Source organism: Mangrovactinospora gilvigrisea, from assembly GCF_001879105.1.
Classification (GTDB): Bacteria; Actinomycetota; Actinomycetes; order Streptomycetales; family Streptomycetaceae; genus Mangrovactinospora; species Mangrovactinospora gilvigrisea.
On sequence record NZ_MLCF01000008.1, the window covers coordinates 1 to 56,247 of the forward strand.

The following is a 56,247-nucleotide window of genomic DNA, read 5'->3' on the forward strand; positions in this document are numbered from 1 at the left end:
CCCGCGTCCGGCGCGCCCGCGGCCGTCGCACCCGCGCCCGGCGGGGACGTGGTGGCCGGACCCGAGGGGCGCTGGCGCCTTCCGGCGCGCAGGCGCGCGGCCGACACGCCCGCGACCACCGACGCCGCGGCGGATGGGCGACGCCGGGGGCCTGCCCCGCCCCGGAAGCCCGCGTCCGGCGCACCCGCGTCCGGCGCACCCGCGCCCGGTACACCCGCGCCCGTCGCGCCCGCGGCCGGCGGGGACGTGGGGGGCGGACCCGAGGGGCGTCGGCGCCTATCGGCACGCAAGCCCGTGGTAGTCGCAGGCGGACCCGGGGGCCGTCGGCGCCTTCCGGCGCGCACGCGCGCCGGTGCGCGGGCGGGGCGTCAACTCGGGGGTGCGCCCCTGCGGGTGATGCGGGGGCGGGTGCGGGGGGTGCTGCTGCTGGCCGGGGTGGCGGCGATCGCCGCGGCGCAGCTTCCGTACCAGGCCGGGATCCGCGGGGCCGACAGCCGGCCCATCGACCTGCGGGCCGCCGCCGGCGCGCTCGGCGCACGGGCGCGGCCCGGCGACGACGTGCTCTTCCTCAGCGACCGGATGCGGCTCGCCGCCCTCACCTACCCGGAGGACTTCGCCGCCGTCCACGACGTGATGCTCGCCCTCCCGGCGGCCCGCTCGGCGACGCTCACCGGCACCGAGCACCGCACCGTGCCGCCGCTGCGGGCGCCCCGCGTCTGGCTGCTCGTCCGGCGGATGACGGACGCCGACGCGGCCGCCGCCCGCACCCCCGCGGGCCGCGCCAAGTACGCGGCCCTGCGGAGGGACGGCTACCGCTTCGCCGCGGAGTGGCCGCTCAACGGCGCGGTGCTGCAGGAGTACACGAGGCGCGCGTGACCGGAACCGGCGCGGTCACGCGCCCTTGCGGAGTGGCCGCTCAACGGCGCGGTGCTGCAGGAGTACACCAGGCGCGCGTGACCGGAACCGGCGCGGTCACGCGCCCTTGCTGATCGGTGCGCCGCGCAGCTTCGCCGGCAGCAGGTCGCGGGCCGGCTCGCTGTAGCCGACCGCCACCAGCCGGTCCCCGGCGAAGGTGTAGGACGTCAGCGAGGCGAGCGAGCACTGCCGCTTGCGCGGGTCGTGCCACAGCCGCCGCTTCTCCGCGTGCAGCCGCGTCACCCAGATCGGCAGCTGGTGGCTGACCACCACCGCCTCGTGCCCGACCGCCGCGGTGCGCGCCGCCTCGATCGCCAGGTTCATCCGCACCACCTGGTCGACGTACGGCTCGCCCCAGGACGGCCGGAACGGGTTCACCAGGTGCCGCCAGTACTCCGGCTTGCGCAGGCTGCCGTCGCCCACCCCGAAGGTCTTGCCCTCGAAGATGTTCGCCGCCTCGATCAGCCGCCGGTCGGTGGCCACCTCCAGGCCGTGCTTCTCGGCGATCGGCGCCGCCGTCTCCTGCGCCCGCTCCAGCGGGGAGGCGACGACATGCGTCACATCGTGGTCGGCGAGGTGCGAGGCGACCCGGTCGGCCATCTTCCGGCCCAGCTCGGAGAGGTGGTAGCCGGGGCGGCGCCCGTAGAGCACGCCCTCCGGGTTGTGCACCTCGCCGTGGCGCATCACATGGACAACCGTCGTCGGCTGCCCCTGAACGTCCGTCACGCTCACGCGTCCTCTCCGGTGGCCTCGGCCGCCGCGCGCGCCGCGGCCGGGAGGGCCTCGGCGATCCGGTTCAGCGCCGCGTCGTCGTGCGCCGCGGAGAGGAACCACACCTCGAACGCCGACGGCGGCAGGTAGACGCCGTCGGCCAGCATGCTGTGGAAGAACGCGTTGTAGCGGAACGCGTCCTGCGCCCGCACGTCCTCGTAGTCGAAGGCCGCGCCCTCCCGGAAGACGAAGGAGAACATGTTCCCCGCCTTCTGCAGGTGGTGCGCCACGCCCTCCTTGGCCAGCGCCTCCGACGCGGCCCGGGAGATCTGCTCCGCGCTCCGGTCGACGGCCGCGTAGACCGCGTCGTCGGCGAGCCGCAGAGTGGCGAGGCCCGCCGCCGTGGCGACCGGATTGCCGGAGAGCGTGCCGGCCTGGTAGACGGGCCCGGACGGGGCGAGCCGCTCCATGACCTCGCGCCGTCCGCCGAACGCCGCCGCCGGGAAGCCGCCGCCCATCACCTTTCCGAAGGTGATCAGGTCGGGCTGCCAACCTTCCGGTTCGGCTTCGATTCCGTACCAACCGGATCGAGATTGACGGAACCCCGTCATGACCTCGTCCGATACGAGCAGCGCGCCCTCCCGGGCGCAGAGCTCCGCGAGCCCCCGGTTGAAGCCCGGGCGCGGCGGGACGACGCCCATGTTGCCGGGCACCGCCTCGGTGATCACACAGGCGATCTGACCGGGGTGCGCGGCGAACGCCGCCTCCACCGCCGCCAGGTCGTTGTAGGGGAGCACGACCGTGTCGGCGGCCTGCGCGCCCGTCACCCCGGGCGTGTCCGGCAGGGCCAGGGTGGCGACGCCCGAACCGGCCGAGGCCAGCAGCGCGTCCACATGACCGTGGTAGCACCCGGCGAACTTCACCACCTTCGGCCGGCCGGTGAAACCGCGGGCCAGGCGGATGGCGGACATCGTCGCCTCGGTCCCGGAGTTGACCAGCCGGACCTCCTCGACGGCCCCGACCCGGGCGACGATCTCCTCGGCGAGGGCGACCTCGCCCTCCGTCGGGGCGCCGAAGGAGGTGCCGCGGGCCACCGCCTCGGTCGCGGCGGCGACCACCTCGGGGTGCGCGTGGCCGAGGAGCATCGGGCCCCACGAGCAGACGAGGTCGACGTACTCCCGCCCGTCCGCGTCGGTGAGGTACGGTCCATGACCCGCCGTCATGAAGCGGGGCGTGCCGCCCACCGCGCGGAAGGCCCGCACCGGCGAGTTGACGCCGCCGGGGGTTACGGCGGCCGCTCGGTGGAACAGTGTCTGCGAAACTGGGGCTGCGTACGGATAGCTCACGCCGTACATGGTCTCAAACCGCTGACCGGACCTCGGCACGTCCCGTCCGATCATCTGGGACGATGATCGGGCCGTGGGACGGGCGTCACGTCAGTCGAGGAGCATGGTCGTCGGACAACGGGTAGGACAACGAGGACATCGGAACGAGCTGGACCGCGCGGGACGACGGGAGCAGCCGGGCAAGGGGCGGATGCGGATGAGGCGACCGGGACCTTCGCCCAAGGGAGGGCGGGTGTCGACATGGGGGTGACCTACAAGTACTTCGGGGCGCCCGACCGCGCCACCGCGGCCCGCGTGCCGACGGTGATGGGCCGGGACGGCCTCGGCGCGGGCGCGTCCGCCGACTCGGACGACCCGTTCGACTCCGGCGCGGCCCGCGAGCTGCGCGAGGTGCTCTCGCCCTCCCCGCCCGACGGCGAGCCGGACGCGGAGCGCGTCGGCGAGGAGTCGATCGCCGGGCTGTCCACGAAGATCAAGCCGGAGACGATGAGCGCCATCGTCCTCACCGGCATCGAGGGCTACCGGCTCAAGGACGTCCCGCCGCTGGAGCTGGTGGTGCTCCACCCGGACTACGCGGTGATGCAGCTGCCGCCGTCCGTCCTGGAGCCGCTCCGCAAGGCCGGCGAGGAGGAGCTGGGCGCGGCGGCCTTCGTCTGGTCCACCGTCCCGGACCGGGGCGGCCCGCGCGACGCCTTCGTGATCTACCGGATGCTCCACGAATGGCAGGACTTCGCCCACCGGCTGCACGACGCGGGGCACCAGCTGTTCTGCCTGGTGTGGCCCTGAACTGGTAGGACTCCGGCTTCCGGATGGGCGATCGCGGCCTCCGCGCGATCTTCGGGAGGCCCGCTCCGGCATGGCCAGGGCACTCTCAGGGCACACACCGACCCCAGGGCACCGGAAGGTGTCAAGTACCGGGTTTGATGGAGAGTCGGTTACCTGGTTTTCTGGAGTGGTGGGTCCGCAATGCAATGGGAGATCCAGCCGCGGACAACCCTTGGGTACCGCCACCTGATTCTCCACAGGCCCGGAGGCGGGAGTGTCCCCATCGGCAGTGCGTCAGGCGTTGTCGCCCTCCGTGGTTCTGACGAAGTCGCCGGGCTTGTACTTCCGGTCGAAAAAAGCCTGCTGCGGCCCGTACCAGCGGATAAGGGCGAACCATCCCCGGTCCGGTGCGGTCCGGATCCAGTTCTCGGCCCTGTCGGGACGCTCGGGTCCAATGTGGATGGTGATCGACTTGTCGTCGTTGAAGGCGATGTCGTTCATGCCGTTGAGCGAGGAGAAGACCTGGCCCTCGACGTCGACCTCGGCGGCAGTCTCGGCGTCGTACAAGGTCAGCGACCAGAACAGCCGGGCGGGCGGGTCGGCCGGCAGGTCGATGCGGTAGGTGTGCTCGCCGCGCAGCAGCTCGCCGTCGTGGTCGCGGTAGGCGCCGGCGTACTTGGCGCCGAACCCGACGACGGAGCTGATCATGCCGGTGCTGATGGAGTAGTGGTTGACGAACATGTGCGCCTTGGCGTTGACATCGGTGTGGCCGGTGGCGCGGGTGCGGAACTGCTCGTCGAGCAGGGTGTGCCAGAAGTCGTCCTGCGCGGTCTTGGCGTGCGCGACCCACTGCCGGTCGGCCCACCACAGGGCGTCCGGTTCCCGGTTGTAGCCGGCGGCCAGGGTCTTGGCGGTCTTCCAGGCGGTCAGCGCCGCGGCCTCCAGGAGCTCGCGCTGCCGGGGCGTGGGCGAGAAGGCTTGGCCCTTGCGGATGCCGAGGGCCGCCAGCACGCCGTGCATGTAGGGGTCGACCCGGTCGATGCGGTCGGCCTGGACGAAGGCGTCGAGCACATCGTAGAAGGAGGCGTCGCGGGGGTAGAGAGCGTCGGCGGGCGTGTCGGAGGCGTGCGCAAAGCGCATCGGCGTTGCCTCGCCGTCCAGCGGATGCAGCCGGATGCCCTCGATGGAGGCGACCCCGGGCGAGAGGTCGTCGACGGAGGAGAAGAAGCCTCGGAGCAGGAAGTAGATGTTGTCCGTGGGGCTGCGGTAGACGAAGTACTCGTCCCACGCTCCTTCGGTCTCCGGCTCGCTGTCGTCGGGGACGATCAGGTAGCGGCCGCCCTTGCCGTGGTCGGGGCCGGGCAGGCCGATGTCGCCCAGATACTGGACGCCGTCGATCAGGGGTCCGGTCAGCGGCCGGTGCCAGAAGTCGTCGACCAACCCCTGGATACCGGGCGGGGCCTCGACCACCAGCGGTCCGGTGGCGCTCAGGTCGGCGAAGGCCATGCCGTAGATGACGTCGCAGTTGGGGGTGGTGATCAGGGTGCGGGGCTTCAGGCGCTGCTCGAACACGTTCATCACCTGGTAGCCGCGGCCGAACACCTCGCCGAGGCCGTCGCGCATCGCGCAGGCGTTGACGGTCGGCAGCGCCCACAGATACGTCTGCACGGCGCGCTGGAAGAACAGCTCCTCCTCCAGGGTCCGCGCGGTCGCGTCGGTGGGGTGGCCGTCGGCGAACGGCAGTGATGCCAGGGCCTGGTAGCGGTCGGTTCTTTCGGATGCCGAGGTCATGGCGGGCGCCTTTCGCCTGGACGGTGGAGGGTCAGCTGGAGGTCTTGGTGACGGCGGGCGGGCGCCAGGTGCCGTCCAGGGCGGCCGGCTCGGGCCAGTAGGCGCGCAGGTAGAGGGAGAAGTGCCCGGTGGGGGCCGGCAGCCAGTTGGGGCGGTCCTTCTCGGCGGGCGGCCTGGCTCCGGCGTAGAGCGTCAGGGAGCCGTCCTCTCCCAGGCGCAGGCCGGTGTTCTTGGTTCCCAGCGAGTAGCGGTTCAGCTCGTTGGGGTGGAAGAAGTGGTGCTCGTTGTAGAGGGTGACGGACCAGAAGCCCTGGGCCGGCGGCAGGGCGTCGGCGGGGAAGGTGAGCGCATAGCCGTGGTCGCCGGTCAGCGGTTGACCGTCGGCGTCCAGGTCCTGGTAGAAGTAGGCGGTCTCGCTGGGCAGGTTGACGAAGATGTTGGCCTTGCCCATCGCGGTGCGGCTGAGGTAGTCGCTGCCGAAGGCGGCGCCGTTGCGCTGGGTGCTCCAGTGGTGGTCCAGCGGGATGCCGATGTTGCGGAACTGGAACAGCTCCTGCACCAGGGTGGAGTTGGCGTTGACCGCCGCCGCGCGCAGCGTCTCGGCGGCCTTGGGGTCGGCCGCGGCGGTGTCGGTCAGGAAGCGGAACTGGGCGTGCAGGGCCGCCTCGCCGGGGCGCGGCGGGACCTCGTCCAGGACGGCGGGCAGCAGGTCGAAGAAGGTCTTGGGGTCGACCCACTGGGTCTCCTGCTCGCCGCCGGTGGCGTCGCCGGCCGGGTAGCTGGGGGCCTTGGACCAGTCGGTGGTCTGCAGTTCCCCGGTGTACTCGGCGAGCGGGTAGACCATGATCTGGTTGATCAGGGGTTGGACGGCGGCGCGGTCGGCGTCGGTGTCGTTCATGAACACCCGGGGGATGCAGACCGCGATGCGGGTGTCGTAGCGGAAGACGCCCGCGATGCCCTCGGGGATCTCGCCGTCCCAGTCGGCGGGGGCCAGCAGGTAGCAGCCGGGCTTGGTGCCGTACATGGCACCGAGCTGGGCGAAGGCCTCGGTGCGCTGGTCGACGACCTGGTAGACCCAGAACCGGTCGCCGAAGTCCGGGACCTGGACGACCGAGGGGCCGCGGCTCGCGTCCAGGGCGCCGAAGCCGTAGACGACGTCCTGGTTGGGGCAGGCCACGATGCGCTCTTCGGGGGTGATGTAGTCGTGCAGCATCCCCACCGTTCCCGGCGGCCCGGCCGGGACGATCCCGCCGAGCAGCCCGGGGGCGGGCACCTGCTCCATTACGGTGAGCCGGTTGTGCATGTTGACCAGCGGCCAGCCCCACAGGTAGGCGAACCGGCCGAGGGCGCGCAGGTACTCGTCGGTGACGCGCTCCACGGGGATCGGGGGCGCCAGGGGCTCGTGGGCTGCGGTCTCCCGCGCGGAGGATGCCATGAGCCGACGGTATGGAGGCCCACCGCACGGGACGAGCCGGGTTGGACCGTCCGGGATCGCCCGGCGCGGACGCCGCGGACGCCGCGGTCCTCACTCATTCGGCTCCGTCCGCCCGGTGCAAGGACGCGGGCGCGGATGGGATGGCGGTGATTCGACTTCGCTGTCGTCACCCCTGAAGGAGGCCCGGTGGGTGCTGCGATCGGGCAGATGCTGGCCTCCGCGGTCGGCATCGCCATCAGTCCGCTGCCGCTGGTGGCGATCATTCTGATGCTCGCCACGCCGCGGGGCCGCTCCAACGGGATCGCGTTCACCCTCGGTTGGGTGGTGGCGCTGGCCGTCCTGACGGGTGCGGTCATCGCGGCCGGCTCGGGCGGGGACGCGGCCGCGCACAGCAGCGGGCCGTCCGGCTGGGCGCTGTGGGTGAAGCTGGCGCTGGGGGTGCTCTTCCTGCTGATGGGCGTCAAGCAGTGGCGGGGACGTCCCCGCGAGGGCAAGGAGTCCGCCCCGCCGAAGTGGATGGCGGCGATCGACCGGTTCACCCCCGCCAAGTCCGCCGGGTTGGCCGCGGTGCTGGTGGCGGCGAACCCCAAGAACCTGGTGCTGGCGGTCGGCGGCGCGCTGTCGATCGCCTCGACCGCGGGTGCCTCGGCCGGCGACAAGGCGGTGGCCGGAGTGCTGATGGTGGTCATCGGCTCGCTCTGCGCACTGGGGCCGCTGGCCGTCTACCTCTTCGGCGGCAGCCGCTCAACGAGGGTTCTGGGCGGGTGGAAGGCGTGGATGTCGGCGCACAACGCGGCGATCATGACGACCCTGCTGGTCGTCCTCGGCGCCAAATACATCGGCGACGCCGTCACCGGCCTGACCAGCTGACGACCTGGTGCGAACTCCTCCAGGGGACGACGCGGGCGGGGCACTCTCAGGGCACAGGGCAGCCGAAAACGCCGACGAGCAGTGAAAGGTGCAAAAGGGATCCGTGCAGCTCGGCGTCGGTGTGATCGCATCGTCGCAGGCAGGTGGATCGTCCCTGCCACCAGCTCCACGAATGGCAGGACTTCGCCCACCGGCTGCACGACGCGGGGCACCAGCTGTTCTGCCTGGTGTGGCCCTGACCTGGGAGGTCGGGCGCGTGAGGCGCCCGACACCGCGGCGTTCGCGGGGTGTTGGCGGGGAGTGAGCGCGGCGTTAGCGGGCCCGGCCACTGTGGTGTGCACACCGCGGGAACGACCGAGGGCCCGCACCGACGCAGGGGGAACCCGATCATGCGCACCTCCCGGATCCGCATCGCCGCACTGGCCACCGTCACCGCCGCGCTCGCGCTGAGCCTGACCGCCTGCGGCGGCGCGGACGGACTGAACGCCTCGGGCAGCGCCCACATCGCCGCCAACGGCAGCGGCAACGGCGGCGGCACCGCGAACGGCAACGCCGGCGGCGGCAGCACCGGCGGCGGCGCGCAGCAGACCGACAACGGCAACGGCGGCAGCACCAACGGCACCGGCGGCAGCGCCAACGGCGGTGGCACCGGCACCGGCAAGGGCACCCCCACGGCCGCCCCCACCCACCGGAGCACCGGCTCGGGTTCGGGCTCCGGCTCGGGCAGCCAGGCGGGGTCGGGCAGCGGCTCCGGCGGCGCCGCGGCCGGCGTCCGGCCGTGCCAGGGCTCCTCGGTGCTCGTCACCGCGCAGCACCAGCTCGCGAACCAGCAGGGCGACCACCTGCTGGTGACGATCTCCAACCCGGGCAGCACGACCTGCTGGATCACCTCCTACCCCGACATCCGGCTGGGCGGCGACGGCCCGGTGCTGCCGCACTCCAAGAAGGACGTCGACAGCGGCGACGCGCTCGTCTACCTGCACCCCGGCCAGAAGGCCTACAGCGCCGTCAACCTCTACGACTACGGCAGCAACGACAAGACGGCCACCGAGTTCGCCGTCGCGCTGCGCGGCGCGGACGGCACCGCCGGCCCGGCCTACTCCGTCGACTCCACCGGCAGCACGCCCTCCTTCAGCTGGAACGAGGCCGACGTGCTGAACTGGAGCCCCGCCAAGCCGTACGACTTCTGATCCGGTTCCGCTCCGAGCCCGCTCAGTACGGCACGGTGTTGCACCAGGTCGGGGCCCAGCCGGAGGCGCCGCTGCTGTTGGCGGCGCGCACCTTCACACAGATCTTGTCGCCCGAGTAGGGGCCCTGCGAGCCCTGGATGACGTAGCTGTCGCCGCTCGTGGTGTAGGTGGTGTCCACATTGCCGCGGTTGTTGGTGTAGTGGATCTGGTAGCGGGTGGCGCGCGGGATCGACGACCAGCTGACGGTGAGCGGCATCGCGCAGGCGCCCGCGCAGTACTCGTAGTAGTGGACCTGATAGGTCGTCATGGACGGCGGCACCGAGCCCGAGCCGCCGCCGGAGCCCGACCCCGAGGAGCCGGACCCGGAGGATCCCGAGCCGCCGCCGGAGCCCGAGCCGGAGGAGCCGGACCCGGAGCCGGACGAGCCCGAGGAGCCCGAGCCGTCCGAGGAGGAGCCCTTGCCCCGGGACGAGCCGCCGGCGGTGGCCGTCGCACTGCCGGTGGGCCGCGGCGAGGAACTGCCCTTGGGGTGCTTGGAGGAGGCCTTCGGGGACGGCGCGTGCCCGGCCGCGGTGTCCGGGGAGGCCGAGCCGGTCAGCGTCGCCCCGGCGCTCGCGGTGGCCCCGTTGTCCGTCCGCCCGCCGGCGTTCGCGGCGGCGCCGGAGCCGGGCAGGCCCTCCATGCCGAGCGCGTAGGCGAGCACGACGACGAGGGCCACCGCGCCGCCCGCCCCCGCGATCGCCGGCCAGCGCCGCCGCCGGCGCGGCCGGGGCGCGGTGCCGCCGGGGGAGGTGGCCTCCCGGGCGCCGGGATCCGTCACCGGCTCGGAGGGCAGCCCCGCGGAGGGCGCGGAGGAGGCCGGCGCCCCCGAGGGCTCCGGCGCGTCGGCGGACTCCGGGGGCCTCGCCGCCGCGACGGGCTCCGCGGGCTCCGGCGGCACCGCCGCCGGCGCCCCGGCCGCCGGCGCCCCGGCCGCGGACGCCCCGGCCACCTCCGGCGGCACCGCCGCCAGCAGCGCCGCCACCTCCTCCGGCGTCGGACGGTCCTCCGGCTTCTTCGCCAGGCAGCGCCCCACCGCCGCCGCCAACTCCGGGGTGAGCCCGTCCAGGCGGGGCTCCTCGTAGACGATCCGGAAGCCGATCGCCGCCGAGTCGCCCTCGCCGAACGGGTGCCGCCCGGCCGCCGCGTACGCCAGCACCAGCCCGAGCGCGAAGACGTCGACCGAGGGCCCCACCTTCGCCCCGTCCCGCAGCTGCTCGGGCGCCATGTACTGCGGGGTGCCCAGCACGAAGCCGGTCTGCGTCAGGGTGGTGACGGCCGCGCCGCGGGCGATGCCGAAGTCGATGAGCCGCGGGCCCCCGCCGGGCATCAGGATGTTGCCGGGCTTGACGTCCCGGTGCACCAGCCCGGCGGCGTGGATGGCGGCGAGCGCCTCGGCGAGGCCGGCGCCCAACTCCCGCACCGCGGCGGCGTCCAGCCGCTCGCGCTCCTCGATGACCTCCTGGAGCGAGGGCCCGTCCACGTACTCGGTGGCCAGCCAGGGCTGCTCGGCGTCGACATCGTGGTCGACAACGGCGGCCACGCGCCGTCCCGTCACGGCCGCGGTGGCGCGCACCTCGCGCCGGAAGCGCTGCAGGAAGGCCGAGTTGTGGGCGAGTTCGCCGTTGATCACCTTGACGGCGGCGCGGCCGCCGTCCTCCCGCAGGCCCAGGTAGACGCGGCCCATCCCGCCGGTTCCCAGGACACCGACGATCTCGAAAGGACCGACCCGTCGCGGGTCCGTCTCGCGTACCGGCTGCAACGCCCATCCCCCTGTTGATCGGACCTCACCGGTCTGACCCGCGCCATTGAACCACGCGGGTCCCACGCCTCGCGCCCCGTCTCGGTTAGCGTGGCGCGGTGTCAACATTGCATGTCAGCACGGGTGTTCGAGGATCGACCGGCAGCCGGGTGTGGCACGGGCTGCTGCTGGCGGTGGCGCTCGCCTCGCTCGTCTGGCAGTTCGTGCTGGTCGTGCAGGGCGGGACGGACGTCAACTCCGGCGCCGCCGGAACCGCGGCCCCGCTGGGCACCCGCATCCTCCGGTTCTTCAGCTACTTCACCATCGAGAGCAACATCCTCGTCGCGGTCTGCGCCTTCACGCTGCTGCGGCGGCCCGACCGGGACGGGCCCGGCTGGCGGGTGCTGCGGCTGGACACGCTGCTCGGCATCGGCGTCACCGGCCTCGTCTACGGGCTGCTGCTGGCCCCGAAGCTCCATCTGACCGGCGAGGCGCTGGTGGTCACCGCCGGGCTGCACTACGTCACCCCGCCGGCGACGCTGCTGGGCTGGCTGCTCTTCGGGCCGCGCGGGCGGATCGACCGGCGGACGGTCGGCTGGGCGTTCCTGTGGCCGGTGGCGTGGATCGGCTGGACCCTCGCGCACGGCGCGGCGTCCGGCTGGTACCCGTACCCGTTCCTGGACGTCTCCTCCCTCGGCTACGGCACCGCCGTCCGCAACATCGTCGCCGTGCTGGCGGCCGCCCTGGTCGGGGCGCTGCTGCTGGTCGGGATCGACCGCGCGCTGAACCCGCGCGACCGCGACCTGCCCAGCTACCGTTGACGCATGATCAGCGGCGCGCATGTGGTGGTGTACTCGCGGGACGCGGAGGCCGACCGGGCCTTCCTCAAGGACGTGCTGGGGCTGGACTGGGTGGACGCCGGCGGCGGCTGGTTGATCTTCCGGCTGCCGCCCGCCGAGGTCGCCGTCCACCCCGCCGAGGCGGAGAGCCACGAGCTGATGCTGATGTGCGAGGACCTGGAGGCGGCGCGGATCGCGCTGCGCGCCCGCGGCCACGAGTTCTCCCGCCCGGTGAAGGAGGCCCGCTGGGGCCGCGTCACCGCGCTGCGCCTGCCCGGGGGTGGCGAGCTGGCGCTCTACCAGCCGCACCATCCGTCGCCGCCGGCGTCCTAGAGTGAGCGCCATGATCGACAAGGTGGCCTGGATCCGCGTGCAGAACGGGCGGGTGCTCAGCACCCGCTCCAAGGGCAAGACGGCCTGGTACTTCCCGGGCGGCAAGCGGGAGGCCGGCGAGAGCGACGCGCAGACGCTGCTGCGCGAGGTGAAGGAGGAGCTCGACGTCGAGCTGCGTCCCGGCACCGTCGCCCCCTACGGCGTCTTCGAGGCCCAGGCGGACGGCAAGGCGGACGGCGTCGTGGTCCGGATGACCTGCTACACCGCCGACTACGACGGCGAGCTGACGCCCAGCGCGGAGATCGACGAGCTGGACTGGATCGGCTGGGCCGACCGGGGACGGGTGTCCCCGGTCGACGTCCTCATCCTGGAGCGGCTCAGGGATCAGAAGTTGTTGTCGTCGTAGTTGCCGTCGTCCCCGCCGCCGTAGTTGCCGTCGTCGTAGCTGTTGTCCTGGTAGTCGCGGTCGTTGCCGTTGTCCTCGTAGTAGTTGTTGACGACCTCGGGCCGCTCGTCGCGGTTGTTGTCGTTGTCGTCGTCCGCGAGGGCCTCGCCGATCAGCGCGCCGCCGATCAGGCCGGCCGCGCCGGCGCCGATCAGCGCGCCGGTGCTGTGGCCGCGGCGCGGCGGCGGGTAGCCCTGCTGCGGGTAGCCCTGCTGGGGGTAGCCGCCGCCGGCCGGGTACCCCCCGGCCTGCGGGTAGCCGCCCTGCTGCGGATATCCCTGCTGCTGCGGGGTGTAGAACGGCGGCGCGGTGGTCTCCACGCGCTGCGCGCAGGCCTGGCAGGCCTGGATCGGCCGCGGCACGCCCCACTGGGGGGACCAGTTGACGGTGACGACGCCCTGTCCGTGGTTGGCGTCGAAGAAACAGGTCATGTGAATCGCCTCCGAAGAGCGACGGGGGATCGCGCCGGTAGAAGACGCCGGACGCGGCGCGGAAGGTTGCCTGCCGCTCGGCCGCACGGGCCTGTGCGTGCTCACACAGGGCTTAGACGCGCAGGTCATCCGCACCGCCCCCGTGCCCCGAAACGCAAGGAGAGGGGCCAGGCACAGCGGGGCAAAACGCTCATGCGAAACTCGTCGCATGAGTGTTGCCCGCTCCGGTTCGGGCGCGTCGCGCGCCCGACTGCGCACCCCCGCCTGCCTCGCCGCACTCGGCGCCGCGGCCGCGCTGCTGCTCTCGGCGTGCGCGAGCAGCGGCTCGTCCGGCAGCTCCTCGTCCGGCGACACCAGCGGCTTCCCCAAGGGGACCGGCGAGGTCACCCGGATCGCCGCCGGCAAGCGCGCGGCCGCCCCGGACATCGGGGGGAAGACCCTGGACGGCAAGAGCGTCAAGCTCTCCGACTACCGCGGCAAGGTGGTCGTGCTGAACGTCTGGGGCTCCTGGTGCGCGCCGTGCCGCAAGGAGGCGCCGGTCTTCGCCAAGGTCTCCAGGAGCGAGGCGAAGAATGGGGTGCAGTTCCTCGGGCTCAACACCCGCGACACCGACCTCTCCCAGCCGCGCGCCTTCGAGAAGGACTTCGGGATCGCCTACCCGAGCATCCAGGACGAGGCCGGCAATCTGATCCTGCGCTTCAAGGGCAACCTGCCGCCGCAGACCATCCCCTCCACCCTGGTGATCGACCGCCGGGGCCGCATCGCGGTGCGCGCCCTCGTCGAGCTCACCTCGGCCCAGCAGCTCGCCGGCATCATCGACCCGGTGGCCAAGGAGAAGGCCTAGCCGCCGATGGGCAACGTCGGCCACACCATCACCAGCGGCGCGCTGCTCGCGGCCGCGCCCATCGCGCTGCTCGCCGGGCTCGTCTCGTTCTTCTCGCCGTGCGTCCTGCCGCTGGTGCCCGGCTACCTCTCCTATGTGACGGGCAGCGTCGGCGTCGACCTCAAGGAGCAGAAGCGCGGCCGGATCGCGATCGGCGCGCTGCTCTTCGTGCTCGGCTTCACCGCGGTCTTCGTCTCCACCGGCGCGCTCTTCGGCTACTTCGGCTCGACGCTGCAGGAGTACCGCACCACCCTCAACATCGTCTTCGGCTCGGTGACGATCCTGCTGGGCCTCTCCTTCATGGGCGTGCTCGGCGGGGTGCTGGGCCGGTTCACGCAGCGCGAGGCGCGCTTCCACTACCGTCCGGAGATGGGCTGGGTGGGCGCGCCGATCCTGGGTGTGCTCTTCGGGGTGGGCTGGACGCCGTGCATCGGTCCGACGCTCTCGGCGGTCACCTCGCTCTCCATCGACCAGGCGAGCGCGCTGCGCGGGGCCTTCCTCACCGCCGTCTACTGCCTGGGCCTGGGGCTGCCGTTCCTGCTGGCGGCGCTGGCGTTCCGGCGGGCGCTGGGCGCCTTCGGCTTCGTCCGGCGCCACTACCAGTGGGTGATGCGGATCGGCGGCGGGATGCTGGTGCTGGTCGGGCTGGCGCTGGTGACCGGCGCCTGGTCGTCCCTGGTCAACCAGCTGCAGTACTGGACCTCGAACTACTCGATCGGATTGTGATCCCGTGAGCCGCGATTCCCTGAGCCCGGACACCGGCGCCGGTACCGAGGACGCGAACACCGCGGTCGAGAGCGCCTCCGAGGAGCGCGAACTCGCCGCGGCCCGGCGGCTGTCCAGTGCCCCGGAGGACGGCGTCGGGCACGTCGGCGGACCGTCCCCGGAGATAACGCAGCCCTCGCTGGGCCCGCTCGGCTGGCTGCGCTGGTTCTGGCGGCAGCTGACCTCGATGCGGGTGGCGCTGCTGCTGCTCTTCCTGCTGTCGCTGGCGGCGATCCCCGGCTCGATGATCCCGCAGGAGACCCAGTCCCCGGCGCGGGTGGCCCAGTTCCACACCGACCACACCAAGCTCGCCCCGATCTACGACAAGCTGGACATGTTCCATGTCTTCAGCTCGTGGTGGTTCGCGGCGATCTACATCCTGCTCTTCGTCTCGCTGGCGGGCTGCATCCTGCCGCGCAGCTGGCAGTTCGCCCAGGCGCTGCGGGCCCGTCCGCCGCGCGCCCCGCGCCGGCTGGACCGGATGCCGGCGCACCTGAGCTGGACGACCTCGGCCGAGGACGCGGAGACCGCGCTGGCGCTGGGCCGCAAGGTGCTGGGCGCCCGCCGGTTCCGGCTGAGCGCGCCGGGCGCGGAGGGCGCCGCGGCCGACTCGGTGGCGGCGGAGAAGGGCTATCTGCGGGAGGCCGGCAACCTGGTCTTCCACATCGCCCTGTTCGGGCTGCTCTTCGCGGTGGCGTCCGGCAGCCTCTGGGGGGCGACCGGCACCAAGCTGATGCCGGTGGGCAGCGGCTTCGCCAACACCCTCACCCAGTACGACGACTTCAACCACGGCCCGCTCTACACCGTCGACGACCTCGGCGACTTCTCGCTGACGCTGAACAGCTTCACCGCGAAGTTCGCGCAGTCCGGGCCGGAACGCGGCACCGCGACGGAGTTCAAGGCGCGCGTCACCTACCGCGAGAACGGCACCGGAAAACCGCACGGAGCGGTGATCCAGGTGAACGACCCGCTGGACATCAACGGCGAGAAGGTGTTCCTCGTCTCGCACGGCTACTCGCCGCGCGTCACGGTCCGCGACGCCCACGGGAACGTTGTCTACCGGGGTGCCTCCGCATTCCTGCCGTACGACAACAACCTCTCCTCCAAGGGCGTTTTCAAGATTCCGGACGGATACCGGAACAAGGCCGGAAAGAAGGAGCAGATCGGGCTGGAGGGGATCTTCCTCCCGACTTTCGCCGGCGCGAGCATGCAGACCGGAATGGCGTCCGCCTTCCCGGCGATGGAGAATCCGGCGCTGCTGCTGACCGCCTACCACGGCGACCTGAACATGGACGGCGGCATTCCGCAGAGCGTCTACCAGCTCGACCACACCTATCTGAAGCAGTACCAGGGCGCGAACAAGCAGCCGCTGGCGCAGAAGCTGGGCATCGGCGACACCATGAAGCTGCCGAACGGCGAGGGCTCGATCACCCTCGACGGCGTCGACCAGTGGGCGAGCTTCACCATCTCCCACAACCCCGGCACCGGGCTCGCGCTGTGGAGCGCGGTGGCGGCGATCCTGGGCCTGATGGGCTCGCTCTTCGTGCAGCGCCGCCGGGTGTGGGTGCGGGCCCGCGACAACGCCGACGGCACGGTCTCCGTCGAGGTCGCCGGCCTCGGCCGCAGCGAGTCCGCCCGGATCGGCGGCGAGGTCGCGGACGTCGCCAAGCAGCTCCAGAAGGCCCTCCCGCCACGTGCCTGACGTGCGGGTGTGACACTTTTCCGGTCCCGTGCGCTGTGTGGGTACGGGGCCGCCGGCCCCGGAACACCCGTACCGGTACTGGGAGGTTGGCCGGGATGCAGCGGACGAGCTCAGCTCTGGCGCCGACGGCCGAGAACGCCACGCGGATCGCCGAGGGCATGGTGCGCCACGCCGTGGTGCGCAGGCGGCTCCATCTCGACTACACCAGCCAGAGCCTGCGCCTGGTGGACCGCATGATCGAGGCGATGCGCTGGCAGGGGCCGTCGGTCGAGGTGATAGCCCCGACGCTGACGGCGCTCGGCTGCTACATCGGCGAGGTCCTGGTGCGCCAGGGCGGCGGCGCCTGGGTCGACTTCGGCCCCGTCGACTGGCAGCGGTTCCGCCAGCCGATGGGCGTGCGGATGCCGGACGGGCAGCTGTGGAACCCGGTCGGCAAGGCGTTCAAGCGCTTCGAGAACGGCCCGACGGACTCGCTGGTCGACTTCTGCTTCCGGGCGACCGGTCGGTGGCACTGACCAGCGCCCCATCGGCACCCGCCTTCGCCGGAACCCCGCGGACACAGGTGGTGCCGATGACGCCACGACCCGCTCCGGAAACCGCCGTTGTGGCCCTCCCCATGCTCATGGACGCTCCGGCATGGCATGCTCCGAGCATGGAGGGGACAGATATCGCCGTCCGGCGGGCGCGTGACGGGGACGAGGAGGCCTTCTCCCAGCTGTACCGGGAGCTGACCCCCGGCCTGCTGCGCTACGCCCGCGTGATGGTCGGCGGAGACTCTCCGGCGGGCGCCGAGGACGTCGTCTCCGAGGCATGGGCCCAGTTGGCGCGCGCCCTCCCGGACTTCGAGGGCGGCGCGGGCGAGTTCCGGCGGTTCGCGATCGTCGTGGTGCGGAACCGCGCACTCGACGTTCTGCGTCGCCATCGAAGGGTGCGGGCCGGCGAGGTCCCCGTCCCCGACGAGCAACTGCGCGAGCTGGCGAGCGCATCGTCCTCCCCCGGGGCGGTGGGGCGGACCACGGGAGAAGCCGCGGACGTGGCCGACCTCGTGCTGGAGGCGCTCTCCACCGAGCGCGCCGTGGGCCTGATCGCGGGACTCCCGCGGGACCAGGCCGAGGCGGTGATGCTGCGGGTGGTGCTCGGCCTGGACGCGACCTCCGCGGGGCAGGTCCTCGGCAAACGGCCGGGGGCGGTGCGGATGGCGGTGTCCAGGGGGCTGCGCAGCCTTGAGTACAGGGTCGGGCGGGCGACCGCCTGCGCCGGGGAGTCGGCGCGGGGAGCGAGGAAGAGATGACGGAGCGAGGGTTCCCAGGACCTGGGCCCGAGGGACCGGGCGGCGCGCCCGGCCACGACGGGCCGGACATGCCGGATGTGACGGAGCTTCCGGAGGGTGTGCGCCATGTGCTGCGCGCCGCCTCCGCGCCGGGCTCGCCGGACGAGCTGCGCGGCGAGGCGGCGGCGTTGGCCGCCTTCCGGCAGGCGCGCGACGAGGCGCGCACCGGCGCGCTGCGCGCCGTGCCCGGGCCCGGTGACGGCCGGGGCCGCGGGCGGCTGAACGCCGCGCGGACCGCCGCGCTGACCGCGGCCGCGGCGGCGCTGCTGGGCGGCGGCGTCGCGGTGGCCGGCGCCAATGTGCACTTCGACGGCTCCGGTCCGGCGCTCTCCACGCCGTCCCCGGTCAATCCGCGGGCGGACGGCTACGGCGGCACGGGCGCCGGCTCGGGCCGGGCGGACGCCTCCCGCCCCGGCACGGACGGCGGCACCGGCGGCCCGGCGGCGACCGCGACCGGCCCGAGCCCGGGTTCCGGTTCCGGCTCCGGCTCGGGCGCGGCGCTGCCGCCCGAGGCCAAGGGGCTGTGCCACGCCTATCTGGTGAACCTGGCGCACGGCAAGCAGTGGGACGGCGGCAGCAGCAACGGCCAGGCGCTGGCCCGGCTGGTGGCGCGGGCCGGCGGCTGGGACCGGCTCCCGGAGTACTGCCGCGGCGTGGAGGCCGCGGTGGGCACCCCGGGCACCCGCGGCAACGGCGACGGCCCGGGCGACCACGGCAAGGGCAAGGAGAACGGCCAGGGCCGGGACGGGAACACCGGCAAGGGGAAGGGCGACACCGGCAGCAGCCAGTCGCAGAACCTGACGCCGAGCCCGACCCCGTCGGCGACCCCCGTCACCAAGGCGAAGGGCAAGGGCAACCACGGGCGGCACCGAGCGCCCAAGGGCCGCGGCAAGGGCCGGCACGCCGCCGGCCCGACACCGCCGCCCGCACCGCCGCTCTTCCCGATCCCCTCGCCGTCCGCGTCCGCGTCCCCGTCCCCGTCCTCCTCCGGCGGCCCCTCGCCGACGGCCACCCCGCAGTCCGGCTGAGCCGTCCAACGGGCGGTCGCGCCGCGGCACTTCATCGGATATGTCCCATCTGTCCATCTCTGTACGGGTTTAACGCCACCGCGTATACCCCGTGTGTATAGTGACCGCCATGTCATTGGGCCAGACGATCCTCGGACTGCTCGAAGCGCACCCCCGGCACGGCTACGACATCAAGCGCGCCTACGACGCGCACTTCGCCCAGGGGCGTTCGCTGCACTACGGGCAGGTCTACTCGACGCTCTCCCGACTGCTGAAGTACGGGCTCGTCGAGGTCGAGGGCGTCGAGCCCGGGGACGGTCCGGAGCGCAAGCGCTACGCCATCACCAACGCCGGCATCACCGACGTCAACCGCTGGCTGGTCACCCCCGAGGACCCCGAGCCCTATCTGCAGAACACCCTCTACACCAAGGTCGTCCTGGCGCTGCTGACCGGACGCTCCGCCCACGACCTCCTCGACACCCAGCGCACCCAGCACCTGTGCCGCATGCGCGAGCTGACCCGGCGCAAGGAGGAGGGCGACCTCGTCGACAGCCTCGTCTGCGACCACGCCCTCTTCCACCTGGACGCCGACCTGCGCTGGCTGGAACTCACCGCCGACCGCCTCGACGACCTCACCGCGAAGGTGACCGCCGACTATGAGTGAACCCCTCCTCAGCGCCCGCAAGGTCCGCAAGCAGTACGGCCTGACCAGCGCCCTCGACGGCGCCTCGCTCGCGCTCGACGCCGGCGAGACCGTCGCCGTGATGGGCCCCTCCGGCTCCGGCAAGTCCACCCTGCTGCACATCATGGCCGGAATCGTCCGTCCCGACGGCGGCGAGGTCCGCTACCGCGGCGAGGAGCTCTCCGCGATGGGCGACGCCCGCCGCAGCGCGCTGCGGCGCACCGACTTCGGGTTCCTCTTCCAGTTCGGCCGCCTGGTGCCGGAGCTGACCTGCCTGGAGAACGTCGCCCTCCCGCTGCGCCTCGGCGGGCTGCGCCGCCGCGCCGCCGAGAAGTCCGCCGGCCAGTGGCTGGAGCGCCTGGAGGTCGGCGACAGCGCGGCCAAGCGCCCCGGCGAGGTCTCCGGCGGCGAGGGCCAACTCGTCGCCGCCGCGCGGGCGCTGGTCACCGGACCCCGGGTGGTCTTCGCCGACGAGCCCACCGGCGCCCTCGACTCCCTCGCCGGCGAGCGGGTGATGCGGCTGCTGTCCGCCGCCGCCCGCGAGACCCGCGCCGCGGTCGTCCTCGTCACCCACGAGGCCCGGGTCGCCGCCTACGCCGACCGCGAGATCGTCGTCCGGGACGGCCGCACCCGCGACTTCGCCTCCACCTCCTCCACGGACGCGCTCCGATGAACGGCCACCGCCTCGCCGACCTCGCCCTCGGCTGGCGGCTCGCCTTCTCCGGCGGGCGCGAGGGCCTGGCCCGCACCCTGCTCACCGGCTTCGGCGTCGCCATCGGCATCGCCACCCTGCTCTTCGCCGCCTCGGTGCCCGGCGTCATCGCCGACAACCACCAGCGGCTCTCCGCCCGCAACCAGCACGCCGCGCCCCACCAGCTGACGCCCACCGACCGCACCGCGGTCTCCGCGATGGCCGGCACCACCTTCCGCAACAGCGACATCGGCGGCCAGTACCTCCAGGCCGACGGCGACCGACCGCCGACCCCGCCCGGGCTGCGCACCTTCCCGCACCCCGGCGAGATGTTCACCTCCCCCGAGCTGCACCGGCTGCTGCACTCGCCGCAAGGCGCCCTGCTGCGCGCCCGGTTCGCCCAGTACCGCGAGGTCGGCACCGTCGAGGACGCCGGGCTGCGCGGCCCCCGCGAGCTCTTCTACTACGCCGGGACGGACCGGCTCACCGTCAAGCCCGACGGAAACGGCACCGGCGTCCGCGTCGACGCCTTCGGCGAGGCCTACTCCGGCTGGAACGTGCCCGCCCTGGTCGCCATGCTCGTCACCGTCGCCGCCGTGGTGCTGCTCGCCCCCGTGGCGATCTTCCTCGCCACCGCCATCCGGTTCGGCGGCGAACGCCGCGACCGGCGCCTCGCCGACTTCCGCCTCGCCGGCGCCACCCGCGCCCAGATCGCCCGGATCGCCGCCGGCGAGACCCTCGGCGGCACCGTCCTCGGCCTCGCCATCGGCTGGGGGCTCTTCCTCGCGCTGCGCCAACTGGTGCCGCACCTCACCCTCTTCGGCGAGAGCGCCTTCCCCGGCGCCGTCGCCCCCGACTGGCGCTACGCGGTCGGCATCATGCTCGCCGTGCCGCTGCTCGCCGTCGGCGTCGCCCTGGTGACGATGCGCCGCATCACCGTCGAACCGCTCGGCGTGGTGCGCCGCGGCGGGCCGGCCCGCCGCCGGCTGTGGTGGCGGCTGCTGCTCCCGCTGCTCGGCGGGGTGCTGCTGGCCCGCGCCCACCAGGACTCCGACTTCCTCGCCAGCGGCGGCTCGCTGACCCGCGTCGCCCTCGGCGTGCTCGCCGTCCTCGTCGGGCTGAGCGTGCTGCTGCCCTGGTGCGTGGAGATGCTGGTGCGCGGCCTCGGCCCGCGCGGCCCGCTCTCCTGGCAGCTCGCCCTGCGCCGCCTCCAACTCGGCGGGGACGGCGCCGCCCGCGGGACGGCCGGCATCGCCGTCGCCGTCGCCGGGGCCGTCGCTCTGCAGTCGCTGATGGGCCTCGCCACCAACGCCTTCACCGTCCGGCCGGCGACCGCCGGCACCTCCGTCGACTCCCAGATCGACATCGGCGCCACCGCGATGCGCGGCCACACCCCCGCCGCGATCACCGCCCGCCTGGACGCCGTGCCCGGCGTCCACCGGGCGGTCGGCGCGCTGGAGTACGAGACCTACCGCAGCACGAAGGACGACGACGTCGGCCGCCTCACCGTCGCCGACTGCACCCAGCTCGTCCGGCTGCTGCGGATCGACTCCTGCCGCGACGGCCAGGTCTTCTTCGCCCCCCAGCAGTACGCCGGCAAGCAGCCCGCGACCGGCACCGCGCTGCGCCTCGGCGCCGCGGACGGCCCCCGCTGGCCGGTGCCGTCCGGGGTGACCGCCGCCCACCGGCGCAGCGGCGGCTACGACGGCGGCCTGATCGCCACCCCCGGGGCGCTGCACGGCCTCCGCCTCGGACACGGCGACTACCGGGCCTGGGTGACCAACGCCTCGGACGCACGCCGGCTGGACACCATAGACCGGGTCCGCAACGCCGTGGAACCGCTCGGCTACGGCGCGGACGTGATGGACGCCCAGGTCGATGTGAACTCCGGCACCTTCGACTTCGGCGCGGTGCGCACCGGGATACTGGTCGCCATCACGCTGACGCTGCTGGTGGTCGGCGCCGGGCTGTCGCTCAGCAGCGCCGAGCAGACCCGGGAGCGGCGGCGCGTGCTGGCCGCGCTCGCCGCGACCGGCGTGCGGCGGCGGACGCTGCTGTGCTCGGTGCTCTGGCAGGCGGCGGTGCCGATGGCGGTCGGCACGGCGCTGGCCGCGGCCCTCGGCATGGGCCTGGGCGTCACGCTGGTCTGGCTCTCCGGCTCCCAGCGCACGGTCCCCGTCCCCTGGCAGGACCTCGCCGTGGTCACCGGCCTCGGCGCCGCCGTGGTCCTCGCCGTCACCGCGTGCACGCTCCCCCTCCTCACCCGCGCCATGCGCGCGGAGGGCCTGCGCACCGAGTAGCGCCGCCCTTGCGCGGACGGCGCCCCGCAGGGGCCGGGGAGCAACAGCCGGCTACTCCCCGCGCTGCTCCCTTATCCGCTCCGCAAGCTGCGCCAGGAACTCGGGGTCGTCGTCCGGCGCGGTCAGCCGCTTCGGACGCGGCACCTCAGGAGCCGCCGCCACCACGGCCGTCGGCGCCGCCGACACCGGCACCCGCACCACCGGGCGTCCGGCGATCAGCCACGCCAGCGGCCCGACCAGGACTGGACCCAGCACCACGACCACCACCGCCCACACCGGTTTCGGCAGATTCCGCACCTGCTCCGGCCGCGTCCCGAAACAGTCGCTCAGCGACCAGATCCACAACGCCAGTACCAGCAGCACCACGAACGTCGGAAGTATCCCCAGCACCATTCGCGATCTCAGCTCCCCCCGTGTCTTCTCGGGCCCGGTGACCGGACCAGGGTAGTCGGTGCCGGATACTGGCACCTATGGCATACGACGATCTTCGCTCGTTCCTCCGCGCACTCGAGCGCGAGGGGGAGCTCAAGCGGATCAGCGCCGAGGTCGACCCCCACCTGGAGGTCGGCGAGATCATCGACCGCGTGCAGAAGGCCAAGGGCCCCGCCCTGCTCTTCGAGAACGTCCGCGGAACCCGCCTCCCGCTCGCCGCCAACGTCTTCGGCACCGAGCGCCGGATGGCCGCCGCACTGGGACTGAAATCACTCGACGAGATGAGCGGGAAGATCGCCGGCCTCGTCAGGCCCGAACTCCCGCAGGGCGTCGGCGGCTTGCGCGACGCCCTCGGCAAGCTCGGCTCGGTCGCGCACGTCCCTCCGAAGAAGGTGAAGGACGCCCGCGTCCAGGAGGTCGTCCTCACCGGCGACGACGTCGACCTCGACGCCCTGCCCGCGCTCTTCACCTGGCCCGAGGACGGCGGCTCCTTCTTCAACCTGGGCCTCACCCACACCAAGCACCCCGAGACCGGCGCCCGCAACCTCGGCCTCTACCGGCTGCAGCGGCACGACCGCCGCACCATCGGGATGCACTGGCAGATCCACAAGGACTCGCGCAACCACTACCAGGTGGCCGCCCGCCGCGGCGAACGCCTGCCGGTGGCCGTGGCGTTCGGCTGCCCGCCGGCCGTCACCTACGCCTCCACCGCGCCGCTGCCCACCGACATCGACGAGTACCTGTTCGCCGGGTTCCTCGGCGGCAAGCGGGTGCCGATGGTCGACTGCAAGACGGTGCCGCTCCAGGTGCCCGCGGACGCCGAGGTCGTCCTGGAGGGGTGGCTGGAGCCCGGGAAGACGCTCCCCGAGGGGCCGTTCGGCGACCACACCGGGTTCTACACCCCGCAGGAGCCCTTCCCCGCGCTCACCGTCGACTGCGTCACCATGCGCTCCCGGCCGCTCTTCCAGACCATCGTCGTCGGCCGCCCGCCGACCGAGGACGGCCCGCTGGGCAAGGCCACCGAGCGGTTCTTCCTGCCGCTGCTGAAGATCGTCGTGCCGGACATCGTCGACTACGACCTGCCCGAGGCCGGCGGCTTCCACAACTGCGCCATCGTCTCCATCGACAAGCGCTACCCCAAGCACGCGCAGAAGGTGATGAGCGCCATCTGGGGCGCCCACATGATGTCGCTCACCAAGCTGATCATCGTGGTGGACGCCGACTGCGACGTCCACGACTACCAGGAGGTGGCGTGGCGGGCCTTCGGCAACGTCGACTACGCCCGCGACCTGATGACTGTCGAGGGCCCGGTGGACCATCTGGACCACGCCTCCTACCAGCAGTTCTGGGGCGGCAAGGCGGGCGTCGACGCGACCCGCAAGCTGCCCGAGGAGGGCTACACCCGGGACGGCGGCTGGCCGGAGATGGTCGCCTCCGACCCGGCCACGGCCGAGCTGGTGACCCGCCGCTGGCGCGAGTACGGGCTCTGACCGCCACCACGACGAGAGGGGTAAACCGCTGATGTCTTCCGAGGCCGCCGCTGTCCCGGCGCCGGGGCCCGGGCCCGCCCAGCAGGGCAAGGTCCGGGCGTTCCTGCGGCTGGTGATGATCGAGCACTCGGTGTTCGCGCTGCCGTGGGCCTACATCGCGGCGCTCACCGCGATGGAGGCGAACGGCGGGTCCGTCCGCTGGCTGACGCTGCTGCTGGTGACGGTCTGCATGGTCGGGCTGCGCACCTTCGCGATGGCCGCCAACCGGATCATCGACCGCGAGATCGATGCGCGGAACCCGCGCACCGCGGGCCGCGAACTGGTCACCGGCGCGCTCTCGGTGCGCACCGCCTGGACGGGCGCGATCATCGCCCTCGCCGTCTTCCTCGGCTCGGCCGCGCTGCTCAACCCGCTGTGCCTGGCGCTGGCGCCGATCGCGGTGATCCCGATGGTGGTCTACCCCTACGGCAAGCGGTTCACCGACTTCCCGCACGCCATCCTCGGCCTCGCCCAGGCGATGGCGCCGATCGGCGCCTGGATCGCGGTGACGGGCACCTGGTCCTGGACGCCGGTGGTGCTGGGGCTGGCCGTGGGCATCTGGATCGGCGGCTTCGATCTGATCTTCGCCTGCCAGGATGTGATGGCGGATCGGGCGCACGGCGTGAAGTCGGTGCCGGCCCGGTTCGGCGTCGCCAACGCGCTGCGCGGCGCGCGCGGCGCGCACCTGGTGACCACGGCGCTGCTGGTCTGGTACGGCGTGCTCAGCGGCGCGGGCGCGTTCTGGTGGGCCGGGATGGCGGTGGTGGTGGTGGCCTTCGCCTACGAGCACACCATCGTGCGGCCCCACGACCTCTCCCGGCTGAACCGGGCGTTCTTCACCGTCAACGGGATCATCGGCATCGTGCTGTTCCTCTTCGCCCTCGCCGACCTGATCTCACGCGGGCTCGGCCTCTGACGGCTCCGCCCCGGCACCCCACCTGGGGCGCCGGGGCGGAGGAGGCAACGGGCGGGGCTCAGGCGGCGGGAGCCGGAGCGGCCTTCGGCTCGCGGCGGCGCCGGAACAGGAACGCGGCGAGCAGCCCGCCGACCGCGCCGAACAGGTGCGCCTGCCAGGAGACGCCCTGCTGCTGGGGCAGCACGCCCCACAGCAGCGTGCCGTACACGGCGAAGATCCCCAGCCCCAGTGCGATGTCCCACAGCTTGCGGTCGAAGATGCCGCGCACCAGCAGGAACGCCAGCAGGCCCATGATCACGCCGCTGGCCCCGAACGTCACCGAGTTCGACGGGCTGATGAACCACACGCCCAGCCCCGAGACCGTCGCCACGGTGAACGTCACCGCCAGCAGCTTCACCAGCCCGCGCAGCGCCACCAGGAACCCGAAGATCAGCAGCGGGAGGCTGTTGCCGATCAGGTGGTCCCACGAGCCGTGGAAGAACGGCGCGGTGTAGATGTCCTGGATGTCGCCCAGATCGCGCGGCCGGATGCCGTACTGGGAGGACAGCTGGTCATGGCCCTTGCTGAGGTAGTTGACGCCCTCGATCGCCCAGAGCACCGCCAGCCACAGCACCATCACGATCGTCGCCGGTATCGCGTTCAGGAAGAACCACGAGCTTGCGCTTCGCCTGCCGGCCATGGAATGACCCCTCCCAGCGTCGTCGGCGTCGTCCGCCGCCGCTCTCCAGACGTCCAGCGTATAAGTTGACCGGATGAGTCGGACAGCACATGAGGCAGACCGTGACGGAACCCGTACCCCGCACGGTTCCGCCGCGGGGCCGCGCCGCCCTTGGGTGGTCGGCGTCTCCGGCGCGTCCGGCACCCCCTACGCCGCGTCCGTGCTGCGCGCCCTGCTGCGCGCCGGACGCCCCGTCGACCTCGTCATCAGCCGCGCCGCCCGCCTCACCCTGCTGGACGAGACCGGCATCCGGCTGCGCGACGCGCACTGGCGGCAGGACGTCGCCGACTGGCTGGCCGTCAACCCCGGCACCGGCAAGCCCGATCCGGCGCTCGCCGACGGCGTCCCCGCCGACGACCCCGAGCTGCTGCACTACTGGCCGGCCGGCGACCTCGCCGCCGGCCCCTCCAGTGGCAGCTACCCCGCCCGCGGCATGATCGTGGCGCCGGCCTCCGCCGCCTCCGTCGCCGGAATGGCCCTCGGCCTCTCGAAGGATCTGCTGCAGCGCGCCGCCTCCGTCACCCTCAAGGAGCGCCGGCCCCTCGTTGTGGTGGTCCGCGAGACCCCGCTCTCCGGCCCGGTGCTCCGCCAGCTCGCCGAACTCGACGCCGCCGGCGCCGTTATCGTCCCCGCCGCGCCCGGCTTCTACGCCGGCCCGGCCACCGTCCTGGACCTCGTCGACTTCGTCGCCGGACGCGCCCTGGAGGCCGCCGGCGTCGCCGACGCGCCCGCCCTCTACCGCCGCTGGACGGGCGAACTGGGGGCCGCCAGGCGGAACACCTCCGCCTGATGTGGTGAGATTTTCCGGGAACCCCATGACCATCCACGCCCCTGTCCGCCTTCTACCGGGAGGAACGCCGCACGCCATGGACGCCGTCGACCACCAGCTGATCCAGGCCCTCCGGGAGAACGGCCGGGCCTCGTACGCCGAGCTGGGCCGGCTCGTCGGCCTCTCCGGGCCGAGCGTCACCGACCGCATCAACCGGCTGGAGCAGGCCGGGGTGATCGCCGGCTACCGCGCCATCGTCAGCCCCGCCGCCCTCGGCCTGGGCGTCACCGCCCTGATCGGCGTCCAGCTCACCGACACCGCCGACCACGACGTGGTGGCCGGCAACCTCTCCGCGCTGGACGAGATCGAGGACTGCTGGTTCATCGCCGGCGACGACTCCTACATGGTCAAGGTCCGGGTCGCCGACATCGACGGGCTGGAGCACGTCGTCAGCCGCATCAGCCGCGTCGCCAAGGTCTCGCGCACCCGTACTACCGTGGTCCTCTCCACCAAGTGGGAGAACCGGGTCGGCCGGCTCCCCGGTGGCCCGGAGGAGGACGACGAGTGACGACCGAGCCCGAACCCCAGCTGGTCACCCCCGGCGACATCGAGGCCGCGGCCCGCCGGATCGACGGCGTAGCCGTCCGCACCCCGCTGATGCCCTGCCCCTGGGCGGACACCGAGGACGCCCGGCTGCTGCTGAAGCCCGAATCGCTGCAGCCCACCGGCGCGTTCAAGATCCGTGGCGCCTACAACGCCGTCGCCCGGCTCACCCCCGGGGCCCGCGCCCGCGGCATCGTCGCCTCCTCCAGCGGCAACCACGCCCAGGCCATCGCCTACTCGGCGGCCCTGCTGGGCACCAAGGCCGTCATCGTGATGCCGGACACCGCCGCCCAGGTGAAGATCGACGCGACCCGCGGCTACGGCGCGGAGGTGGTACTCGTCCCCAAGACCGAACGCGAGGAGGTGCCCCGCGAGCTGGCCCGCGAGCACGGCTACGTCCTCGTCCCGCCCTTCGACCACCCCGATGTGATCGCCGGTCAGGGCACCGTCGGCCGCGAGATCATGGCCGACGCGCCGGACGCCGACGTCGTCCTGGTGCCGGTGAGCGGCGGCGGGCTGATCTCCGGCACCGCCGTCGCCGTCAAGGCCGCCAACCCCGACGCCGTGGTCATCGGCGTGGAGCCGGAGCTGGCCGCCGACGCCGCCGACTCCTTCACCCGCGGCGCGCGCACCGCCTGGGACCCCGAGCTCACCTACCGCACCATCGCCGACGGCCTGCGCGTCCAGCAGGTCGGCGCGCTCACCTGGCCGCACATCGCGCGCTTCGTGGACGCCTTCGTCACCGTCACCGAGGACGAGATCCGCGACACCATGCGGGTGCTCGCCACCCGCGCCCGGCTGGTCGCCGAGCCCTCCGGGGCCGTGGCGGCCGCCGCCTACCTGCACCACCGCGACCGGCTCCCGGCCGATGCGCGCACCCATGTCGCGGTGGTCTCCGGCGGCAACGCCGACCCGGCGCTCCTCGCCGCGGTGCTGGGCGCGTAGTCTCTTCTCGGATCGACGCATATCGCTCAAGGAGGGTGACGGACGCATGGACGCTGGGCTCAAGCGCGAGCTGGAGGCGAAGGTCCACGCCGGTGAGCGGCTGACCTACGAGGACGGTGTGGCCCTCTACGAGGCCGACGACCTGGCCTGGCTCGGCGGGCTCGCCCACCATGTGCGGACGCAGAAGAACGGCGACGCCGTCTACTTCAACGTCAACCGCCACCTCAACATGACGAACGTGTGCAGCGCCTCCTGCGCGTACTGCTCCTTCCAGCGCAAGCCCGGCGAGAAGGACGCCTACACGATGCGCATCGAGGAGGCGGTGAAGCTCGCCAAGGCGATGGAGAACGACAACCTCACCGAGCTGCACATCGTCAACGGCCTGCACCCCACCCTCCCGTGGCGCTACTACCCGCGGTCGCTGCGGGCGCTGAAGGAGGCCCTGCCGGCGAACGTCTCGCTGAAGGCCTTCACCGCCACCGAGATCCACTGGTTCGAGAAGATCTCCGGCATGCCCGCCTCCGAGATCCTCGACGAGCTGATCGACGCCGGCCTGGAGTCCCTCACCGGCGGCGGCGCGGAGATCTTCGACTGGGAGATCCGCCAGCAGATCGTCGACCACGACACCCACTGGGAGGACTGGTCGCGCATCCACCGGCTGGCCCACTCCAAGGGGCTGAAGACGCCGTCGACGATGCTCTACGGGCACATCGAGGAGCGCCGGCACCGCGTCGACCACGTGCTGCGGCTGCGCGAGCTGCAGGACGAGACCGGCGGCTTCCAGGTCTTCATCCCGCTGCGATACCAGCACGACTTCGTGGACATGAAGGACGGCAAGATCCGCAACAAGCTCCAGGCGCGCACCACCATGGCGTCCGGGGCGGAGGCGCTGCGCACCTTCGCGGTCTCCCGGCTGCTCTTCGACAACGTCCCGCACGTGAAGTGCTTCTGGGTGATGCACGGCCTGTCGACCACTCAGCTCGCGCTCAACCACGGCGCGGACGACATGGACGGCTCGGTCGTCGAGTACAAGATCACCCATGACGCGGACCAGTACGGGACCCCGAACAAGATGTCCCGGGACATGCTGCTGGACGTGATCCGCGACGCGGGCTTCCGTCCGATCGAGCGGAACACCCGCTACGAGATCGTCCGCGAGTACGACGGCCCGGACCCGGCGCGCCGGGACGAGCCCCAGTCGATGACCTTCTGAAAGGCTTCCACGGCGTGAACAAGAAGCACGCGACCCTCCGCTACACCTCGATGCGGATCAGCATCTTCCTGGCCTGCTTCCTGGTGCTGTGGCTGCTCGCCTACACCGGGGTGCTGCCGATCACCGGCTCGTCCGGCGCGGTGTTCGTGCTGCTGCTGGCCGCGGTGATCAGCGCGCCGCTGAGCTATGTGCTGCTCAGCAAGCAGCGGGACGCGATGAGCGAGCAGGTCGTCGGCGGCATCAGGACGGCCCGCAAGAAGTTCGACGCGTCCGCCTCCGCCGAGGACTCGGTGGACGAGGAAGCGGCCGCGCGCGGCTGAGCCCGCGGTCCGCGGGCGGGTGCGTCGTCGGTCACTCGCGCGGTGCCGCCGGCTGGAGCGCCGCGGGGCACTGATACGATCATCCGCATGCATATCGCAGGCGCCTCCACCCACGCGATGAGCCTCCGGCTCATCGCGCGCCTGCACGTCGACCTGTGTCGGCGCATCAGCGCGTCCTGTTGAGGAAGCCCATCCCTCCAGGAACGTCCCTGTCTCACCCCTTTCGAGTGATGCCGGACGGCTGACGCGCCGCGCCCTCCCCTGTTGCGCTGCCCGTGATCCGTTGCATCCTCGTCCACCCTGCAACGGAGCTTGTCCCCGTGTTCTCCACCACTTGGCGCGCCGTGCGCCGGACGCCCTTCTGGGCGCAGATCATCGGCGGCCTCGTCCTCGGCATCGCGCTGGGCCTCGTCGCCCGCTCCGGTGACGTGGCCTGGCTCTCCGCCACCCTGGAGAAGATCGGCTCGATCTTCGTCGGGCTGCTCTTCCTCGCCGTTCCGCCGCTGGTCTTCACCGCGATCGTCACCAGCATCGCCAACCTGCGGAACGTCACCAACGCGGCCCGCCTGGCGGCCCGCACCCTGCTGTGGTTCATGGTGACCTCGCTGATCGCGGTGGTCATCGGGATGGCCATCGGCCTGATCACCCACCCGGGCTCGGGCGGCGGCTTCGACACCGCGCACGCGGCGAAGCCCGACCACGCCGGCTCCTGGCTGGACTTCCTCACCGGGATCATCCCCACCAACATCGTCACCTCCTTCTCCGAGGTGAACGTCCTTCAGATCGTCTTCCTCGCCGTGGTGGTGGGCATCGCCGCGGTGAAGACCGGCGCCAAGGCCGAGCCGTTCCTGAAGCTCAACGAGTCGGTGCTGGCCATCGTCCAGAAGGGGCTGTGGTGGATCATCCGCCTGGCGCCGCTGGGCACCCTCGGCCTGATCGGCAAGTCCGTCTCGCAGTACGGCTGGGACCTGCTGAAGCCGCTCGCCACCTTCACCGCCGACGTCTACATCGGCTGCGCGCTGGTGCTGTTCGGCGTCTACCCGCTGCTGCTGGCGCTCTTCGCGCGGGTCAGCCCGGTGCAGTTCTTCCGCGGCGTGTGGCCGGCCACCCAGCTGGCCTTCGTCTCCCGCTCGTCGGTCGGGACGATGCCGCTGACCCAGCGGGTCACCGAGCGGATGGGCGTGCCGCGCGAGTACGCCTCCTTCGCGGTGCCGTTCGGCGCCACCACCAAGATGGACGGCTGCGCCGCGATCTACCCGGCGCTGGCGTCGATCTTCGTCGCCGAGGCGTTCGGCGTGCACCTGGGGATCAAGGACTACCTGCTGATCGCCTTCGTCTCGGTGATCGGCTCGGCGGCGACGGCCGGCCTCACCGGCGCCATCGTCATGCTGACGCTGACCCTCTCCACCCTGGGCCTCCCGCTGGCGGGCGTCGGCCTGCTGCTGGCCATCGACCCGATCCTGGACATGATGCGCACCGCGACCAACGTCACCGGGCAGGCCGTGATCCCGATCCTGGTCGCGGCGAAGGAGAAGATCCTGGACCGCGAGCAGTTCGCCAGGGCGCACACGCTGCCGCTGTGGGAGGAGGAGGCGCCCGAGGCGGTGGAGGCCCCGGAGCGCGAGGCCGTGCCGGCCTGATCTCCCGCTCCCGCATGCGCCGCCCCGTTCCGACGGGGCGGCGCATTGCCGTGTCTAGGAGAGCGCCTCCGCGGTGGGGACGACGAGGCCGTAGAGGTCGGCGACGGTGGCCAGCGCGGAGTGGTGCAGCTGCGCGGCGGTGACCTCGGCGACGGCGGTGCCCAGCGGGCGGGTGGCGCAGGCGTCGGCGACGACGGTGGGGCGGTCGCCGCGCAGGAACGCGCCCTGGGCGGTGAAGGCGACGCACATGTGCGTCATGAACCCGGCGAGCACCAGGTCCTTGCGGCCGGCGGCGTCGACCAGCTCGCCGAGGTCGGTGCCGCGGAAGGAGTCGGGGGCCTGCTTGACGACGACGCGCTCGCCCTCGATCGGGGCGACCCGGTCGTGGATCGCGCCGCTCTCGCCGCGGATGTCGTAGTGGCTGCCGGCTCCGCCGTCGTGCTGGACGTGGATGACCGGGGTGCCCGCGGCGCGCGCCCGGGCGAGCAGCGCGGCGGCGGAGTCGAGGGCGGCGTCCCAGCCGTCCAGCTCCAGCGGGCCGCGGGTGTAGGTGTTCTGCAGGTCGATCAGGACGAGCACGGAGTCGGCGAGCGGCGCCGGGGTGCGGTCCAGGTTGCTGAGGTCGCGCAGGGTGGTGGATGCCATGCGTGCCACGCTAGGTGCGATCATCGGACGGCAGCAATGTCGGGCAACTTGCAGATTCGGACATGGAGGGCGCGGGGATGGCGGAGCACGAGCGGCTGGTCGCGGTGCTGCTCTTCGAGGGCGTGGACCTGCTGGACGTCACCGGTCCGCCGGAGGTCTTCGCGCTGCTGCGGCGCGAGCTCGGCGACGCGGCGGCCTGCCGGGTGGTGCTGGTGGCGGCCGCCGACGGGCCGGTGCGGACGGGCGCGGGGGTGCGGGTGCTGCCGGACCTGACGTTCGCGCAGGCGGCACGGCTGCGGATCGACACGCTGCTGGTGCCGGGGGCGGTGGAGCCGGATCCGGAGCGGCGGGTGCGGGCGGTGGCCGACCCCGAGGTGGTGCGCTGGGTGCGGCGGCTGGCCGGGCGGTCGCGGCGGGTGGCGTCGGTGTGCGTGGGCTCGCACCTGCTGGCGGCGGCGGGGCTGCTGGACGGGAAGCGGGCCACCACGCACTGGTCGACGGCGCGTCAGCTGGCGGAGGAGCATCCCGCGGTGCGGGTGGACGCGGACCCGATCTTCATCCGGGACGGCGAGGTGTGGACGGGCGCGGGCATCACCGCGTGCCTGGACCTGTCGCTGGCGCTGGTCGCGGAGGACTTCGGGGAGGCGGTGGCGCTGCGGGTGGCCCGCCAGCTGGTGATGTACCTGAAGCGGCCGGGCGGCCAGAGCCAGTTCAGCGTCCCGCTGGAGCCGGTGTCGACGACCCGGCGGATGGACGCGCTGCGCCACCACGTGGCGGAGCACCTCGCGGAGCGGCTCACCGTCCCGGAGCTGGCCCGCGTCGCGCACCTGAGCGAGCGCCAGCTGGCCCGGGTCTTCCGCACCGAGCTCGGCACGACGCCGGCGGCGTACATCGAGTCCGCCCGGGTGGAGGCGGCCCGCAACCGCCTGGAGACCACCGACGCCACCCTCGACCGCATCGCCGCCGCCTGCGGCTTCGGCACCGTCGACACCCTCATCCGGGCCTTCCGCCGCACCCTGGACACCACTCCCACCGACTACCGCACCCGCTTCCGCGCCACCGCGTGACGGCGGTCCGGAGGGCGAAAAGGGCAGGAGGCCCCGGCAGCCGCTCGGCTGCCGGGGCCTCCTTGGGTACTGCTTGAGTGCTTGTGAAAGCGCTCTACTTACGCCGTCAGGCCGGGGTGACGTTCTCGGCCTGCGGGCCCTTCGGGCCCTGCGTCACGTCGAACGTGACGGTCTGGTTCTCCTCGAGCGAGCGGAAACCCGAGGCATTGATGGCGCTGTAGTGCACGAAGACGTCGGGGCCGCCGCCGTCCTGGGCGATGAATCCGAAGCCCTTTTCAGCGTTGAACCACTTGACGGTCCCGGTAGCCATAACCTGCTCCTCTAAAGGGACGATGAGGGATCCACACCTTATGGAGCCCTTCCGTTCCGGCTTGATCGCCCCGCTGTCGAAGCCCCCCGAGGGGTCCCGAAATGACAAAAGACCTGCGGTCAGCTGCTCCGCAGGCCGTCGTCAGTACTGCATGGGAAACCAAACTGCAACGCCGCCGAGCGTAGCACGGGGGGACCCGCATGGCCACGATTCTTTGCGGCGGCTTCGCCGGCCTACCGGGACGTGGGGAAAGGCCCGGTCCCGGGGGTCGCGGCGGTTCGGCGGGCTGCCGGGGATACTCTGCCGGATGTGGACATTACGCCGTCAGCACAGCCGCACCCGTCCGCCGCCGGCAGCGCGATCCGCCGCCCCAGGGTCGGGCACATCCAGTTCCTCAACTGCCTTCCCCTCTACTGGGGCCTCGCGCGGACCGGGACGCTCCTGGACATCGAGACCACCCGGGCCACCCCCGACCGGCTCAACGAGCTGCTGGTCGACGGCGAGCTGGACGTCGGCCCGATCTCCGTCATGGAGTACCTGCGCAACGCCGAGGACCTCATCGTCCTCCCGGACATCGCGGTGGCCGCCGACGGCCCGGTGATGTCCGTCCTGATCGTCAGCCAGGTGCCGCTGGAGGAGCTGGACGGCCGCACCGTCGCCATGGGCTCGGAGAGCCGCACCGGGGTGCGCCTCGCCCGGCTGCTGCTGCACGAGCGCTACGGCGTCCGCCCCTCCTACTACCGCTGCCCGCCCGACCTGCGCCGGATGATGAAGGACGCGGACGCCGCCGTCGTGATCGGCGACGTCGCGCTGCGCGCCGCGCTGGGCGAGGCGCAGGAGCTGGGCCTGTACGTCTACGACCTCGCCGAGCTGTGGAAGGAGTGGACCGGGCTGCCGTTCGTCTTCGCGGTCTTCGCCGCCCGCCGGGCCTACGTCGAGGAGCACCCCGAGGTGGTCGCCGCCCTGCACCGCGACTTCCTCGCCTCCCGCGACCTGTCGCTGGAGGAGATCGACAAGGTGTGCGAGCACGCCGCCCGCTGGGAGCCGTTCGGGGCGCCCGCGTTCCACCGCTACTACACGGAGGCGCTCGACTTCTCGCTGGGCGAGCGGCATCTGCAGGGGCTGAAGGAGTTCGCCCGCCGGGTCGGACACTCGGACGGGCTCGCGGCCGGCTTCCCCGCCGAGGTGGCGGTGCGGCTGCTGGACGGCGACCACGGCGGCGGCGTGCCCGCCGCGTAGGGTTGGGACGTCGGCGAGATACGAGGCGGGAAGGTTTTCCGATGGAGCTTCAGGGCGTGCTGGACCGGGCCGCGGACGGCGGCCGCATCACCGCCGAGGAGGCGCTGGCCCTGTACCGGGACGCCCCGCTGCACGCGCTCGGCGCCGCCGCGGACGCGGTGCGCCGCCGCCGCTACGCGGGCACCGAGCACATCGCCACGTACATCATCGAGCGCAACATCAACTACACGAACGTGTGCGTCACGGCGTGCAAGTTCTGCGCCTTCTACCGCGCCCCCAAGCACGCCGAGGGCTGGGAGCGCGACCTCGACGACATCTTGCGCCGCTGCGCCGAGACGGTGGAGCTGGGCGGCACCCAGATCATGTTCCAGGGCGGCCACCACCCCGACTACGGCGTGGAGTACTACGAGCGGTCCTTCGGCGCGATCAAGGAGCGCTTCCCCGAGCTGGTGATCCACTCGCTGGGCGCCTCCGAGGTGCAGCACATGGCGAAGGTCTCGGGGGTGTCGATCGAGGAGGCCATCGAGCGGATCCACGCCGCCGGGCTGGACTCCTTCGCCGGCGCCGGCGCCGAGCTGCTGCCGGCCCGGCCGCGCACGGTGATCGCCCCGCTGAAGGAGTCCGGCGAGCGCTGGCTGGAGATCATGGAGACCGCGCACGGCCTGGGCGTGGAGTCGACCTCGACGATGCTGATGGGCACGGGGGAGACCAACGCCGAGCGGATCGAGCACCTGCGGATGATCCGCGACGTGCAGGACCGCACCGGCGGGTTCCGCGCCTTCATCCCGTACACCTACCAGCCGCAGAACAACCATCTGAAGGGCCGCACCCAGGCGACGCTCTTCGAGTACCTGCGGATGATCGCGATCGCGCGGCTCTTCCTCGACAACGTCGCGCACATCCAGGGCTCCTGGCTGACCACCGGCAAGGACGTCGGCCAGCTGTCGCTGCACTACGGCGCGGACGACCTGGGCTCGGTGATGCTGGAGGAGAACGTGGTCTCCTCGGCGGGCGCGCGGCACCGCTCGAACCTGCTGGAGCTGATCCACCTGATCCGCTCGGCGGGCCGGGTGCCGGCGCAGCGCGCGACGACGTACGAGCACCTCGCGGTGCACGAGGACCCGGCGGACGACCCGGTGGACGACCGCGTGGTCTCGCACCTGTCGTCCACGGCGCTGGAGCTGACGCCGGTTCAGAGCTGAGGCTCGCGTTCCGTTTGTGGCGATTGTGCGCGGTTGTGTAACAGCTGCGTTTGAGGGGCCGATTGGGCTCCCCAGAGGCTGCCCCTTGTGCTTATGATCCGTTTATTCGTGACACGGGGGGCAGGCGCGTACAGAGGCGCCGCCGTTGCGGGTGAGTCCCCCGTCGCCCGGGGGAAGGCCCGATCACTCGTGAAGCGTTCCAATCTCAAGAAGCTCGCCGCCGCTGCCGCTGTTGCCGGCGCGATGGGTGTGGCCCAGCTCGCCACCGCCGGCTCGGCGTTCGCCGATGACGGCGTCGACCTGACGGTGATGCTGCCGCAGCTCATCACCGTCGACGGCAACACCGGCACGGTGCTGCACGGCTTCGACGTCAGCTACGGCAACAACGGCTACGGCAACGGCTCCACCGCCCACAACGTGAAGATGACGCTGACCGCGCAGTCCAACGTCAACTTCGGCCGGCCGACGGCGAAGGAGGCCCCCGGCTGGACGGTGGCGTCCTACAGCAAGAAGCAGGTCGTGCTGACGATGGCGCAGCTCGGCCCGACCAAGAGCCTGGGCGACGTCGCCTTCCCGGCCTGGTTCTCCGGCAAGTCCCAGAAGGTCAGCGTCTCCATCACCTCCACCGAGACGGACACGTACCCGCAGAACAACACCAAGTCGGGCACGTACACCTACGACATCGGCAAGCCCACCACCAAGCCGACCCCGCCGCCCACGGGCAAGCCCACCACCAAGCCGACCGGCAAGCCCACCGCGCAGCCGACCGGCTCCACCTCCTCCTCCCCGGCGCCCGTGCCGAGCTCCAACGGGGGCAAGACCGGTCCGGGCCTGGCGGAGACCGGTGCCGACTCCAACACCCCGCTGATCGCCGGCGGCGCCGGCGCGCTGGTCGTGCTGGGCGGCGGCCTCGCGTACTTCGCGGCGCGCCGTCGCCGCACGAACTGACGTACAGACGCGGAGTTCCGCCGCCCGGTGCGCTGCTGCGCGCCGGGCGGCGGCTTCGTTTGCGGTCGCTCGCGCAGTTCCCCGCGCCCCCTGCGGGGGCGCCGGGGGCGGTGCGCGACAATGGCCGGGTGAGCCGAGCCAGTCTGGAGAAGCAGCCGCAGGATGTCGCCCGGATGTTCGACGGGATCGCCGAGCGGTACGACCTGATCAACGACGTGGTGTCGGCGGGGCAGACCCGCCAGTGGCGGCGCGCCGTGGAGCGGGCGGTGGACGCCGGCCCCGGCGACCGCGTGCTCGACCTCGCGGCCGGCACCGGCACCTCCTCGCTCCCCTTCGCCGCGGCCGGCGCGCAGGTGGTCTCCTGCGACTTCTCGCTCGGCATGCTCCAGGCGGGGCGGAAGCGCAATCCGTCGCTGCCCTTCGTCGCCGGCGACGGCACCCGACTGCCCTTCGCCGACGGCGTCTTCGACGCCGCGACGATCTCCTTCGGGCTGCGCAACGTCGTCGACACCGGCGCCGCGCTCGCCGAGATGCGGCGCGTGGTGCGCCCCGGCGGGCGGCTGGTGGTCTGCGAGTTCTCCACCCCGGTGTGGGGGCCCTTCCGCACCGTGTACCAGGAGTACCTGATGGAGGCCCTGCCGCGGATCGCCGGGGCGATCGGCAAGCAGGGCGACTCCTACGTCTACCTCGCGGAGTCGATCCGCGACTGGCCGGACCAGGCCGGCCTCGCCGCGCTGATCCAGGACGCCGGATGGACGCGCGTCGCCTGGCGCAATCTGACGGGCGGGATCGTCGCCCTTCACCGCGGCTTCCGCGCGGACGCCTGACCCTTCCGACGGCGGTTCAGCAGCGGCTCCAGGCCGTCGAGATAGCGCTCCAGGCTGAACCGGTAGAAGCTGTCCAGCGTGAGGTCGAGGTCGGGGGCGGCCATCTGGACGAGCGCGGTGAGGCCGTGCTCCTTCATGATCTTTTCGTACTCGGCGCCGTGCGCCTCGGTGTAGGCATCGGCGTCCTGGCCGGTGAGGTCGCGCAGCTCGATCTCGGCCTCCAGGTCGACGGCGAAGCCGCGGGTGAGGCCGGAGACGGTGATGGCGATCAGCGCGGCCGTCTCGATGTCCAGGTGGTACCCGGCGAGGGCGCGCATGCCCCAGTCGGTGACGGCCATGCCGCGGGGGGCGGGGGTGGGGCGCGCGAACGACGTCACCTGCGCCATCCACGGGTGGCGGTGGTAGGCGTCCCACTGGACGCGGGAGAAGGCGGTGAGGGCCTCCCGCCAGTCGGCGGGCGGGGGTTCGGGTAGCGGCATCTCCGCGTAGCAGGCGTCGGACATCTCCGCGATGAGTTGCTCCTTGGTGGGGATGTGCCGGTAGAGGGACATCGTCGCCACGTCGAGCTCGCCGGCGACCCGGCGCATGGTGAGGTTCTTCAGGCCCTCGGTGTCGGCGAGGCGGATCGCGGCCTCGACGATGCGCTCCCGGGAGAGGTCGCGCGCGGGCTGCGCGGTGGGTTGCGGCTCGGTCCGCGTCGGCGGCCGCCGCCGCTGCGGCTCGGCGACGACGGTGCCGCGGCCCGGCCGGGCGATGACGAGCCCCTCCTCGCGCAGCGTGCTGAGCACCTTGGTGGCGGTGGCCATGGCGATGTCGTGGGTGCGGACGAGCGCGCGGGTGGAGGGGACGGGGTCGCCGGCCTTCAGCTCGCCCCGGGTGATGCGCTGCCGCAGCTCCTCGGCGATGCGCTCGGACGGTGTCGTCATAACCGGTCCTCTCTCCGTAGTGCACTAGTGCGCTCGCCCAGTATGGCAGGCGCCTGCCCTGGTCGCACTACTGCTGCCGCACTAGTGCACTGGGGGGTTAACCCCCTTATTCTTGCAGGGTGTTGCGATCAAGTCGATAGTGCGCTTACGTTGTACGCGTCGCAAGGAACGCCGTACGCACCCCAAGGGGGAACCATGTCTCAGCACGCCGCTCCGGCGCCGCGCGCCGGCCGGAAGGAGTGGACCGGCCTGACGGTCCTGCTGCTGCCGCTGCTGCTCGTCTCGATGGACGTCTCCGTCCTCTACTTCGCGGTCCCGTTCATCAGCCGCGATCTGCAGCCGTCCGCGACCCAGCAGCTGTGGATCATGGACATGTACGGGTTCGTGCTCGCCGGGCTCGTCCTCACCATGGGGGCGATCGGCGACCGGATCGGCCGCCGCCGGCTTCTGATGGTCGGCGCGGTGGCGTTCGGCGCCGCGTCCGTCGGGGCCGCCTACTCTGGCAGCGCCGAGATGCTCATCGTGATGCGGGCGCTGCTCGGCATCGGCGGCGCCACCCTGATGCCGTCCACCATCGCGCTGGTGCGCAACATGTTCCACGACGCCAAGCAGCGCGCCACCGCCATCGCCATCTGGACGGGCGCGATGACGGGCGGCATCGCCCTCGGCCCGGTCCTCTCCGGCCTGCTGCTGGAGCACTTCTGGTGGGGCTCGGTCTTCCTGATCAACCTGCCCGCGATGGCCGTGCTGCTGCTCCTCGTCCCGGTGTTCGTCCCGGAGTTCAAGAACCCGCGGGAGGGGAGGTTCGACCTGCCCGGCTCGGTGCTCTCGCTCGGCGCGGTGCTGCCGGCGATGTTCGGGATCAAGCGCGGCGCGGCGGACGGGTTCGACGCGCCGGCCTGGGCCGCGATCGCGGTGGGCGTGGTGGTCGGCGCGCTGTTCGTATGGCGGCAGCGGACGGCCGCGCACCCGATGGTCAACCGCGAGGTGCTGCGCGGACGCGGCTTCCGCGCCGGGCTGAGCGTCAACACCGTGGCGATGTTCGCGATGATCGGGTACGTCCTCTACACCACCCAGTACCTGCAACTGGTGCTCGGCTACAGCCCCTTCAAGGCGGCGATGTGGGCGGTGCTGCCGAGCGTGGTGGTCGGCGCGGCGGCGCCGATGGCGGCGCAGGTGGCCCGGCGGTTCGGCCGCTCGGCGACGATCGCCGGCGGGTTCGTGCTCGGCGCGGTCGGCTACGGGCTGATGATGCTGGTGCAGGCGGACAGCCCGCTGTGGATGGCGCTGGTCTTCATCACCGTCCCGTCGGTCGGGATCATCGGGGTCGCCACCCAGGTGATGGACCTGTCGCTGGCCGAGGTGGCCCCGGAGCGGGCGGGCATCGCCGGCGCGCTGATGGAGACCGGCCAGGAGTTCGGCGGGGCGCTGGGGATGGCGCTGCTCGGCTCGCTCGGGACGGCGGTCTACCGCGGCCGGATCGACGCGCACACCCCCGCGGGGCTGGACGCGGCGGCGCGGCACGGCGTGCACGAGACGCTGCCCGACGCGCTGGCGGTGGCCGCGCACCTGCCGGGACGGCTGGCGGCGGAGGTGACGACCGCGGCGCGGCAGGCGTTCATGTCGGGCATGCACGTCGCCTCGCTGGGCGCCGTGACGGCGATGCTGCTGGGCGCGGTGCTGACGGTGACGCTGCTGCGCAGGCACGAGAAGCGGACGGCGGACGCTCCCGTGGTGGACGCGGGCGAGCCGGTCGCGGTGGCGCGGCACTGAGGTCGGAGCACGGATCTTCGCCGAGGGGCGCGGGGTTCGCTGCCGAGTGACGGTTCGCCGTTCTCACTCGCGCGGTTCCCCGCGCCCCTTCGGGGCGCCGTGCGGGCCGCTGCCTAGACTTGGGGTCGACTGTCCGCCAACAATCTGGAGTCAGCGTGACCCAGCCCGATGACCGAACTGCCGCTCGCCTCGACGACCGGAGTGCCGACGTCATCGTCGTCGGCGCGGGCCCGGGCGGGTCGGCCACCGCCTACCACCTGGCGCAGGCCGGGCTGGATGTGCTGCTGCTGGAGAAGACCGCCTTCCCGCGGGAGAAGGTGTGCGGCGACGGTCTGACCCCACGGGCCGTCAAGTCGCTCGTCGCGATGGGCGTCGACACCTCCCGCGAGGCCGGCTGGCTGCCCAACAAGGGCCTGCGGATCATCGGCGGCGGGATCCGGCTGGAGCTGCCCTGGCCCGAGCTGGCCAGCTACCCCTCGCACGGACTGGTCCGCAAGCGGCTGGACTTCGACGAGACCCTGGCCCGCCAGGCCGAGAAGGCCGGCGCCCGCCTCCACGAGCGGTGCAACGTCACCGACCCGATCATCGACGACCGCACCGGGCGGATCGTCGGCGTGAAGGCGAAGGAGGGCGAGGAGAAGACGCCGGTGGAGTTCCGCGCCCCGCTGGTGGTGGCCGCGGACGGCAACTCCACCCGGCTGTCGGTGGCGATGGGCCTGCACCGGATGGAGTCGCGCCCGATGGGCGTGGCGGTGCGGACGTACTTCACCTCGCCGCGCCACGACGACGACTACCTGGAGTCCTGGCTGGAGCTGTGGGACCGCCGGGGCGGCCGCAACGACCTGCTGCCCGGCTACGGCTGGATCTTCGGCATGGGCGACGGAACCTCCAACGTCGGCCTGGGGCTGCTCAACACCACCAAGGCGTACAAGGACATCGACTACCGCGGGCTGCTCCGCGCCTGGTGCGAGAACATGCCGGCGGAGTGGGGCTACACCGAGGAGAACCAGGTCGGCCCGGTGCGCGGGGCGGCGCTGCCGATGGCCTTCAACCGCAAGCCGCACTACACCCGCGGGCTGCTGCTGGTCGGCGACGCGGGCGGGCTCGTCAACCCGTTCAACGGCGAGGGCATCGCCTATGCGATGGAATCCGGCGAGATCGCGGCCGGGGTGGTCGCGCAGGCGCTGCGCCGGCCGACCGCGCACGGGCGGGAGTTGGCGCTGCGGCGCTACCCGCAGGTGCTGAAGGACACCTACGGCGGCTACTACCAGCTGGGTCGCGCGTTCGTGAAGCTGATCGGGAACCCGGCGGTGATGCGGCTGGCGGCGCAGCGGGGGCTGACGCACCCGATGCTGATGCGGTTCACGCTGAAGCTGCTGGCGAATCTGACGGATCCGACGGGCGGTGACGCGATGGACCGCGTCATCAACGCGCTCACCAAGGTGACGCCCCGCGCATAGTGGCGGCTCGCGCGGTGAGTTGACACCGCCCCTCCGCCCCGGCACCCCGCCCCGGACGCTCCGCGTCCGACCGGGGTGCCGGGGCGGTTTTTCTTTGCCGTCTTTGCATGCCCTTTGAGCTGCGCTTTTACCACATCGGACGGCTACTGATCAACTTTGCGCCGGACGGCGGGATCTGATAATGGAACAGATCGTTCCGGCCTTCAATCCGGTCATGCGCACGGCGAGTTGATCAACGAGTGGTGATCATCCGGTGACTCCTCGGCGATCAACGCGTCGTCAAACCCTTGATCGCGTGGCCTAGATCACAAACTTCCGCCGAGAACCCGTGTCGCAGATCACAGCCGAGCGGGCATAGGATGCACGAGATCGGGGCTTGTGAACCTCATCACATGCTCACAAGCTCTTTGCCCTACCGACAGATTGGCCGCTCAGCGGGACAGCCCGTGGGCCGCGGCAGAAGGAGAAGGAGGCGCACACAGAGGTGAACTCCTATGTGCCCATCCTCGTGCTCGGTGTGCTCGCAGCCGGCTTCGCCGTCGTGACGGTGGTGTCGGCCGCCCTCACCGGGCCGAAGCGCTACAACCGCGCCAAGCTCGACCCCTACGAGTGCGGCATCGAAGCGAGTCCGCAGCCCGCGGGCGGCGGGCGCTTCCCGATCAAGTACTACCTCACGGCGATGCTGTTCATCGTCTTCGACATCGAGATCGTCTTCCTCTACCCGTGGGCCGTCAGCTTCGACGCCCTGGGGGTCTTCGGCCTCGTCGAGATGCTGCTCTTCATCGCCACCGTCTTCGTCGCGTACGCCTACGTCTGGCGGCGCGGCGGCCTGGAATGGGACTGACCTAGGGGGCGTCACAAAGCAATGGGCATCGAGGAGAAGCTCCCCAGCGGAGTCCTGCTCACATCGGTGGAGAAGTTCGCCGGCTGGGCCCGGAAGAGCTCCGTCTTCCCCGCCACCTTCGGGCTCGCGTGCTGCGCCATCGAGATGATGACCACCGGGGCCGGCCGCTACGACCTGGCGCGGTTCGGCATGGAGGTGTTCCGCGCCTCCCCGCGGCAGGCCGATCTGATGATCGTCGCGGGCCGCGTCAGCCAGAAGATGGCCCCCGTCCTCCGCCAGGTCTACGACCAGATGGCCAACCCCAAGTGGGTGCTGTCGATGGGCGTCTGCGCCTCGTCCGGCGGCATGTTCAACAACTACGCCATCGTCCAGGGCGTCGACCACATCGTTCCCGTCGACATCTACCTGCCGGGCTGCCCGCCGCGGCCCGAGATGCTCATCGACGCGATCCTCGAACTGCACAAGAAGATCAAGGTCGAGCCGCTGGGCCCGGACCGCGCCAAGGTGCGTCGCGCGGTCGAGGAGGCCGCCATGGCGGCCGTCCCCACCCTGCAGATGAGCCCCACCACCCCGCGCCGCGAACTGCCCCTGGTCTCCCAGGAGGAGAAGGAAGAAGAGGTGTCCCGGTGAGCGACGATCGGCAGGCGCAGGACGGCGCCGCCGCCGAGCAGACCGAGGAGGGCGCCGTGCCCGCGGCGCGCACCGGCCCGGGCGAGGTCGTCGGCCGGCGCCGCGGCATGTTCGGCGCGCACGGCAGCGGCGACACCTCCGGCTACGGCGGGCTGCGGCGCGTCGTCCGGTTCCCCGGCGAGGCCCGGCGGCCGTACGGCAGTTACTTCGACGAGATCGCCGACGAGTTGGACGGCGCCCTGGAGGAGCAGGGCCTCGACTACGACGCCGCCGTGGAGCAGGTGGTCGTCGACCGGGGCGAGATGACGATGCACGTCCGGCGCGAGCACCTGCCCCGCGTCGCCCGCACCCTGCGCGACGACCCCGCGCTCCGCTTCGAGCTGTGCCTCGGCGTCAGCGGGGTGCACTTCCCGGAGGACACCGGCCGCGAGCTGCACGCCGTCTACCAGCTGCGGTCGCTGACGCACCGCCGGCTGCTGCGGCTGGAGACCACCGCGCCCGACGCCGATCCGCACCTGCCCTCGCTCGTCGCCGTCTACCCCACCAACGACTGGCACGAGCGCGAGACCTACGACTTCTTCGGGATCGTCTTCGACGGCCACCCGGCACTCGCACGGATCATGATGCCCGACGACTGGGTGGGCCACCCCCAGCGCAAGGACTACCCCCTCGGCGGCATCCCCGTGGAGTACAAGGGCGCCCAGATCCCCTCGCCCGACCAGCGGAGGGCCTACTCGTGACTTCCACCGACGAAACGCAGTCCGCAGAGTTCCGCGAGACCACCGAGGGCCGCGTCTACACCGTCACCGGCGGCGACTGGGACGAGCTGGTGCAGGCCGTGGGCCGCGCCGACGACGAGCGGATCGTCGTCAACATGGGCCCCCAGCACCCCTCCACGCACGGCGTGCTGCGGCTCATCCTGGAGATCGACGGCGAGACCGTCACCCAGGCCCGCTGCGGCATCGGCTATCTGCACACCGGCATCGAGAAGAACCTCGAGTACCGCACCTGGGTGCAGGGCACCACGTTCGTGACGCGGATGGACTACCTGACGCCGTTCTTCAACGAGACGGCGTACTGCATGGCCGTGGAGAAGCTGCTCGGCATCGAGGACGACATCCCCGAGCGCGCCGACGTGCTGCGGGTGATGCTGATGGAGCTGAACCGCATCTCCTCGCACATGGTCTTCATCGCCACCGGCGGCATGGAGATCGGCTCCACCACCCTGATGATCTACGGCTTCCGGGACCGCGAACTGATCCTGGACATCTACGAGTTGATCACCGGGCTGCGGATGAACCACGCCTACATCCGGCCCGGCGGCGTCGCCCAGGACATCCCGCCCGGCGCCATCGCCCACGTCCGCGAGGCGATGCGCACCCTCAAGAAGCGGATGCCCGAGTACGACGCGCTGGGCACCGACAACACCGTGGTGCGCGCCCGCCTCAAGGGCGTCGGCCGGCTCGACCTGGCCGGCTGCATGGCGCTCGGCGTCACCGGACCGATCCTGCGCTCCACGGGCCTGCCCAACGACCTGCGCAAGACCGACCCGTACTGCGGCTACGAGACGTACGACTTCGACGTCCCGGTCGCCGACACCATGGACTCCTTCGGCCGGCTGCAGATCCGCGTCGCCGAGATCCACCAGTCCATCCGGATCGTCGAGCAGTGCCTGGAGCGCCTGGAGAAGCCCGGCCCGGTGATGGTCGCCGACAAGAAGGTGGCCTGGCCCAGCCAACTGAAGCTGGACGCCGACGGGATGGGCAACTCCCTGGAGCACATCAAGAACATCATGGGCACCTCCATGGAGGCCCTGATCCACCACTTCAAGCTGGTCACCGAGGGCTTCCGGGTGCCGCCCGGGCAGGCCTACGCGGCCGTGGAGTCGGCCAAGGGGGAGCTGGGCGTGCACGTCGTCAGCGACGGCGGCACCCGCCCCTACCGGGTGCACTTCCGCGACCCGTCGTTCACCAACCTGCAGGCCATGGCCGCGATGTGCGAGGGCGCCCAGGTCGCCGACGTCATCGTCGCCGTCGCCAGCATCGACCCGGTGATGGGAGGCGTCGACCGATGACCGCCGAAACGTCCGGGACGGCACCCGAGCAGGCCCCCGTGATGCTCGGGATCCCGTCCGCCCCCGCCCCCGACTTCCCGCCCGAGGTGCGCGCCCGGCTCGACCGCGACGCGGAGTCCGTCCTCGCCCGCTACCCGCAGCGCCGCTCGGCGCTCCTCCCGCTGCTCCACCTGGCGCAGTCCGAGGAGGGCTATGTGACGCCCACCGGCGTCAAGTTCGCCGCCGAGCACGCCGGCGTCTCCACCGCCGAGGCCACCGCGGTGGCCACCTTCTACACCATGTACCGGCGCAAGCCCTCCGGCGACTACCAGGTCGGGGTCTGCACCAACACACTCTGCGCGGTGATGGGCGGCGACGCCATCTTCGACGCGCTCCGCGAGCACCTGGGCGTCGGCAACGGCGAGACCACCGAGGACGGCAAGGTCACGCTGGAGCACATCGAGTGCAACGCGGCCTGCGACTACGCCCCCGTGCTGACGGTCAACTGGGAGTTCTTCGACAACCAGACGGTGGAGAGCGCCAAAGCGCTGGTCGACGCGCTGCGCGCCGGCGAGGAGGTGTCCCCGACGCGGGGCGCCCCGCTCTGCACCTTCACCGACACCGCCCGGATCCTCGCCGGCTTCCCCGACCCGCGCCCCGGCGCGGTCGAGGCCGGCGGCAGCGGCGGAGCTCCGTCGCTCACCGGGCTCAAGGCCGCAAAGGGGGAGCAGGCATGACGTCACCTCAGGCGCCCCAGTCGGCCGACGGGCTGCTGCGCCCCGTCCTCAGCGAGTGCTGGGACAGCCCGCAGTCCTGGACGCTCGCCACCTACCGGCGCTTCGGCGGCTACCGCGGCCTGCCCAAGGCGCTGGCCATGCCGCCGGACGACGTCATCGCCCTGGTGAAGGACTCCGGCCTGCGCGGCCGCGGCGGCGCCGGCTTCCCCACCGGCATGAAGTGGCAGTTCATCCCGCAGGGCGACGGCAAGCCGCACTACCTCGTCGTCAACGCCGACGAGTCGGAGCCCGGCACCTGCAAGGACATGCCGCTGCTCTACGCCAACCCGCTCTCGCTGATCGAGGGGATGGCGATCGCCGCCTACGCGATCCGCTGCAGCCACGCCTTCATCTACCTCCGCGGCGAGACGGTGCCGGTGCTGCGCCGCCTGCACCACGCCGTGCAGGAGGCGTACGAGGCGGGCTACCTCGGCGAGAACATCCTCGGCTCCGGCTTCGACCTGGACATCACCGTCCACGCCGGCGCCGGCGCCTACATCTGCGGCGAGGAGACGGCCCTCCTCGACTCGCTGGAGGGACGCCGCGGCCAGCCCCGGCTGCGCCCGCCGTTCCCCGCGCTCGAGGGCCTGTACGCCTGCCCCACCGTGGTGAACAACGTCGAGTCGGTCGCCTCGGTTCCCGGCATCCTCGCCAACGGCAAGGAGTGGTTCCGCGGCTTCGGCAGCGAGAAGTCCGCCGGGCACGGCCTCTTCTCGCTCTCCGGGCACGTGGTGCGCCCCGGCCAGTACGAGGGCGGGCTCGGCATCACGCTGCGCCAGCTGCTGGAGAAGGCGGGCGGGATCCGCCCCGGGCACCGGCTGAAGTTCTGGACGCCCGGCGGCTCCTCCACCCCGATGCTCACCGAGGAGCACCTGGACGCCCCGCTGGACTTCGAGGGCATGGCCGGGCTGGGCACCATGCTCGGCACCCGCGCCCTGCAGATCTTCGACGAGACGGTCTGCGTGGTGCGGGCCGTCACGCGGTGGACGGAGTTCTACGCCCACGAGTCGTGCGGAAAGTGCACGCCCTGCCGGGAGGGCACCTACTGGCTCGTCCAGCTGCTGAGGGACCTGGAGGCCGGCAAGGGCCGGATGGCGGACCTCGAGAAGCTCGACGACATCTGCGACAACATCTTCGGGAAGGCGTTCTGCGCGCTCGGGGACGGCGCGACGGCGCCGATCACCTCCTCGCTGCAGCACTTCCGCGACGAGTACGAGGCGCACATCACCGGCCGCGGCTGCCCGTTCGACCCCGCGGCATCGACGGTGTGGGCGGACGAACCATCGGGAGCGGCCGGATGAGCGCCTCGGGGCCGATCCACTCACCCGCGCCCACGCGGCGGAGCCGCATTTCTGGCCGCAGCCCCGCGCCCCTGCGGGGCGCACGCAGCCGCGCTGCCGAACTGTCAGGAGCCAACGCATGACCGTCACTTCGGAGGACAAGAACGCGCCGGCGGCACCGCCGCCGCAGGAGATGGTCACCGTGACCGTCGACGGGGCCGAGGTGTCGGTGCCCAAGGGGACGCTGGTGATCCGCGCCGCGGAGCTGCTCGGCATCCAGATCCCCCGGTTCTGCGACCACCCGCTGCTCGACCCGGCCGGCGCCTGCCGGCAGTGCATCGTGGAGGTGGAGGGCCAGCGCAAGCCGATGGCCTCCTGCACCACCGCCTGCACCGACGGCATGGTGGTGAAGACCCAGCTCACCTCGGAGGTCGCCGAGAAGGCCCAGCACGGGGTGATGGAGCTGCTGCTCATCAACCACCCGCTGGACTGCCCGGTCTGCGACAAGGGCGGCGAGTGCCCGCTGCAGAACCAGGCGATGAGCAACGGCCGCGGCAGCAGCCGCTTCGAGGGCGTCAAGCGCACCTTCCCCAAGCCGGTGAAGGTCTCCGAGCAGGTGCTGCTCGACCGCGAGCGGTGCGTCTCGTGCGCGCGCTGCACCCGCTTCTCGGAGCAGATCGCCGGCGACCCGTTCATCGACCTGATCGAGCGCGGCTCCAACCAGCAGGTCGGCACCGGCGACGATCAGCCGTTCGCCTCCTACTTCTCCGGCAACACCGTGCAGATCTGCCCGGTCGGCGCGCTCACCGCGGCCGCCTACCGGTTCCGCTCCCGCCCCTTCGACCTGGTCTCCTCGCCGGGCATGTGCGAGCACTGCGCCTCCGGGTGCGCGATCCGCACCGACCACCGGCGCGGCAAGGTGCTGCGCCGCCTCGCCGGCGACGAGCCCGAGGTCAACGAGGAGTGGAACTGCGACAAGGGCCGCTGGGCGTTCCGCTACGCCCAACTGCCCGATCGGCTCACGACCCCTCAGGTCAGGGACGCGGAGAGCGGCGAGCTGCGCACCGCCACCTGGCCCGAGGCCCTGGACGCCGCCGCCCGAGGGCTCGCCGCCGTCCGCGGCCGGGCCGCCGCCCTGCCCGGCGGTCGGGTGACGGTCGAGGACGCCTACGCCTGGGCGAAGTTCGCCCGGGTCGCCCTCGGCACCAACGACGTGGACTTCCGGGCCCGCGTGCACAGCCCCGAGGAGGAGCGGTTCCTCGGCGGTCTCGCCGGCCGCGGCCTGGACCTGGACGGCAGCGGCGTCAGCTACCGGGCGCTGGAGCACGCGCCCGCGGTGCTGCTGGTCGACCTGGAGCCGGAGGAGGAGTCGCCGATCGTCTTCCTGCGGCTCCGCAAGGCCGTCAAGAAGCGCCGCCAGCAGGTGTACTCGCTGGCCCCGTTCGCCTCCCGCGGGCTCGCCAAGCTGGACGGCACGCTGCTGCCGGCCGCGCCGGGCACCGTCCCGGAGTGGCTGGACGCGCTCGCCGGGAACATCGCGCCCTCCGAGGAGGGCACGGCCGCCGGGGCGGCGCTGCGCCAGGAGGGCGCGGTCGTGCTGGTGGGCGAGCGGGCGGCCGGCACCGCCGGGACGCTCTCCCGGCTGGCCCGGCTCGCCGAGGCGACCGGCGCCACGGTGGCCTGGGTCCCGCGGCGGGCCGGGGAGCGCGGGGCGGTGGAGGCGGGCGCGCTGCCCGGCCTGCTGCCCGGCGGCCGGCAGGCCGCCGACCCGGAGGCGCGGGCCGAGGTGGCCCGCCGCTGGGGGGCGGCCGAGCTGCCCTCCCGTCCGGGCCGGGACACCGCGGCGATCGTCGGGGCGGTGCTCGCCGGGGAGGTGCGGGCGCTGCTGGTCGGCGGCGTGCAGCCGGACGACCTGCCCGACCCGCGGGCCGCCCTGGAGGCGCTGGAGCGGGCCGAGTTCGTGGTCTCCCTGGAGCAGCGGCCCGGCCCGGTCACCGACCGGGCCGATGTGGTGCTGCCGGTGGCGGCCGCCCCCGAGAAGTCCGGCACCTACCTGGACTGGGAGGGCAGGGCGCGGGCCTTCACCGCGGCGCTGCTGCCCGATCAGCTGACGTCCCGCAAGCTGCCCGCGGATCTGCGGGTGCTGCACATGCTGGCGGACGCCATGGACGTCCACCTGGGCCTGCCGGACGAGGACGCGGCGCGCGCCGAGCTCACCGACCTCGGCGCCCGCCCGTCGCCCGACCACCACCCCTCATCGTCGGGCTCCGCCCGGTCCTACGATCCGCCGGAGCCCGCCGCGGCGCTGCCCCGGCCGGCCGAGGGCCAGGCGGTGCTCGCCGGCTGGCGGCTGCTGCTGGACAACGGCCGCCTTCAGGACGGCGATCCGCACCTGGCCGGCACCCGGCATCCCGCGGTCGCCCGGGTCTCCCCGGTCACCGCCGCCGAGGCCGGCGTCGGGCAGGGCGGCGAGCTGGAGGTGAGCGGGCCCGCCGGCTCGGTGCGGCTGCCCGTGGAGATCACCGAGATGCCCGACCGGGTGGTGTGGCTGCCGCTCAACTCGACCGGGCGCGGTGTGGCGGCCGAGACCGGCGCGGTGCCGGGGGACGTGCTGCGGATCGCCGCGGCCGCGCCCGCGGAGACCGCGCCGCAGCGGACTGCCCCTCAGCAAGACGTGTCGGAGGAGGCGTCGGAGCAATGACCGTCATGCATGCGCAGGTTCTCGCCGCGGGGGATGTGTCCGGGTTCGGGCACGATCCGTGGTGGATCATGCTGATCAAGGCCGTCGCCATCGTGGTCTTCCTGATGGTGTCGGTGATCTGGGCGATCGTCTGGGAGCGCAAGGTCGTCGGCTGGATGCAGCTGCGCATCGGGCCGAACCGCACCGGGCCGTGGGGGCTGCTGCAGTCCTTCGCGGACGCGATGAAGATGATGCTCAAGGAAGACCTTGTGGTGAAGAACGCCGACAAGTTCGTCCTGGTGCTGGCGCCGATCGTGGCCGTCGTCCCGTCCTTCATGGCCTGGGCGGTCATCCCGTTCGGGCCCGAGGTGTCGATGTTCGGGCACCGCACGGCGCTCCAGCTGACGGACCTTCCGGTCGGCCTGCTCTACATCCTCGCCGTCACCTCGGTGGGCATCTACGGCTTCGTCCTCTCCGGCTGGGCGTCCGGTTCGACGTACCCGCTGCTGGGTGGGCTGCGCTCCTCGGCGCAGATGATCTCCTACGAGATCGCGATGGGCCTGTCGTTCGCCGCGGTCTTCCTCTTCTCCGGGTCGATGTCGACCTCGCAGATCGTCGCCGCCCAGGCGCACACCTGGTACGTGGCGCTGCTGCCGGTGTCGTTCCTGGTCTATGTGATCGCGATGGTCGGCGAGACCAACCGCGCGCCGTTCGACCTGCCCGAGGCGGAGGGCGAGCTGGTGTCGGGGTACTCCACCGAGTACTCCTCGATGAAGTTCGGCACCTTCATGCTCGCCGAGTACATCAACATGTACACGGTCTCCGCGGTCTGCGCGACGCTCTTCCTGGGCGGCTGGCGGGCCCCGGCCCCGATCACCACGATCTGGGCGGGAGCCAACTCCGGCTGGTTCCCGCTGATCTGGTTCGTCATCAAGCTCCAGATCGGGCTCTTCTTCTTCATCTGGCTGCGCGGCACGCTGCCCCGCTTCCGCTACGACCAGTTCATGAAGCTGGGCTGGAAGGTCCTCATCCCGGTCTCCCTGGTGTGGCTGGTGCTGGTGGCCGTCGTCCGGGCGATGAAGAACGAGGGCTGGCAGTTCGGCCGGATCGCGCTGTGGACGGTCGGCGGGGTCCTGGTGCTGCTGATCCTGGCGCTGGTGTGGGACGCGGTCTTCCGCCGCAAGCCCGCCGGCGGCGGCGAGCCCGCCCCGGAGCCCGCGTTCGACCCGATGGCCGGCGGGTTCCCGGTTCCCCCGCTGCCCGGCCAGGCGCTGCCCCCGGTGCCGCGGCGCGCCCCCCGCGCCCAGCGGCGCGCGGCGGCCGCCCGCGCCGCCGAGGCGGAGACCGGCGGCACCGACACCGACGACGGCGACGGCTCGCCGAGCCCCGCGAACGCGGGCGCGCGCTCCGCTGCGACAACTTCGACCACAGGGAAGGGAGCTGAGCGAGATGACCGATGAGCAGTCGCGGGACGACGAGTCCCGCAACCTCCCCGCCGGCCCCGAGTCCGCGCGGCCGGCGCACGAGGTGCCCGGCACCCCGACGGCGGGCGGCGACTTCACCACTCCGCTGGGCCCGGCCACCGGGTTCGAGGTCACCTTCTCCGCCATGTTCAAGCGGCGGCTGACCGAGCAGTACCCGGAGCAGAAGAAGGTCACCGCGCCCCGGTTCCACGGCCGCCACCAGCTCAACCGGCATCCGGACGGGCTGGAGAAGTGCATCGGCTGCGAGCTGTGCGCCTGGGCCTGCCCGGCCGACGCCATCTATGTGGAGGGCGCCGACAACACCGAGGAGGAGCGCTACTCCCCGGGCGAGCGCTACGGCCGTGTCTACCAGATCAACTACCTGCGCTGCATCCTGTGCGGGCTGTGCATCGAGGCCTGCCCGACGCGCGCGCTGACCATGACGAACACCTTCGAACTGGCCGACGACTCCCGCGAGAAGCTCATCTACACCAAGGCGGAGCTGCTCGTCGGCCTCACCGAGGGGATGGTCGCCCCGCCGCACGAGATGTACCCCGGCACCTCGGACGAGGACTACTACCGCGGCGAGGTCACCGCGGCAGCCCCCGGCACCGAGCGCCAGGAGATCCACGACACCGCCGCGGTCGACGCGCTGGCGATGGCCGCCGCCGGCGAGAGCCCGGACATCGTGCGGCAGCCGGCCTGGCGGACCGCCAAGGAGCGCGAGGAGGCCCGCTCATGACGGCCCTTCAGTTGCTGGCGGCCACCGGGTCGCAGAACGCCTCGACCGGGGAGGCCGTGCAGTTCTGGGTCCTCGCGGTCGTGGCGGTCTGCGGCGCGCTCGGCACCGTGCTGATGCGCAAGGCCGTGCACAGCGCGCTCTGCCTCGCCGCCACCATGATCGTCCTGGCGGTCTTCTACTTCGCCCAGGGCGCCTACTTCCTCGGCGTGGTGCAGATCGTCGTCTACACCGGCGCCGTGATGATGCTCTTCCTCTTCGTGGTGATGCTGGTCGGCGTCTCCAGCGCCGACTCGCTCAAGGAGACCCTGAAGGGGCAGCGGGTCGCGGCGGTCGTCTGCGGGCTGGGCTTCGGCATCCTGCTGATCGCCGGCATCGCCAACGCCAAGCTCAACTACTTCGCGGGGCTGGGCTCGGCCAACGCCGGGGGCAACCCGGAGGGCATCGCCCGGCTCATCTTCACCCGCTACTTCTGGGCGTTCGAGCTCACCGGCGCGCTGCTGATCACCGCCGCGGTGGGGGCCATGGTCCTCACCCACAAGGAGCGCATCGAGAAGCGCAAGGACCAGCTCGACCTGGCCCGCGAGCGCGTCCGCAAGGGCGAGCACGTCACCCCGCTGCCGGCGCCCGGCGTCTACGCCCGGCACAACGCGGTGGACATCCCGGCGCTGCTGCCCGACGGCACCCCGTCCGAGCTGTCCATGCTGCCGGTGCTGCGGGAGCGCGGCCAGGAGCGGGACGTCTCCGGCGAGACCGTGCACCGCCTCGCCGAGCTGGAGTCGCTGACGGACCGCCACCTGGGCCGCGAGCCCAAGGCGACCTACCGGCCGGGCAAGCGCCCGGCGCTGCCGGGCCAGGGCGGCGGCGAGGCCCTCGCCGCAGAGCCGGACCGTCCCGAGATCGAGGGAGGCGAAACTTCGTGAACCCGGTCAACTACGTCTACCTCGCGGCGCTGCTCTTCACCATCGGCGCGGCCGGCGTGCTGATCCGGCGGAACGCGATCGTGGTGTTCATGTGCGTCGAGCTGATGCTCAACGCCTGCAACCTGGCGTTCGTCACCTTCGCGCGGATGCACGGCGGGCTGGACGGGCAGATCGTCGCCTTCTTCACCATGGTCGTCGCCGCGGCGGAGGTCGTGGTCGGCCTGGCGATCATCGTCAGCGTGTTCCGCACCCGCCATTCGGCGTCGGTCGACGACGCCAACCTGATGAAGCTGTAGGGGCTGACGCTTCGTGAACTCTCTTCTGGGACTGCTGATCGCGGCGCCCCTCCTCGGAGCCGCGGTCCTCCTGCTCGGCGGGCGCTTCGTCGACCGGGTCGCCCCGGTCCTCGGCAGCGCCCTCGCCGGGCTGTCGTTCGTCCTCGGGGCGATCCTCTTCTCGAACCTGCTGGGCAAGCCGGCCTCGGGCCGCGCGATCGACTCCGACCTGTTCACCTGGATGCACGTCGGCACCTTCAAGGCCGACGCCGCCTTCCACCTCGACCAGCTGTCGATGACGTTCGTGCTGCTGATCACCGGCGTGGGCACGCTGATCCACATCTACTCGATCGGCTACATGGCGCACGACGAGAAGCGCCGCAAGTTCTTCGGGTACCTCAACCTGTTCCTCGCGGCGATGCTGATCCTGGTGCTCGCCGACAACTACCTGCTGCTCTACGTCGGCTGGGAGGGCGTCGGCCTGGCGTCCTACCTGCTGATCGGGTTCTGGCAGCACAAGCCGAGCGCCGCCACCGCCGCCAAGAAGGCCTTCCTCGTCAACCGGGTCGGCGACATCGGGCTGGCCGTCGCGGTCTTCCTGATGTTCACCACCTTCGGGACGTTCACCTTCCAGGGCATCCTGCATCCCTCGGTGGTCTCCTCGGCCGGGCAGGGCAAGGCCACCGCCCTCGGCCTGGTGCTGCTCCTGGCGGCCTGCGGCAAGTCCGCGCAGGTGCCGCTGCAGTCCTGGCTGGGCGACGCGATGGAGGGCCCGACCCCGGTCTCGGCCCTCATCCACGCGGCGACCATGGTCACCGCCGGCGTCTACCTGATCACCCGCTCCTCGGCGATCTTCAACGCGGCGCCCACCGCCCAGCTCGCGGTGGTCTGCGTCGGGGCCGTCACGCTGCTGTTCGGGGCGATCGTCGGCTGTGCCAAGGACGACATCAAGAAGGCCCTCGCGGGCTCGACGATGAGCCAGATCGGCTACATGATCCTCGCCGCGGGCCTCGGCCCGATCGGCTATGTCTTCGCGATCATGCACCTGGTGACGCACGGCTTCTTCAAGGCCGGCCTCTTCCTCGGCGCGGGTTCGATCATGCACGCCCGCGAGGACGAGGTCGACATGCGCAAGTACGGCGGCCTGTGGAAGAAGATGCCCTGGACGTTCGCCACCTTCGGGCTGGGCTACCTCGCCATCATCGGCTTCCCCGGCCTCTCGGGCTTCTTCTCCAAGGACAAGATCATCGAGGCGGCCTTCGCCAAGGGCGGCACCGAGGGCTGGATCCTCGGCGGCGCCGCCCTGCTGGGCGCGGCCATCACCGCCTACTACATGAGCCGCATCATGGTGATGACCTTCTTCGGCAAGCCGCGCTACACCACGAAGGCCGAGGGCGGCACCTCGCCCGAGGCCCACGAGTCGCCCGCGGTGATGGTCGCCCCGATGGTCGTCCTCGCCGTCGGCTCGGTCTTCGCCGGCGGGTTCTTCTCCCTCGGGTCCCGCTTCCTGCACTGGCTGGAGCCGGTCACCGGCCACAGCGAGGGCCACTCGCCGGTCTCCACCGGGGTGCTGACCGCCGCCACCATCGTGCTGATGCTCCTCGGCATGGGCCTGGCCTGGTTCCAGTACGGGATGCGGGAGGTGCCGGCCGCGGCGCCGCGCTCGATCTGGCCCGTCCGGCTGGCCCGGCGCGACCTCGGCCAGGACGACTTCAACCACGCCGTGTTCGTGCGCGGCGGCACCCGGTTCGCCGACGGGCTCGCCGAGTTCGACGCCAAGGGCGTGGACGGGGCGGTGCGCGGCGTGGCCGGGGCGGTCGGCGGCGGCTCGTCGCGGCTGCGGAAGCTGCAGAACGGCTACGTCCGCTCCTATGCGTTCTCCATGTTCGGCGGCGCGGTGCTGATCGTCGCCGCCACTCTCTTCATGAGGGCGGTGTAGATCAAATGTCCTTCCCCCTGCTGACCGTCACCGCGGCGGTACCGGCGGCGGGCGCCGTCATCACCGGCGCCCTGCCCGCCGCGCGCCGCGGGGCGGCCAAGGCGACCGCGATGGGCTTCGCACTGGCGACGCTCGTCCTGGCCGCCGTCGTCACCGGAAGATTCCGACCCGGCGGCGCGCAGTACCAGCTGACGGAGAGCCACTCCTGGATCCCCGCGTTCGGGGTGCGCTACCAACTCGGCGTGGACGGCATCGCGGTGGTGCTGGTGCTGCTCACCGCGGTGCTGCTGCCCGTGGTGATGCTCGCCTCCTGGCACGACGCCGACCTGCCGGCCGAGGGCCCCAAGGACAAGCGGCGCCCGGCCGGCGCCTTCTTCGGGCTGATGCTGGCCATCGAGGCGATGGTGATCATCGCCTTCGAGGCCACCGACGTCTTCCTCTTCTACATCTTCTTCGAGGCCATGCTCATCCCGATGTACTTCCTCATCGGCGGCTTCGGGCAGAAGTACGAGGGGCGGCGGGCGGCGGTCGGCGACAGCGCGGACGAGTCCTCCGTGCGGCGCTCCCGCGCCGCGGTGAAGTTCCTGCTCTACAACCTGCTCGGCGGGCTGGTGATGCTGGCGGCGGTGGTCGCGCTGTACGTCAACGCGCACAGCTTCTCCGTCCCGGCGCTGCAGAACGCGCACCTGTCCACCACCGCCGAGCGGCTGATCTTCCTCGGCTTCATGTTCGCCTTCGCGGTGAAGGCGCCGCTGTGGCCGCTGCACACCTGGCTGCCGGGGGCGATGGGGGAGTCGACGGCCGGCACGGCCGTGCTGATCACCGCGGTGGTCGACAAGGTCGGCACCTTCGCGATGCTGCGGTTCTGCCTCCAGCTCTTCCCGGGCGCCAGCGCCTGGGCGACGCCGGTGGTGCTGGTGCTCGCGGTGATCTCCATCCTCTACGGGGCGAT

Annotated in this window: 55 protein-coding genes (1 of these 55 only partly in view); 44 read left to right on the forward strand and 11 right to left on the reverse strand. The window is 72.2% G+C overall.

Features of this window, described 5'->3' with window-relative positions:
- Positions 1 to 393: 393 nt before the first annotated feature.
- Positions 394 to 876, forward strand: coding sequence for a hypothetical protein (locus BIV57_RS02615; RefSeq protein WP_139275408.1), 483 nt, complete (start codon positions 394 to 396; stop codon positions 874 to 876).
- A 96-nt stretch (positions 877 to 972) separates the two neighbouring features.
- Here BIV57_RS02615 and BIV57_RS02620 read toward each other — a convergent pair whose 3' ends face one another.
- A complete protein-coding gene (locus BIV57_RS02620; protein ID WP_071654969.1) occupies positions 973 to 1,599 on the reverse strand; it encodes a histidine phosphatase family protein in 627 nt (208 codons plus the stop codon).
- A gap of 44 nt (positions 1,600 to 1,643) precedes the next feature.
- Positions 1,644 to 2,981 carry a glutamate-1-semialdehyde 2,1-aminomutase gene (gene hemL, locus BIV57_RS02625; protein WP_071654970.1) on the reverse strand — a complete coding sequence of 446 codons (1,338 nt, stop codon included), beginning with the start codon at positions 2,979 to 2,981 and terminating at the stop codon, positions 1,644 to 1,646.
- Positions 2,982 to 3,212: 231 nt separating this feature from the next.
- On the opposite strand from hemL, the gene BIV57_RS02630 reads away from it, so the two are divergent.
- Positions 3,213 to 3,758: a hypothetical protein gene (locus tag BIV57_RS02630; protein ID WP_107409413.1), complete on the forward strand. Its 546-nt coding sequence runs from the start codon at positions 3,213 to 3,215 to the stop codon at positions 3,756 to 3,758.
- 273 nt (positions 3,759 to 4,031) lie between these two features.
- On the opposite strand, the gene BIV57_RS02635 is transcribed toward BIV57_RS02630, so the two are convergent.
- Both BIV57_RS02635 and BIV57_RS02640 read right to left on the reverse strand, forming a co-directional pair.
- Positions 4,032 to 5,528 carry a DUF1254 domain-containing protein gene (locus BIV57_RS02635; protein WP_071654971.1) on the reverse strand — a complete coding sequence of 499 codons (1,497 nt, stop codon included), beginning with the start codon at positions 5,526 to 5,528 and terminating at the stop codon, positions 4,032 to 4,034.
- Positions 5,529 to 5,559: 31 nt separating this feature from the next.
- On the reverse strand, positions 5,560 to 6,963 hold the full coding sequence (locus BIV57_RS02640; protein WP_071654972.1) for a DUF1254 domain-containing protein: 1,404 nt from the start codon (positions 6,961 to 6,963) through the stop codon (positions 5,560 to 5,562).
- Between the two features lie 186 nt (positions 6,964 to 7,149).
- Here BIV57_RS02640 and BIV57_RS02645 point away from each other — a divergent pair, with 186 nt between their 5' ends.
- A complete protein-coding gene (locus tag BIV57_RS02645) occupies positions 7,150 to 7,833 on the forward strand; it encodes a GAP family protein (protein WP_071654973.1) in 684 nt (227 codons plus the stop codon).
- 389 nt (positions 7,834 to 8,222) lie between these two features.
- Positions 8,223 to 9,023 (forward strand): DUF4232 domain-containing protein, encoded by an 801-nt coding sequence (locus tag BIV57_RS02650; RefSeq protein WP_071654974.1) that lies wholly within the window; start codon positions 8,223 to 8,225, stop codon positions 9,021 to 9,023.
- Between the two features lie 22 nt (positions 9,024 to 9,045).
- On the opposite strand, the gene BIV57_RS24850 is transcribed toward BIV57_RS02650, so the two are convergent.
- Positions 9,046 to 10,932: a serine/threonine-protein kinase gene (locus tag BIV57_RS24850; protein WP_079169947.1), complete on the reverse strand. Its 1,887-nt coding sequence runs from the start codon at positions 10,930 to 10,932 to the stop codon at positions 9,046 to 9,048.
- Here BIV57_RS24850 and BIV57_RS02660 point away from each other — a divergent pair.
- The 3 genes from BIV57_RS02660 to BIV57_RS02670 are packed head-to-tail and all read left to right on the forward strand — an operon-like array spanning position 10,923 to position 12,381.
- On the forward strand, positions 10,923 to 11,624 hold the full coding sequence (locus BIV57_RS02660; RefSeq protein ID WP_217651675.1) for a Pr6Pr family membrane protein: 702 nt from the start codon (positions 10,923 to 10,925) through the stop codon (positions 11,622 to 11,624). The two genes, BIV57_RS24850 and BIV57_RS02660, sit on opposite strands and share 10 nt — an antisense overlap.
- 3 nt (positions 11,625 to 11,627) lie before the next feature.
- Positions 11,628 to 11,975 (forward strand): VOC family protein, encoded by a 348-nt coding sequence (locus BIV57_RS02665; RefSeq protein WP_071654977.1) that lies wholly within the window; start codon positions 11,628 to 11,630, stop codon positions 11,973 to 11,975.
- Between the two features lie 10 nt (positions 11,976 to 11,985).
- On the forward strand, positions 11,986 to 12,381 hold the full coding sequence (locus BIV57_RS02670) for an NUDIX hydrolase (protein ID WP_071654978.1): 396 nt from the start codon (positions 11,986 to 11,988) through the stop codon (positions 12,379 to 12,381).
- Here the strand turns inward: BIV57_RS02670 and BIV57_RS02675 are convergent.
- Entirely contained in the window at positions 12,360 to 12,851 is a 492-nt protein-coding gene (locus BIV57_RS02675; protein ID WP_071654979.1) for a hypothetical protein, read from the reverse strand. The two genes, BIV57_RS02670 and BIV57_RS02675, sit on opposite strands and share 22 nt — an antisense overlap.
- A gap of 208 nt (positions 12,852 to 13,059) precedes the next feature.
- Here BIV57_RS02675 and BIV57_RS02680 point away from each other — a divergent pair, with 208 nt between their 5' ends.
- The 9 genes from BIV57_RS02680 (at position 13,060) to BIV57_RS02720 (ending at position 22,211) form a co-directional block, all read left to right on the forward strand.
- Complete coding sequence (locus tag BIV57_RS02680) at positions 13,060 to 13,695, forward strand: TlpA disulfide reductase family protein (protein ID WP_071654980.1); 636 nt, start codon at positions 13,060 to 13,062, stop codon at positions 13,693 to 13,695.
- A gap of 6 nt (positions 13,696 to 13,701) precedes the next feature.
- Positions 13,702 to 14,460 (forward strand): cytochrome c biogenesis CcdA family protein, encoded by a 759-nt coding sequence (locus BIV57_RS02685; protein WP_071654981.1) that lies wholly within the window; start codon positions 13,702 to 13,704, stop codon positions 14,458 to 14,460.
- Positions 14,461 to 14,464: 4 nt separating this feature from the next.
- Entirely contained in the window at positions 14,465 to 16,201 is a 1,737-nt protein-coding gene (resB, locus tag BIV57_RS02690) for a cytochrome c biogenesis protein ResB (RefSeq protein WP_071654982.1), read from the forward strand.
- A gap of 95 nt (positions 16,202 to 16,296) precedes the next feature.
- Positions 16,297 to 16,716: a hypothetical protein gene (locus tag BIV57_RS02695; protein ID WP_071654983.1), complete on the forward strand. Its 420-nt coding sequence runs from the start codon at positions 16,297 to 16,299 to the stop codon at positions 16,714 to 16,716.
- Between the two features lie 137 nt (positions 16,717 to 16,853).
- Positions 16,854 to 17,492 carry an RNA polymerase sigma factor gene (locus tag BIV57_RS02700; protein ID WP_071655021.1) on the forward strand — a complete coding sequence of 213 codons (639 nt, stop codon included), beginning with the start codon at positions 16,854 to 16,856 and terminating at the stop codon, positions 17,490 to 17,492.
- A gap of 77 nt (positions 17,493 to 17,569) precedes the next feature.
- The gene (locus tag BIV57_RS02705; RefSeq protein ID WP_175548639.1) at positions 17,570 to 18,559 is read left to right on the forward strand and encodes a hypothetical protein; all 990 of its coding nucleotides are present in this window, start codon (positions 17,570 to 17,572) and stop codon (positions 18,557 to 18,559) included.
- Between the two features lie 109 nt (positions 18,560 to 18,668).
- The gene (locus BIV57_RS02710) at positions 18,669 to 19,202 is read left to right on the forward strand and encodes a PadR family transcriptional regulator (protein ID WP_071654985.1); all 534 of its coding nucleotides are present in this window, start codon (positions 18,669 to 18,671) and stop codon (positions 19,200 to 19,202) included.
- Entirely contained in the window at positions 19,195 to 19,893 is a 699-nt protein-coding gene (locus BIV57_RS02715; protein WP_071654986.1) for an ABC transporter ATP-binding protein, read from the forward strand. Before BIV57_RS02710 ends, BIV57_RS02715 begins: the two co-directional genes overlap by 8 nt.
- A complete protein-coding gene (locus BIV57_RS02720; RefSeq protein ID WP_071654987.1) occupies positions 19,890 to 22,211 on the forward strand; it encodes an FtsX-like permease family protein in 2,322 nt (773 codons plus the stop codon). Before BIV57_RS02715 ends, BIV57_RS02720 begins: the two co-directional genes overlap by 4 nt.
- Positions 22,212 to 22,262: 51 nt before the next feature.
- Here BIV57_RS02720 and BIV57_RS26320 read toward each other — a convergent pair whose 3' ends face one another.
- Positions 22,263 to 22,604, reverse strand: a complete 342-nt coding sequence (locus tag BIV57_RS26320) for a PLDc N-terminal domain-containing protein (protein WP_071654988.1) — start codon at positions 22,602 to 22,604, stop codon at positions 22,263 to 22,265.
- Positions 22,605 to 22,681: 77 nt separating this feature from the next.
- Here BIV57_RS26320 and BIV57_RS02730 point away from each other — a divergent pair, with 77 nt between their 5' ends.
- A complete protein-coding gene (locus BIV57_RS02730) occupies positions 22,682 to 24,133 on the forward strand; it encodes a menaquinone biosynthesis decarboxylase (RefSeq protein ID WP_071654989.1) in 1,452 nt (483 codons plus the stop codon).
- 31 nt (positions 24,134 to 24,164) lie between these two features.
- Entirely contained in the window at positions 24,165 to 25,088 is a 924-nt protein-coding gene (gene mqnP / locus BIV57_RS02735; protein ID WP_071654990.1) for a menaquinone biosynthesis prenyltransferase MqnP, read from the forward strand.
- 58 nt (positions 25,089 to 25,146) lie between these two features.
- On the opposite strand, the gene BIV57_RS02740 is transcribed toward mqnP, so the two are convergent.
- Complete coding sequence (locus BIV57_RS02740) at positions 25,147 to 25,767, reverse strand: rhomboid family intramembrane serine protease (RefSeq protein ID WP_071654991.1); 621 nt, start codon at positions 25,765 to 25,767, stop codon at positions 25,147 to 25,149.
- Positions 25,768 to 25,840: 73 nt separating this feature from the next.
- Between BIV57_RS02740 and BIV57_RS02745 the strand changes: the two genes are divergently transcribed.
- The 6 genes from BIV57_RS02745 (at position 25,841) to BIV57_RS02770 (ending at position 31,296) form a co-directional block, all read left to right on the forward strand.
- The gene (locus tag BIV57_RS02745; protein ID WP_079169948.1) at positions 25,841 to 26,596 is read left to right on the forward strand and encodes a UbiX family flavin prenyltransferase; all 756 of its coding nucleotides are present in this window, start codon (positions 25,841 to 25,843) and stop codon (positions 26,594 to 26,596) included.
- Positions 26,597 to 26,672: 76 nt separating this feature from the next.
- A complete protein-coding gene (locus BIV57_RS02750) occupies positions 26,673 to 27,143 on the forward strand; it encodes an Lrp/AsnC family transcriptional regulator (protein ID WP_071654993.1) in 471 nt (156 codons plus the stop codon).
- Complete coding sequence (locus BIV57_RS02755; RefSeq protein WP_245797394.1) at positions 27,140 to 28,123, forward strand: threonine ammonia-lyase; 984 nt, start codon at positions 27,140 to 27,142, stop codon at positions 28,121 to 28,123. Before BIV57_RS02750 ends, BIV57_RS02755 begins: the two co-directional genes overlap by 4 nt.
- Before the next feature lie 46 nt (positions 28,124 to 28,169).
- Positions 28,170 to 29,336 (forward strand): aminofutalosine synthase MqnE, encoded by a 1,167-nt coding sequence (mqnE, locus tag BIV57_RS02760; protein ID WP_071654994.1) that lies wholly within the window; start codon positions 28,170 to 28,172, stop codon positions 29,334 to 29,336.
- 14 nt (positions 29,337 to 29,350) lie between these two features.
- On the forward strand, positions 29,351 to 29,656 hold the full coding sequence (locus tag BIV57_RS02765) for a DUF4229 domain-containing protein (protein WP_265736975.1): 306 nt from the start codon (positions 29,351 to 29,353) through the stop codon (positions 29,654 to 29,656).
- A gap of 320 nt (positions 29,657 to 29,976) precedes the next feature.
- Complete coding sequence (locus tag BIV57_RS02770) at positions 29,977 to 31,296, forward strand: dicarboxylate/amino acid:cation symporter (RefSeq protein WP_071654995.1); 1,320 nt, start codon at positions 29,977 to 29,979, stop codon at positions 31,294 to 31,296.
- A 54-nt stretch (positions 31,297 to 31,350) separates the two neighbouring features.
- Here BIV57_RS02770 and BIV57_RS02775 read toward each other — a convergent pair whose 3' ends face one another.
- Positions 31,351 to 31,941 carry a cysteine hydrolase family protein gene (locus tag BIV57_RS02775; protein WP_071654996.1) on the reverse strand — a complete coding sequence of 197 codons (591 nt, stop codon included), beginning with the start codon at positions 31,939 to 31,941 and terminating at the stop codon, positions 31,351 to 31,353.
- Between the two features lie 77 nt (positions 31,942 to 32,018).
- Between BIV57_RS02775 and BIV57_RS02780 the strand changes: the two genes are divergently transcribed.
- Positions 32,019 to 33,008 (forward strand): GlxA family transcriptional regulator, encoded by a 990-nt coding sequence (locus tag BIV57_RS02780; protein WP_071654997.1) that lies wholly within the window; start codon positions 32,019 to 32,021, stop codon positions 33,006 to 33,008.
- 106 nt (positions 33,009 to 33,114) lie between these two features.
- Here the strand turns inward: BIV57_RS02780 and BIV57_RS02785 are convergent, their stop codons facing one another.
- Positions 33,115 to 33,318: a cold-shock protein gene (locus BIV57_RS02785; protein WP_030620150.1), complete on the reverse strand. Its 204-nt coding sequence runs from the start codon at positions 33,316 to 33,318 to the stop codon at positions 33,115 to 33,117.
- Between the two features lie 309 nt (positions 33,319 to 33,627).
- Here BIV57_RS02785 and BIV57_RS02790 point away from each other — a divergent pair, with 309 nt between their 5' ends.
- The 4 genes from BIV57_RS02790 to BIV57_RS02805 all read left to right on the forward strand — a co-directional run bounded on the left by BIV57_RS02790 (position 33,628) and on the right by BIV57_RS02805 (position 37,534).
- Positions 33,628 to 34,557, forward strand: a complete 930-nt coding sequence (locus tag BIV57_RS02790; RefSeq protein ID WP_071654998.1) for a menaquinone biosynthetic enzyme MqnA/MqnD family protein — start codon at positions 33,628 to 33,630, stop codon at positions 34,555 to 34,557.
- Between the two features lie 41 nt (positions 34,558 to 34,598).
- Entirely contained in the window at positions 34,599 to 35,759 is a 1,161-nt protein-coding gene (mqnC, locus tag BIV57_RS02795; RefSeq protein WP_071654999.1) for a cyclic dehypoxanthinyl futalosine synthase, read from the forward strand.
- A 189-nt stretch (positions 35,760 to 35,948) separates the two neighbouring features.
- A complete protein-coding gene (locus BIV57_RS02800; protein ID WP_071655000.1) occupies positions 35,949 to 36,707 on the forward strand; it encodes an LAETG motif-containing sortase-dependent surface protein in 759 nt (252 codons plus the stop codon).
- 128 nt (positions 36,708 to 36,835) lie between these two features.
- Positions 36,836 to 37,534, forward strand: a complete 699-nt coding sequence (locus BIV57_RS02805) for a demethylmenaquinone methyltransferase (RefSeq protein ID WP_071655001.1) — start codon at positions 36,836 to 36,838, stop codon at positions 37,532 to 37,534.
- On the opposite strand, the gene BIV57_RS02810 is transcribed toward BIV57_RS02805, so the two are convergent.
- Positions 37,507 to 38,460 carry a GntR family transcriptional regulator gene (locus tag BIV57_RS02810; protein ID WP_071655002.1) on the reverse strand — a complete coding sequence of 318 codons (954 nt, stop codon included), beginning with the start codon at positions 38,458 to 38,460 and terminating at the stop codon, positions 37,507 to 37,509. The two genes, BIV57_RS02805 and BIV57_RS02810, sit on opposite strands and share 28 nt — an antisense overlap.
- A 195-nt stretch (positions 38,461 to 38,655) precedes the next feature.
- Between BIV57_RS02810 and BIV57_RS02815 the strand changes: the two genes are divergently transcribed.
- From BIV57_RS02815 to BIV57_RS02885, 15 genes are all read left to right on the forward strand, one after another.
- Entirely contained in the window at positions 38,656 to 40,233 is a 1,578-nt protein-coding gene (locus BIV57_RS02815) for an MFS transporter (protein ID WP_071655003.1), read from the forward strand.
- 155 nt (positions 40,234 to 40,388) lie between these two features.
- On the forward strand, positions 40,389 to 41,693 hold the full coding sequence (locus BIV57_RS02820; protein WP_071655004.1) for a geranylgeranyl reductase family protein: 1,305 nt from the start codon (positions 40,389 to 40,391) through the stop codon (positions 41,691 to 41,693).
- Between the two features lie 484 nt (positions 41,694 to 42,177).
- A complete protein-coding gene (locus tag BIV57_RS02825; RefSeq protein ID WP_071655005.1) occupies positions 42,178 to 42,537 on the forward strand; it encodes an NADH-quinone oxidoreductase subunit A in 360 nt (119 codons plus the stop codon).
- A 21-nt stretch (positions 42,538 to 42,558) separates the two neighbouring features.
- Positions 42,559 to 43,167: a NuoB/complex I 20 kDa subunit family protein gene (locus tag BIV57_RS02830; protein WP_071655006.1), complete on the forward strand. Its 609-nt coding sequence runs from the start codon at positions 42,559 to 42,561 to the stop codon at positions 43,165 to 43,167.
- A gap of 56 nt (positions 43,168 to 43,223) precedes the next feature.
- Entirely contained in the window at positions 43,224 to 43,907 is a 684-nt protein-coding gene (locus BIV57_RS02835) for an NADH-quinone oxidoreductase subunit C (RefSeq protein WP_245797395.1), read from the forward strand.
- Complete coding sequence (locus BIV57_RS02840) at positions 43,904 to 45,241, forward strand: NADH-quinone oxidoreductase subunit D (protein WP_071655008.1); 1,338 nt, start codon at positions 43,904 to 43,906, stop codon at positions 45,239 to 45,241. The genes BIV57_RS02835 and BIV57_RS02840 overlap by 4 nt, the downstream gene beginning before the upstream one ends.
- Entirely contained in the window at positions 45,238 to 45,957 is a 720-nt protein-coding gene (nuoE, locus tag BIV57_RS02845; RefSeq protein ID WP_071655009.1) for an NADH-quinone oxidoreductase subunit NuoE, read from the forward strand. Before BIV57_RS02840 ends, nuoE begins: the two co-directional genes overlap by 4 nt.
- The gene (nuoF, locus tag BIV57_RS02850; RefSeq protein WP_071655010.1) at positions 45,954 to 47,297 is read left to right on the forward strand and encodes an NADH-quinone oxidoreductase subunit NuoF; all 1,344 of its coding nucleotides are present in this window, start codon (positions 45,954 to 45,956) and stop codon (positions 47,295 to 47,297) included. The genes nuoE and nuoF overlap by 4 nt, the downstream gene beginning before the upstream one ends.
- 118 nt (positions 47,298 to 47,415) lie before the next feature.
- Entirely contained in the window at positions 47,416 to 49,977 is a 2,562-nt protein-coding gene (locus tag BIV57_RS02855) for an NADH-quinone oxidoreductase subunit G (protein ID WP_071655011.1), read from the forward strand.
- A gap of 5 nt (positions 49,978 to 49,982) precedes the next feature.
- Positions 49,983 to 51,416 (forward strand): NADH-quinone oxidoreductase subunit NuoH, encoded by a 1,434-nt coding sequence (gene nuoH, locus BIV57_RS02860; protein ID WP_071655024.1) that lies wholly within the window; start codon positions 49,983 to 49,985, stop codon positions 51,414 to 51,416.
- A 148-nt stretch (positions 51,417 to 51,564) separates the two neighbouring features.
- Positions 51,565 to 52,161 (forward strand): NADH-quinone oxidoreductase subunit NuoI, encoded by a 597-nt coding sequence (gene nuoI, locus BIV57_RS02865; RefSeq protein WP_245797396.1) that lies wholly within the window; start codon positions 51,565 to 51,567, stop codon positions 52,159 to 52,161.
- Entirely contained in the window at positions 52,158 to 53,081 is a 924-nt protein-coding gene (locus BIV57_RS02870) for an NADH-quinone oxidoreductase subunit J (RefSeq protein WP_079169950.1), read from the forward strand. Before nuoI ends, BIV57_RS02870 begins: the two co-directional genes overlap by 4 nt.
- Entirely contained in the window at positions 53,078 to 53,377 is a 300-nt protein-coding gene (nuoK, locus tag BIV57_RS02875; RefSeq protein WP_071655012.1) for an NADH-quinone oxidoreductase subunit NuoK, read from the forward strand. The genes BIV57_RS02870 and nuoK overlap by 4 nt, the downstream gene beginning before the upstream one ends.
- 13 nt (positions 53,378 to 53,390) lie before the next feature.
- Complete coding sequence (gene nuoL / locus BIV57_RS02880) at positions 53,391 to 55,295, forward strand: NADH-quinone oxidoreductase subunit L (protein ID WP_071655013.1); 1,905 nt, start codon at positions 53,391 to 53,393, stop codon at positions 55,293 to 55,295.
- Positions 55,296 to 55,300: 5 nt separating this feature from the next.
- A protein-coding gene (locus BIV57_RS02885) for an NADH-quinone oxidoreductase subunit M (protein WP_071655014.1) crosses the window boundary here: on the forward strand, positions 55,301 to 56,247 show its 5' portion. It continues 649 nt past the right edge of the window; 947 of the gene's 1,596 nt are visible here — the first part of the coding sequence; its start codon is at positions 55,301 to 55,303; the stop codon falls past the right edge of the window.

Coding starts and splice junctions, on each gene's coding strand:
- BIV57_RS02620 (WP_071654969.1), bottom strand. CDS start 1,599: ATGCGCCACGGCGAGGTGCACAACCCGGAGGGCGTGCTCTACGGGCGC.
- hemL (WP_071654970.1), bottom strand. CDS start 2,981: ATGTACGGCGTGAGCTATCCGTACGCAGCCCCAGTTTCGCAGACACTG.
- BIV57_RS02630 (WP_107409413.1), top strand. CDS start 3,213: ATGGGGGTGACCTACAAGTACTTCGGGGCGCCCGACCGCGCCACCGCG.
- BIV57_RS02635 (WP_071654971.1), bottom strand. CDS start 5,528: ATGACCTCGGCATCCGAAAGAACCGACCGCTACCAGGCCCTGGCATCA.
- BIV57_RS02640 (WP_071654972.1), bottom strand. CDS start 6,963: ATGGCATCCTCCGCGCGGGAGACCGCAGCCCACGAGCCCCTGGCGCCC.
- BIV57_RS02650 (WP_071654974.1), top strand. CDS start 8,223: ATGCGCACCTCCCGGATCCGCATCGCCGCACTGGCCACCGTCACCGCC.
- BIV57_RS24850 (WP_079169947.1), bottom strand. CDS start 10,932: ATGTTGACACCGCGCCACGCTAACCGAGACGGGGCGCGAGGCGTGGGA.
- BIV57_RS02665 (WP_071654977.1), top strand. CDS start 11,628: ATGATCAGCGGCGCGCATGTGGTGGTGTACTCGCGGGACGCGGAGGCC.
- BIV57_RS02670 (WP_071654978.1), top strand. CDS start 11,986: ATGATCGACAAGGTGGCCTGGATCCGCGTGCAGAACGGGCGGGTGCTC.
- BIV57_RS02675 (WP_071654979.1), bottom strand. CDS start 12,851: ATGACCTGTTTCTTCGACGCCAACCACGGACAGGGCGTCGTCACCGTC.
- BIV57_RS02680 (WP_071654980.1), top strand. CDS start 13,060: ATGAGTGTTGCCCGCTCCGGTTCGGGCGCGTCGCGCGCCCGACTGCGC.
- BIV57_RS02685 (WP_071654981.1), top strand. CDS start 13,702: ATGGGCAACGTCGGCCACACCATCACCAGCGGCGCGCTGCTCGCGGCC.
- BIV57_RS02695 (WP_071654983.1), top strand. CDS start 16,297: ATGCAGCGGACGAGCTCAGCTCTGGCGCCGACGGCCGAGAACGCCACG.
- BIV57_RS02700 (WP_071655021.1), top strand. CDS start 16,854: ATGGAGGGGACAGATATCGCCGTCCGGCGGGCGCGTGACGGGGACGAG.
- BIV57_RS02710 (WP_071654985.1), top strand. CDS start 18,669: ATGTCATTGGGCCAGACGATCCTCGGACTGCTCGAAGCGCACCCCCGG.
- BIV57_RS02715 (WP_071654986.1), top strand. CDS start 19,195: ATGAGTGAACCCCTCCTCAGCGCCCGCAAGGTCCGCAAGCAGTACGGC.
- BIV57_RS02720 (WP_071654987.1), top strand. CDS start 19,890: ATGAACGGCCACCGCCTCGCCGACCTCGCCCTCGGCTGGCGGCTCGCC.
- BIV57_RS26320 (WP_071654988.1), bottom strand. CDS start 22,604: ATGGTGCTGGGGATACTTCCGACGTTCGTGGTGCTGCTGGTACTGGCG.
- BIV57_RS02730 (WP_071654989.1), top strand. CDS start 22,682: ATGGCATACGACGATCTTCGCTCGTTCCTCCGCGCACTCGAGCGCGAG.
- mqnP (WP_071654990.1), top strand. CDS start 24,165: ATGTCTTCCGAGGCCGCCGCTGTCCCGGCGCCGGGGCCCGGGCCCGCC.
- BIV57_RS02740 (WP_071654991.1), bottom strand. CDS start 25,767: ATGGCCGGCAGGCGAAGCGCAAGCTCGTGGTTCTTCCTGAACGCGATA.
- BIV57_RS02745 (WP_079169948.1), top strand. CDS start 25,841: ATGAGTCGGACAGCACATGAGGCAGACCGTGACGGAACCCGTACCCCG.
- BIV57_RS02750 (WP_071654993.1), top strand. CDS start 26,673: ATGGACGCCGTCGACCACCAGCTGATCCAGGCCCTCCGGGAGAACGGC.
- mqnE (WP_071654994.1), top strand. CDS start 28,170: ATGGACGCTGGGCTCAAGCGCGAGCTGGAGGCGAAGGTCCACGCCGGT.
- BIV57_RS02775 (WP_071654996.1), bottom strand. CDS start 31,941: ATGGCATCCACCACCCTGCGCGACCTCAGCAACCTGGACCGCACCCCG.
- BIV57_RS02780 (WP_071654997.1), top strand. CDS start 32,019: ATGGCGGAGCACGAGCGGCTGGTCGCGGTGCTGCTCTTCGAGGGCGTG.
- BIV57_RS02785 (WP_030620150.1), bottom strand. CDS start 33,318: ATGGCTACCGGGACCGTCAAGTGGTTCAACGCTGAAAAGGGCTTCGGA.
- mqnC (WP_071654999.1), top strand. CDS start 34,599: ATGGAGCTTCAGGGCGTGCTGGACCGGGCCGCGGACGGCGGCCGCATC.
- BIV57_RS02810 (WP_071655002.1), bottom strand. CDS start 38,460: ATGACGACACCGTCCGAGCGCATCGCCGAGGAGCTGCGGCAGCGCATC.
- BIV57_RS02815 (WP_071655003.1), top strand. CDS start 38,656: ATGTCTCAGCACGCCGCTCCGGCGCCGCGCGCCGGCCGGAAGGAGTGG.
- BIV57_RS02830 (WP_071655006.1), top strand. CDS start 42,559: ATGGGCATCGAGGAGAAGCTCCCCAGCGGAGTCCTGCTCACATCGGTG.
- nuoE (WP_071655009.1), top strand. CDS start 45,238: ATGACCGCCGAAACGTCCGGGACGGCACCCGAGCAGGCCCCCGTGATG.
- nuoF (WP_071655010.1), top strand. CDS start 45,954: ATGACGTCACCTCAGGCGCCCCAGTCGGCCGACGGGCTGCTGCGCCCC.
- BIV57_RS02855 (WP_071655011.1), top strand. CDS start 47,416: ATGACCGTCACTTCGGAGGACAAGAACGCGCCGGCGGCACCGCCGCCG.
- nuoH (WP_071655024.1), top strand. CDS start 49,983: ATGCATGCGCAGGTTCTCGCCGCGGGGGATGTGTCCGGGTTCGGGCAC.
- nuoI (WP_245797396.1), top strand. CDS start 51,565: ATGTTCAAGCGGCGGCTGACCGAGCAGTACCCGGAGCAGAAGAAGGTC.
- BIV57_RS02870 (WP_079169950.1), top strand. CDS start 52,158: ATGACGGCCCTTCAGTTGCTGGCGGCCACCGGGTCGCAGAACGCCTCG.